At 72.2% G+C, this 49391-nt stretch carries 50 protein-coding genes, 1 tRNA gene and 2 pseudogenes; 43 read left to right on the top strand and 10 right to left on the bottom strand.

The genetic code is table 11. The features are described 5' to 3' along the window. Positions 1-82: 82 nt before the first annotated feature. Positions 83-619: a TPM domain-containing protein gene (locus Tsedi_RS11080; protein WP_143896601.1), complete on the top strand. Its 537-nt coding sequence runs from the start codon at positions 83-85 to the stop codon at positions 617-619. Positions 620-630: 11 nt separating this feature from the next. Here the strand turns inward: Tsedi_RS11080 and Tsedi_RS11075 are convergent, their stop codons facing one another. Beyond that, positions 631-1341: a transporter substrate-binding domain-containing protein gene (locus tag Tsedi_RS11075; protein ID WP_246099262.1), complete on the bottom strand. Its 711-nt coding sequence runs from the start codon at positions 1339-1341 to the stop codon at positions 631-633. A 90-nt stretch (positions 1342-1431) separates the two neighbouring features. Here Tsedi_RS11075 and Tsedi_RS11070 point away from each other — a divergent pair, with 90 nt between their 5' ends. The 8 genes and pseudogenes from Tsedi_RS11070 (at position 1432) to Tsedi_RS11035 (ending at position 10053) form a co-directional block, all read left to right on the top strand. Then, complete coding sequence (locus tag Tsedi_RS11070) at positions 1432-2613, top strand: GGDEF domain-containing protein (protein WP_143896599.1); 1182 nt, start codon at positions 1432-1434, stop codon at positions 2611-2613. Positions 2614-2722: 109 nt separating this feature from the next. After that, positions 2723-5044 (top strand): NADP-dependent malic enzyme, encoded by a 2322-nt coding sequence (locus Tsedi_RS11065; protein ID WP_143896597.1) that lies wholly within the window; start codon positions 2723-2725, stop codon positions 5042-5044. 131 nt (positions 5045-5175) lie between these two features. Continuing rightward, a pseudogene (locus Tsedi_RS11060) lies at positions 5176-6268 on the top strand (IS30 family transposase). Positions 6269-6302: 34 nt separating this feature from the next. Continuing rightward, entirely contained in the window at positions 6303-7508 is a 1206-nt protein-coding gene (locus tag Tsedi_RS11055) for an ATP-binding protein (protein WP_143896595.1), read from the top strand. Further along, a complete protein-coding gene (locus Tsedi_RS11050) occupies positions 7505-8551 on the top strand; it encodes a ParA family protein (RefSeq protein WP_143896593.1) in 1047 nt (348 codons plus the stop codon). Before Tsedi_RS11055 ends, Tsedi_RS11050 begins: the two co-directional genes overlap by 4 nt. A gap of 212 nt (positions 8552-8763) precedes the next feature. Beyond that, positions 8764-9144, top strand: coding sequence for a guanyl-specific ribonuclease (locus Tsedi_RS11045; RefSeq protein ID WP_143896591.1), 381 nt, complete (start codon positions 8764-8766; stop codon positions 9142-9144). A gap of 89 nt (positions 9145-9233) precedes the next feature. Then, a pseudogene (locus Tsedi_RS11040) lies at positions 9234-9629 on the top strand (barstar family protein); the annotation flags it as partial. Positions 9630-9819: 190 nt separating this feature from the next. Then, positions 9820-10053, top strand: coding sequence for a coiled-coil domain-containing protein (locus tag Tsedi_RS11035; protein WP_143896587.1), 234 nt, complete (start codon positions 9820-9822; stop codon positions 10051-10053). On the opposite strand, the gene rsmA is transcribed toward Tsedi_RS11035, so the two are convergent. The 3 genes from rsmA to Tsedi_RS11020 are packed head-to-tail and all read right to left on the bottom strand — an operon-like array spanning position 10040 to position 14614. Further along, entirely contained in the window at positions 10040-10840 is an 801-nt protein-coding gene (gene rsmA, locus Tsedi_RS11030; RefSeq protein WP_246099261.1) for a 16S rRNA (adenine(1518)-N(6)/adenine(1519)-N(6))-dimethyltransferase RsmA, read from the bottom strand. The genes Tsedi_RS11035 and rsmA overlap by 14 nt on opposite strands. Beyond that, entirely contained in the window at positions 10837-12162 is a 1326-nt protein-coding gene (locus tag Tsedi_RS11025) for a peptidylprolyl isomerase (RefSeq protein ID WP_143896585.1), read from the bottom strand. Before Tsedi_RS11025 ends, rsmA begins: the two co-directional genes overlap by 4 nt. Next, positions 12155-14614 carry an LPS-assembly protein LptD gene (locus tag Tsedi_RS11020; protein ID WP_143896583.1) on the bottom strand — a complete coding sequence of 820 codons (2460 nt, stop codon included), beginning with the start codon at positions 14612-14614 and terminating at the stop codon, positions 12155-12157. Before Tsedi_RS11020 ends, Tsedi_RS11025 begins: the two co-directional genes overlap by 8 nt. Positions 14615-14659: 45 nt before the next feature. Here Tsedi_RS11020 and Tsedi_RS11015 point away from each other — a divergent pair, with 45 nt between their 5' ends. From Tsedi_RS11015 to Tsedi_RS10990, 6 genes are read left to right on the top strand one after another with little or no spacing between them, the layout of a single operon-like run. Further along, positions 14660-15799, top strand: a complete 1140-nt coding sequence (locus Tsedi_RS11015; RefSeq protein ID WP_143896581.1) for an aminoglycoside phosphotransferase family protein — start codon at positions 14660-14662, stop codon at positions 15797-15799. A gap of 18 nt (positions 15800-15817) precedes the next feature. Continuing rightward, positions 15818-16585 (top strand): 16S rRNA (uracil(1498)-N(3))-methyltransferase, encoded by a 768-nt coding sequence (locus Tsedi_RS11010; protein ID WP_143896579.1) that lies wholly within the window; start codon positions 15818-15820, stop codon positions 16583-16585. A gap of 32 nt (positions 16586-16617) precedes the next feature. Next, positions 16618-17628 (top strand): ABC transporter substrate-binding protein, encoded by a 1011-nt coding sequence (locus Tsedi_RS11005; RefSeq protein WP_143896577.1) that lies wholly within the window; start codon positions 16618-16620, stop codon positions 17626-17628. After that, complete coding sequence (locus Tsedi_RS11000; RefSeq protein ID WP_143896575.1) at positions 17625-21182, top strand: response regulator; 3558 nt, start codon at positions 17625-17627, stop codon at positions 21180-21182. Before Tsedi_RS11005 ends, Tsedi_RS11000 begins: the two co-directional genes overlap by 4 nt. Beyond that, positions 21179-22876, top strand: coding sequence for a PAS domain-containing protein (locus Tsedi_RS10995; RefSeq protein ID WP_185970658.1), 1698 nt, complete (start codon positions 21179-21181; stop codon positions 22874-22876). Before Tsedi_RS11000 ends, Tsedi_RS10995 begins: the two co-directional genes overlap by 4 nt. Continuing rightward, on the top strand, positions 22873-24039 hold the full coding sequence (locus Tsedi_RS10990) for a response regulator (RefSeq protein ID WP_143896570.1): 1167 nt from the start codon (positions 22873-22875) through the stop codon (positions 24037-24039). Before Tsedi_RS10995 ends, Tsedi_RS10990 begins: the two co-directional genes overlap by 4 nt. Here Tsedi_RS10990 and Tsedi_RS10985 read toward each other — a convergent pair. Next, positions 23994-24491 (bottom strand): NUDIX hydrolase, encoded by a 498-nt coding sequence (locus tag Tsedi_RS10985; RefSeq protein ID WP_143896568.1) that lies wholly within the window; start codon positions 24489-24491, stop codon positions 23994-23996. The genes Tsedi_RS10990 and Tsedi_RS10985 overlap by 46 nt on opposite strands. Before the next feature lie 202 nt (positions 24492-24693). Here Tsedi_RS10985 and Tsedi_RS10980 point away from each other — a divergent pair, with 202 nt between their 5' ends. From Tsedi_RS10980 to Tsedi_RS10875, 22 genes are all read left to right on the top strand, one after another. Beyond that, entirely contained in the window at positions 24694-25839 is a 1146-nt protein-coding gene (locus tag Tsedi_RS10980; RefSeq protein WP_143896566.1) for a Re/Si-specific NAD(P)(+) transhydrogenase subunit alpha, read from the top strand. Between the two features lie 25 nt (positions 25840-25864). Continuing rightward, entirely contained in the window at positions 25865-26191 is a 327-nt protein-coding gene (locus Tsedi_RS10975; RefSeq protein ID WP_143896564.1) for an NAD(P) transhydrogenase subunit alpha part 2, read from the top strand. Continuing rightward, positions 26188-27624, top strand: a complete 1437-nt coding sequence (locus Tsedi_RS10970; RefSeq protein WP_143896562.1) for an NAD(P)(+) transhydrogenase (Re/Si-specific) subunit beta — start codon at positions 26188-26190, stop codon at positions 27622-27624. Before Tsedi_RS10975 ends, Tsedi_RS10970 begins: the two co-directional genes overlap by 4 nt. A gap of 380 nt (positions 27625-28004) precedes the next feature. Further along, positions 28005-28373 carry a 50S ribosomal protein L14 gene (rplN, locus tag Tsedi_RS10965; RefSeq protein ID WP_043700216.1) on the top strand — a complete coding sequence of 123 codons (369 nt, stop codon included), beginning with the start codon at positions 28005-28007 and terminating at the stop codon, positions 28371-28373. A 10-nt stretch (positions 28374-28383) separates the two neighbouring features. Further along, positions 28384-28704: a 50S ribosomal protein L24 gene (rplX, locus tag Tsedi_RS10960; RefSeq protein ID WP_143896559.1), complete on the top strand. Its 321-nt coding sequence runs from the start codon at positions 28384-28386 to the stop codon at positions 28702-28704. Positions 28705-28706: 2 nt separating this feature from the next. Continuing rightward, positions 28707-29246 (top strand): 50S ribosomal protein L5, encoded by a 540-nt coding sequence (gene rplE / locus Tsedi_RS10955; RefSeq protein WP_143896557.1) that lies wholly within the window; start codon positions 28707-28709, stop codon positions 29244-29246. Between the two features lie 8 nt (positions 29247-29254). Next, a complete protein-coding gene (gene rpsN, locus Tsedi_RS10950) occupies positions 29255-29560 on the top strand; it encodes a 30S ribosomal protein S14 (protein ID WP_143896555.1) in 306 nt (101 codons plus the stop codon). Positions 29561-29580: 20 nt separating this feature from the next. Further along, positions 29581-29976, top strand: coding sequence for a 30S ribosomal protein S8 (gene rpsH, locus Tsedi_RS10945; protein ID WP_143896553.1), 396 nt, complete (start codon positions 29581-29583; stop codon positions 29974-29976). 25 nt (positions 29977-30001) lie between these two features. Continuing rightward, entirely contained in the window at positions 30002-30535 is a 534-nt protein-coding gene (gene rplF, locus Tsedi_RS10940; protein ID WP_143896551.1) for a 50S ribosomal protein L6, read from the top strand. Between the two features lie 11 nt (positions 30536-30546). Next, entirely contained in the window at positions 30547-30912 is a 366-nt protein-coding gene (gene rplR, locus Tsedi_RS10935) for a 50S ribosomal protein L18 (RefSeq protein ID WP_143896549.1), read from the top strand. A 17-nt stretch (positions 30913-30929) separates the two neighbouring features. Next, positions 30930-31451, top strand: a complete 522-nt coding sequence (gene rpsE, locus Tsedi_RS10930; protein ID WP_143896547.1) for a 30S ribosomal protein S5 — start codon at positions 30930-30932, stop codon at positions 31449-31451. Between the two features lie 16 nt (positions 31452-31467). After that, positions 31468-31653 (top strand): 50S ribosomal protein L30, encoded by a 186-nt coding sequence (gene rpmD / locus Tsedi_RS10925; RefSeq protein ID WP_143896545.1) that lies wholly within the window; start codon positions 31468-31470, stop codon positions 31651-31653. A gap of 14 nt (positions 31654-31667) precedes the next feature. After that, positions 31668-32099, top strand: coding sequence for a 50S ribosomal protein L15 (gene rplO / locus Tsedi_RS10920; RefSeq protein ID WP_143896543.1), 432 nt, complete (start codon positions 31668-31670; stop codon positions 32097-32099). A 34-nt stretch (positions 32100-32133) separates the two neighbouring features. Next, the gene (gene secY, locus Tsedi_RS10915) at positions 32134-33450 is read left to right on the top strand and encodes a preprotein translocase subunit SecY (protein WP_143896541.1); all 1317 of its coding nucleotides are present in this window, start codon (positions 32134-32136) and stop codon (positions 33448-33450) included. Between the two features lie 5 nt (positions 33451-33455). Then, on the top strand, positions 33456-33674 hold the full coding sequence (gene infA / locus Tsedi_RS10910) for a translation initiation factor IF-1 (protein WP_143896539.1): 219 nt from the start codon (positions 33456-33458) through the stop codon (positions 33672-33674). 31 nt (positions 33675-33705) lie between these two features. Next, positions 33706-33819 (top strand): 50S ribosomal protein L36, encoded by a 114-nt coding sequence (gene rpmJ, locus Tsedi_RS10905; protein ID WP_132963213.1) that lies wholly within the window; start codon positions 33706-33708, stop codon positions 33817-33819. An 18-nt stretch (positions 33820-33837) separates the two neighbouring features. Next, positions 33838-34203 (top strand): 30S ribosomal protein S13, encoded by a 366-nt coding sequence (gene rpsM, locus Tsedi_RS10900; protein WP_143896537.1) that lies wholly within the window; start codon positions 33838-33840, stop codon positions 34201-34203. Positions 34204-34221: 18 nt separating this feature from the next. Beyond that, complete coding sequence (rpsK, locus tag Tsedi_RS10895) at positions 34222-34626, top strand: 30S ribosomal protein S11 (protein ID WP_132963215.1); 405 nt, start codon at positions 34222-34224, stop codon at positions 34624-34626. Between the two features lie 206 nt (positions 34627-34832). Beyond that, entirely contained in the window at positions 34833-35456 is a 624-nt protein-coding gene (gene rpsD, locus Tsedi_RS10890) for a 30S ribosomal protein S4 (RefSeq protein WP_143896535.1), read from the top strand. 112 nt (positions 35457-35568) lie between these two features. Beyond that, positions 35569-36555: a DNA-directed RNA polymerase subunit alpha gene (locus tag Tsedi_RS10885; protein ID WP_143896533.1), complete on the top strand. Its 987-nt coding sequence runs from the start codon at positions 35569-35571 to the stop codon at positions 36553-36555. Between the two features lie 79 nt (positions 36556-36634). Further along, on the top strand, positions 36635-37048 hold the full coding sequence (rplQ, locus tag Tsedi_RS10880; protein WP_143896531.1) for a 50S ribosomal protein L17: 414 nt from the start codon (positions 36635-36637) through the stop codon (positions 37046-37048). A gap of 25 nt (positions 37049-37073) precedes the next feature. Next, a tRNA-Met gene (locus tag Tsedi_RS10875) sits at positions 37074-37150 on the top strand. A gap of 101 nt (positions 37151-37251) precedes the next feature. Here Tsedi_RS10875 and Tsedi_RS10870 read toward each other — a convergent pair. Beyond that, the gene (locus Tsedi_RS10870) at positions 37252-38766 is read right to left on the bottom strand and encodes a CoA-acylating methylmalonate-semialdehyde dehydrogenase (RefSeq protein ID WP_143896529.1); all 1515 of its coding nucleotides are present in this window, start codon (positions 38764-38766) and stop codon (positions 37252-37254) included. A gap of 84 nt (positions 38767-38850) precedes the next feature. On the opposite strand from Tsedi_RS10870, the gene Tsedi_RS10865 reads away from it, so the two are divergent. Continuing rightward, the gene (locus Tsedi_RS10865; protein WP_143896527.1) at positions 38851-39780 is read left to right on the top strand and encodes a LysR family transcriptional regulator; all 930 of its coding nucleotides are present in this window, start codon (positions 38851-38853) and stop codon (positions 39778-39780) included. On the opposite strand, the gene Tsedi_RS10860 is transcribed toward Tsedi_RS10865, so the two are convergent. The 4 genes from Tsedi_RS10860 to Tsedi_RS10845 all read right to left on the bottom strand — a co-directional run bounded on the left by Tsedi_RS10860 (position 39771) and on the right by Tsedi_RS10845 (position 45321). Continuing rightward, positions 39771-41669, bottom strand: a complete 1899-nt coding sequence (locus tag Tsedi_RS10860; RefSeq protein ID WP_143896526.1) for a sensor domain-containing diguanylate cyclase — start codon at positions 41667-41669, stop codon at positions 39771-39773. The two genes, Tsedi_RS10865 and Tsedi_RS10860, sit on opposite strands and share 10 nt — an antisense overlap. 159 nt (positions 41670-41828) lie before the next feature. Next, positions 41829-43097 (bottom strand): glycolate oxidase subunit GlcF, encoded by a 1269-nt coding sequence (gene glcF / locus Tsedi_RS10855; RefSeq protein WP_143896524.1) that lies wholly within the window; start codon positions 43095-43097, stop codon positions 41829-41831. Between the two features lie 9 nt (positions 43098-43106). After that, positions 43107-44249: a glycolate oxidase subunit GlcE gene (glcE, locus tag Tsedi_RS10850; RefSeq protein ID WP_143896522.1), complete on the bottom strand. Its 1143-nt coding sequence runs from the start codon at positions 44247-44249 to the stop codon at positions 43107-43109. Between the two features lie 85 nt (positions 44250-44334). After that, positions 44335-45321, bottom strand: coding sequence for an SMP-30/gluconolactonase/LRE family protein (locus tag Tsedi_RS10845; protein WP_143896520.1), 987 nt, complete (start codon positions 45319-45321; stop codon positions 44335-44337). A gap of 60 nt (positions 45322-45381) precedes the next feature. On the opposite strand from Tsedi_RS10845, the gene Tsedi_RS10840 reads away from it, so the two are divergent. From Tsedi_RS10840 to Tsedi_RS10820, 5 genes are read left to right on the top strand one after another with little or no spacing between them, the layout of a single operon-like run. Continuing rightward, positions 45382-45810, top strand: a complete 429-nt coding sequence (locus Tsedi_RS10840) for a CopD family protein (RefSeq protein ID WP_143896518.1) — start codon at positions 45382-45384, stop codon at positions 45808-45810. Positions 45811-45822: 12 nt separating this feature from the next. After that, positions 45823-46959: a VanZ family protein gene (locus Tsedi_RS10835; protein WP_143896516.1), complete on the top strand. Its 1137-nt coding sequence runs from the start codon at positions 45823-45825 to the stop codon at positions 46957-46959. Further along, a complete protein-coding gene (locus Tsedi_RS10830; RefSeq protein WP_143896514.1) occupies positions 46956-47297 on the top strand; it encodes a (2Fe-2S) ferredoxin domain-containing protein in 342 nt (113 codons plus the stop codon). Before Tsedi_RS10835 ends, Tsedi_RS10830 begins: the two co-directional genes overlap by 4 nt. Before the next feature lie 37 nt (positions 47298-47334). Then, positions 47335-47964 carry an alpha/beta hydrolase gene (locus Tsedi_RS10825; RefSeq protein WP_143896512.1) on the top strand — a complete coding sequence of 210 codons (630 nt, stop codon included), beginning with the start codon at positions 47335-47337 and terminating at the stop codon, positions 47962-47964. Between the two features lie 60 nt (positions 47965-48024). Then, positions 48025-49248, top strand: coding sequence for a D-alanyl-D-alanine carboxypeptidase family protein (locus tag Tsedi_RS10820; RefSeq protein ID WP_143896510.1), 1224 nt, complete (start codon positions 48025-48027; stop codon positions 49246-49248). Positions 49249-49391 lie beyond the last annotated feature (143 nt).

Raw genomic sequence — 49391 nt, 5'->3', positions numbered from 1 at the left:
GCCCCCAGCACGCGCCCAAGCAGCGCGCGCGTGACGGTGGCGGCAACTTCGGCGGGGGCGGCGCCTCCGGGCGGTGGTGACGATGGGCTGGGCCACGCACCTGCGGCGCTGGGCGCGCCACCTGTGGCTGGACGAGCGCGCCAGCCGCCGCTGGCTCGACGACGCCGCGGCCGAGCGGCTGCGCCGCCGCATCGAGGCCAGCGAGTCGCACCACCGCGGCGAGATTCGCGTCTGTGTCGAGGCCAGCCTGCCGCTGCGCTGGCTGTGGCCGCCGGCCGACGAGGCGGCGCTGGCCGCGCGCGTGCGCGAGCGCGCGCTGGCCTGGTTCGGCCGCCTGCGCGTCTGGGACACCGAGGACAACGCCGGCGTGCTGATCTACCTGCTGCTGGCCGAGCGCGCCATCGAGATCGTCGCTGACCGCGGGCTGGCGCGCCACGTGCCGCCGGCCGACTGGGACGCCGCGCTGCAGGCGCTGCGCGACGGCCTGCGCCAGGGGTCGGCCGAGGCGGCGCTGGCGCGCGCCATCGACACCGTGGACGGCTGGCTGCGCGCCGCCGTGCCGCTCGCGCCGGGGCAGCGCGCCGTCAACGAGCTGCCGGATGCGGTGGTGCGGGTGTAGCCAAGGCGGCCTCAAGCCGCCGGCGCCACCGAGGCGCCGGTGACGCCGTGGCGCGCCAGCAGCGCGGCCACCTGCCCGCTGCGCTTGGCCTCCTCGACGAAGGCGGCCAGCGCCGCGTGTGCCGCCTCGCCGTAGGCGGCGCGGCAGCCCATGGCCTGCTCGATCACCATGAAGCGGCCGGGCAGCAGCCGCAGGCCGCCCCGCCGTTCGGCGTCGGCCTGCAGCGCCTGGCGGATGCCGGCGGCCACGTCGGCGCCGCTGGCCAGAAACTGCGGCACCACCTCGGGCGTGGAAGGTGCGCGCTCGATGGTGGCGTGGCGCAGCGTGCGCGACAGAAACAGGTCGTAGGCGCTGCCGTGCCCGACCACCACCCGCGTGCCGGGGCGGTCGACCTCGTCGTTGTGTCGCAGCGGGCTGTCGGCGCGCACCAGGTAGCTGCCCTCGATCAGCAGGTACGGCGCGGTGAAGGCCAGCCCCTCGCTGCGCAGCGGGTCGATGGCGAAGAAGCCGACGTCGGCGCGGCCCTCGCGCACCGCCGCCACCGCCGCCGCGGCGGTCTCCACCACCACCAGCGCCAGCGGCACGCCCAGCCGTTGCGCCAGCGCCTGCGCCAGGTCCACCGACACGCCGGCGGGGCTGCCGTCGGCGCCGCGGCGTGCCAGCAGCGCGTTGCCGAGGTTGATGGTGGCGCGCAGGGTTCCGGTGGGAGCAAGCTCGTGCATGACGCCGATCATGCCACGCGCGCTTGGCGCGAAGCTGACGTGCCGCGTGCCGGTGCGATACTGCGGCCCCGCACCCATGGAGATCGTGTCATGGCCAACGACGCCCCCGCCACCCCCTCCGTCGCCGCGCCCGACGACGTGTTCACGTGGGATGAGTCGCTGCTGACCGGCATCGAGGTCGTCGACGCGCAGCACCACCGCCTGGTGGACCTGTTCAACGCCCTCAACCGCGCGATGTTCCATGGTCGCGCGCTCGGCGTCCACGAACAGCAGGCCATCCTCGAGGACCTCATCGCCTACGCGCGGCGGCACTTCGACGACGAGGAGCGCCTGATGGAGGAGGTCGGCGTGGATGCGCGCCACCGCGAGCTGCACCGCCGTCTGCACCAGGAGTTCGTCGACCAGGTGCGCTCGATGTGGGACGCGCGAGGCCACCTGCGCCAGCCAGGCGACACGCTGATGGGGTTTCTCACCTCCTGGCTGGGGCTGCACATCATGGGGGTGGACCAGGCGATGGCGCGCCAGATCGCGCGCATCCGTGCCGGCGCCGACCCGGCCGAGGCCTGGGCGCGGGAGGAGGATCCGATCGACCGCCGCGTGGCCAACCTGCTGCGCATGGTCGGCCAGCTCTACCACGTGCTGGCGCAGCAGAACCAGGATCTGCTGGAGGCCAACGCACGGCTGGAGCAGCGCGTGCGCGAGCGCACCGCGGCGCTGGAGGCGGCCAACCGGCGGCTGGAGGCGTTCTCGCGCATCGACGGGTTGCTGGGCATCGCCAACCGCGGCTACTTCGAGCAGCGCCTGCGCGAGGAGGTGGCGCGTCACGCGCGCCAGCAGCGCCCGCTGGCGCTGGTGATGGTCGACGTGGACCACTTCAAGCGCTACAACGACCGCTATGGTCACCAGGCCGGCGACGCCTGCCTGCGCGCGGTGGCGCGCGCGCTGCAGGGCGTGGTGCGGCGCGAGCCGGACCTGCTGGCGCGCTACGGCGGCGAGGAGCTGGTGGCGCTGCTGTCCGACACCGACCTGGCGGGCGCCTGCGTGGTGGCGCAGCGTGCGGTGGCGGCGGTGCGGGCGCTGGGCCTGCGGCACGAGGCGTCCGACACCGCGCCGGTGGTGACCATCAGCGCCGGGGCGGCGGCGCGGGTGCCGCAGGGGGCCGACGATGCGGCGCGGCTGGTGCAGCAGGCCGACGCCGCGCTGTACGAGGCCAAGCGCGCCGGCCGCAACCGCGCCGGCGGCTGCGAGGCGGCCGCCGCGGCGGGGGCATGAGCAGCGCCGGCGGCGCATCCCCTGGCGCAGTTCCTACAATGCCGCCATCGCGCCCGCCGCCGGGCGCCGCCGCCGGCCACCGGCCGGCCCGCACGATGGAGGTTCCGAGGTGACCGATCCCGCCGCCGATCCGCGCGCGCAGCTCAGGCGCGCCGCGCTCGACTACCACGAGCAGCCCCAGCCCGGCAAGCTGGCCGTCACGCCCACCAAGGCGCTTTCCAACCAGCGCGACCTGGCGCTGGCCTACTCCCCCGGCGTGGCCGCGCCGTGCGAGGCGATCGTCGCCGACCCGGCCAACGCCTTCCGCTACACCGGCCGCGGCAACCTGGTGGCCGTCATCTCCAACGGCACCGCGGTGCTGGGGCTGGGCGACATCGGTCCGCTGGCGGCCAAGCCGGTGATGGAAGGCAAGGCGGTGCTGTTCAAGAAGTTCGCCGGCATCGACGTCTTCGACCTCGAGATCGACGAGAAGGACCCGGACCGGCTGGTGGACATCATCGCCGCGCTGGAGCCGACCTTCGGCGGCGTCAACCTGGAGGACATCAAGGCGCCGGACTGCTTCTACATCGAGCGCAAGCTGCGCGAGCGCATGAGGATTCCGGTCTTCCACGACGACCAGCACGGCACCGCCATCGTCGTCGGCGCGGCCATCCTCAACGGCCTGAAGGTGGTCGGCAAGGACCTGCGCGAGGTCAAGCTGGTCACCAGCGGGGCCGGCGCGGCGGCGCTGGCATGCCTGAACCTGCTGGTCAAGCTCGGCCTGCCGCGCGAGCACATCTGGGTCACCGACCTGGCCGGCGTCGTCTACGAGGGGCGTACCGAGCTGATGGACCCGGACAAGGCGCGCTTCGCGCAGCGCACCGAGGCCCGCACGCTCGCGGAGGTGATCGAGGGGGCCGACGTGTTTCTCGGCCTGTCGGCCGGCGGCGTGCTCAAGCCCGAGATGGTGGCGCGCATGGCGCCGCGGCCGCTGATCCTGGCGCTGGCCAACCCGACGCCGGAGATCCTGCCCGAGGAGGTGCGCGCGGTGCGCGACGACGCGGTGATCGCCACCGGCCGCAGCGACTACCCCAACCAGGTCAACAACGTCCTGTGCTTTCCGTACATCTTCCGCGGTGCGCTGGACTGCGGCGCCACCACCATCAGCGACGAGATGGAGATCGCCGCGGTGCACGCCATCGCCGAGCTGGCGCAGGCCGAGCAGAGCGACGTGGTGGCGCAGGCCTATGCGGGCGAGAGGCTGGCCTTCGGGCCGGACTACCTGATTCCCAAGCCGTTCGACCCGCGGCTGATGATCCGCATCGCGCCGGCGGTGGCCGAGGCCGCCGCGCGCAGCGGCGTGGCCACGCGCCCGATCGCCGACCTCGACGCCTACCGCGAGCGGCTGCAGAACTTCGTGTTCGCCTCCGGCACGCTGATGAAGCCGGTGTACGCGATCGCCAAGCAGGCGCGCCACAAGCTGATCGCCTATGCCGAGGGCGAGGAGGAGCGCGTGCTGCGCGCCGCGCAGGTGGTGGTCGACGAAGGGCTGGCGCGGCCGGTGCTGATCGGACGTCCGGCGGTGATCGCGCAGCGCATCGAGCGCTTCGGCCTGCGCCTGCGCGAAGGCGCCGACTACGAGGTCGTCAACGTCGAGCACGACCACCGCTACAAGACCTTCTGGCAGGACTACCACCGCCTGATGGAGCGCCGCGGCGTCACCGAGCAGCTGGCCAAGATCGAGATGCGCCGGCGCCTGACGCTGATCGGCGCGATGCTGCTGCGCCACGGCGACGTGCACGGCCTCATCTGCGGCACCTGGGGCACGCCGGCGATGCACCTGAACTACCTCGACCAGGTCATCGGCCTGCGCCCCGGGGCGAGCTGCTACGCGGCCATGAACGCCATCCTGCTGCCTGGCCGGCAGGTGTTTCTCGTCGACACGCACATCAACGTCGACCCCAGCGCCGAGCAGCTGGCCGCCATCACGCAGATGGCGGCGCGCAAGATCATGCGCTTCGGCATCACGCCCAAGGCCGCGCTGCTGTCGCACTCCAACTTCGGCTCCTCCGACGCCCCCAGCGCGGTCAAGATGCGCCAGGCGCTGGCGCTGCTGCGCGAACAGGCACCGTGGCTGGAGGTGGACGGCGAGATGCACGGCGACGTGGCGCTGGATGCGGCGATGCGCCAGGCCATCATGCCGCGCAGCACGCTCACCGGCGAGGCCAACCTGCTGGTCTGCCCCAACATCGACGCCGCCAACATCGCCTACAACCTGCTCAAGACCGCCGCCGGCGGCGGCATCGCCATCGGGCCGATGCTGCTGGGCGTGGCCAAGCCGGTGCACATCCTGACGGCCAGCTCCACCGTGCGGCGCATCGTCAACATGACCGCGCTGACGGTGGCGGAGGCCAACGTCGGGCCGCGCGCGGTCAGCGCCGCCGCGGTCTGACGGCGGAGGTCGCAGGCGCCTTGGCGTGTCGTTGGGCTGGCGATACAGTTGGGACGGATGGTATTCCGGCGGAGTCAATAATCAAGTGCAACACTCCTGATCTGCCTTGCACCTGACCCTGCCGCCGACCCATGGGAACCCACGACCAGCACCTCAGCGCCGAAGAGCGCGCCACCATCATGATCATGCTGCAGCAGGGCTGCTCGGCACGCAGCATTGCCCGCACGCTGCAGCGCTCGCCCTCGACGGTGACGCGCGAGATCCGGCGAGCGCTGGACTGGCCGCAGCGCGCGGCCTTCGTGCCGGCGGGCAGCAGCACTTATGACGCGCGGGCAGCCGGGGCGCGTGCATGCGCCATGCGGCTCAAGCGCCGACGCAGCCGCAAGCTCTCCGAAGACGGTGTGCTCTTCGGCGTGGTGCATCACTTCCTGCTGGAGGGCTGGTCGCCAGGGCAGATTGCCGGCACACTCAAGCGCATGTGGCCCGACGATCCGCATCGCCGCGTCTCGCACGAGACCATCGACAACGGCATCGATGCGATGCCGCGCGGTGAGCTGCGCAAGGAGCTCATCGCCTGCCTGCGGCGTGCGATGCCCAAGCGCATGCCGCGCTCGCGTGGCCAAGACCGAAGGGGCCAGCTGCCCGAGGTGGTCAGCATCCACCTGCGTCCGCCCGAGGCCAACGACCGAGCCTTTCCTGGGCACTGGGAAGGCGACCTCCTCAAGGGGGCGGCCAACCGCTCGGCCGTTGGGGTGTTGGTGGAGCGCAGCTCGCGTCTGGTGCTGCTGGCCAAGCTCAAGGACGCCACCGCAGCCTCGGCTCTGGAGGGCTTCACCGCCAAGCTGCGCAAGATGCCCAAGCCGATGCGCAAGACCCTGACCTACGACCGCGGCAAGGAAATGGCGCGCCACCCCGAGCTGACCGAGGCCACCGGCATCCGGGTCTACTTCTGCGACCCGCGCAGTCCGTGGCAGCGGGGCAGTTGCGAAAATCGCCCGCGATTTCATCAAAACCGCAAGTGGTTTCATCAGAACATCAACGGTCTGCTGCGCCAGGTCCTGCCCAAGGGCACGGACCTGTCGGTCTACAGCCAGGAAGAGCTCGATGCGATCGCCGGCAGGCTCGGGCATCGGTCCGCGCGCCATCCACGGCTTCTGCCCCCCGATCGCCGGCTGCCAGGCCATGCTGGAAAAGGCCACCCAAGCCAGCCACTCCCTTCAGTGATTCCACTGTTGCACTTGGTGCTTGACACAGCCCCATGAAGCAAGCGCCCAATGATGCGGAGCTCCTGGCACTGCTCACTGACCTCGAATCCGACCGGGTCGAGCGCAAGCAGTCCTTCGCTGGCAAGGCGCCGGAAACCGTGCGCGAAGCCGTGTGCGCTTTCGCCAACGATCTGGCCGGACATGGGGCGCCGAGCGTGGTCTTCATCGGCGCCAAGGACGACGGCACGCCGATGGAAGGCTTTGCGGTCACCGACGAGCTGTTGCGCAGCCTTGCCGACATCAAGACCGACGGCAACATCGTGCCGCCGCCGACCTTGCTGGTGGAGAAGCGCCGCCTGGCCGGAGCCGATTACGCTGTGATTACGGTCTGGCCCTGCGATACACCGCCGGTGCGTTATAAGGGGCGCATCCATGTGCGCTGGGGGCCGCGGCGCGGGCTGGCCACGGCACAGGACGAGCGCATCCTCAACGAGCGGCGTCGCCATCGTGATCGGCCCTTCGATGTGCAGCCGGTGAGCGGTGCAACGCTGGAGGAGATCGACCGGCTGCGCTTCGAGCAGGAGTATCTGCCCTCGCTGGTGGCCCGCGACGTGCTGCTCGCCAACGATCGCACGCTGGAGCAGAAGCTGGCGGCTACCAAGCTGATCGTGGCCGAGACCGAACCCGTGCCGACGGTGCTGGGCTTGCTCGTGTGTGGCCGTGCTCCGTCCAACTGGATCGGCGGGGCTTACACCCAGTTCCTGCGCATCGCCGGTCAGGATTTGACCGATCCTGTGACGGATGAAGAGGTGATCCACGGCACCGTGGCCGATCAGATTCGCAGGCTGGAAGAGAAGCTGGAGGCTCACAACCGCCGGCGCATCGTCTTTGTGGCCAGCGAGCGTGAAACGATCGTCGAAGCGTATGCACTGGACGGGCTGCGGCAACTGGTGCGCAACGCCTACCTGCATCGCAGCTATGAAGCTACCCACGCGCCGGTGCGGGTGTACTGGTTCGATGACCGCATCGAGATCCACAACCCTGGCGGTCCATTTGGCAGCGTGACGGTGGAGAACTTCGGTCAGCCGGGTGTGACGGACTACCGCAATCCCAACCTGGCCGAGGCGCTGCGCGCGCTGGGCTTCGTGCAGCGCTTTGGCGCCGGTATCGCCATCGCCCGCAAGCACTTCGGCAGCCGCCTGCGCTTCGAGGTGCAGCCGGGCGTGGTCGCCGCCATCATCGCGGGGGAGGAGCCATGATCAGCATTGCCTTCTTCAACAACAAGGGCGGCGTGGGCAAGACGTCGCTCGTCTATCACACGGCGTGGATGTTTGCCGAGCTCGGCTACCGGGTGCTCGCCGTGGACTTGGATCCCCAGTCGAACCTGTCGATCATGGCTTTGGAAGTCGAAAGGCTGGAGCAGCTCTGGCCGGATGGCGCGCATCCCAAGACTCTGTTCGGCGCGGTCGAGCCCCTTTTTGGGGGAACCGGCGATGTGCGCCCGGCGCATGTCGAAACCCTGGGCGAGCGGCTGGGGCTCATCGTGGGTGATCTCGCGCTCTCGCGCATCGAAGACGACCTCTCGACCGAGTGGCCGCGCTGTCTGGAAGGGCGGGATCGTGCCTTCCGGGTCACCACGGCTTTTTGGCGCGTCATGAAGGCTGCGGCCGATGCACACGAGGCCGATGTCGTGCTTATTGATGTTGGCCCCAATCTGGGTGCCATCAACCGGGCCGCTCTGGTGGCAGCCAGCCATGTGGTCGTGCCCGTTGCTCCCGATCTCTTCTCCTTGCAGGGGCTCAAAAACCTGGGGCCTACCTTGCGGCGTTGGCGGGAAACGTGGGCACAAGCCCTCCCCAAGGCGGATGCGAGCCTCGGCCCGCAACCCTCGGGTGCTATGCAGCCGGTCGGCTATGTGCTGATGCAGCACGCCGAGCGGCTCGGCCGCCCCACTAAGGCGTATGCCAAGTGGCAGGCACGGCTTCCGTATGCCTATCGTGAAAGCATCCTAGGCGAGCAGACGCACACAACCGTCGTTGATCCCGACCCCCACCAGATTCACCGCATCAAGCATTACCGCAGCCTGATGCCGATGGCCATGGAGGCACGCAAGCCGATGTTCGCTTTGCGCGCCTCCGATGGCGCGATCGGAGCCCATCAGGACAGTGTGCAGCGGTGCTACGAAGATTTTCAGGCTTTGGTTCAGGCCATTGTCGCACGCACAGGCGTGCAGTCCGCGGTTGTGGCTCCGAGCCAGTCCGAAAGGGAGGCTGAAGCCGGCGCAGAGCATGGGTTGCCGTGAGTGCGCCACGGGGGTGTCGTGGCTGCCGAATCGGCTTGGACGCCACCACCGTCGCCGACAACTCGCTGCGGACCGCCGCCTGACGGCGCGCCGATCCCCAAGCTGGAACACAAAAATCCAGCGCTGTCAAGATCTTGTCATCCGGCGCCGGTTGCGGCACACTAGCGCGCTCGTTCTGAGGGTTTTCCCCAAGGCAGGAGCAGGTGCAGGGCATGCGTGGGCGCCGGTGGCTGGCCCGGCTGGCGCTGCTGTGGACGTGGCTGGCGGTGGCGGCGCTGGCGTTGGCGCGTGCGCCGCAGCCGGCCGACACCGTCGAGCTGGCCCAGCTGCCGCGCGAGGCGCAGCAGGTCATGCAGCTGATCCGCCAAGGCGGCCCCTTCCCCTACGAAAAGGACGGTACGGTGTTCTTCAACCGCGAGCGTCTGCTGCCGCCGGCCAAGCGTGGCTACTACCGCGAATACACGGTGCCCACCCCGGGGCTGAGCCACCGGGGCGCGCGGCGTCTGGTCTGCGGCGGCTGGACGCCGACGGCGCCGGATGCCTGCTACTACACGGCTGACCACTACGCGAGCTTCCGCCGCGTGGTGCCGTGAGGCGCAGCGCCCGGGCCGCGCCGTACCGCGTCACGTTGCCGACTCCGGATTCCTCCGCCCGTCTTCCGTCTTCCAACCGCAACGCCATCATGGAACAGCCGCTGCGCAACGTCCGACCCAACATCGTCCAGTCGATCCGCGCCTTCACGGTGCGCGATCTGCAGGCCGCCGCCGAGGCGCTGGGGCACCACTTCCTGTACGCCAACCTGGCCACGGCGCTGAACAAGCAGGACATCCTCGAGCTGATCTCGACGCAGTTCCAGCTGCCGCCGCACAACGGCAAGAACCTGGACGCGCTGTACGACTGCCTGACCGACACGGTCTACAAGTCCGGCCCGCAGACCGGCTTCGTCGTCGTGCTGGAGCACATCCCCACCAGCCCGAAGTTCGACAAGGAGGCGCGCGAGCAGCTGCTCGACGTCTTCCGCGACGTGGCCGACTTCTGGGCCGAGCGCAAGGTGCCGTTCCGTGCCTTCTACTCGTTCGCGGTGGCGCGCGCGCCCAAGCCCGCCGACCTCGAGCAGGTCGACGAGCCGCTGCTGACCGACAAGCTGGTCGACGTCAGTCCGCAGGCGCTGCGCATGAGCAGCCCGTTCAACGCCGGCTACTGGCTCAGCGCGGCGTGAGGCCGATGGCGGCCGTGCGCCGCCTGCGCGGCTGCGCTGCCATGCACGCATGAGCAGCATCGCGTTCGACGCGCACAAGTTCGTCAAGCGCCTTCAGTCCTCCGGCCTGCCGCCGGAGCAGGCCGAGGCGCTGGTCGACGCGCTGAAGGACGCGGTGGCCGACTCGCTGGTCGCCGCCAAGCACGATCTGGCTGAGCTGAAGTACGACCTGCTGAAGTGGATCGTCGGCTTGGCGCTGGCGCAGTTCGGCTTGCTGATCGGCATCCTGCTCAGGCTGGCGTGAGGCCGGCAAGCCGCTGCGCCAGCGCGACGTATTCGGCCACCGGCACCTCCTCGGCGCGGCGCTGCAGGTCGAAGTCGCCGTCGAAGCCGCGCGCCTGCAGCCAGCGCCCCAGCGTGTGGCGCAGCAGCTTGCGCCGCTGCGCGAACGCCGCCTGCACGAGTTCCTCCAGCAGCGCGGGATCGAGCGGCGCCGGCTGCGGCCACGGCTCCATGCGCACCACCGCGCTGTCGACGCGCGGCGGCGGCGTGAACGCCTGCGGCGGCACCTCGAGCACGCACTCCATCGCGTAGCGCCACTGCAGCATGACGCTCAGGCGCCCGTAGGCGGCGCTGCACGGTGCGGCCACCATGCGGTCGACCACCTCCTTCTGCAGCATGAAGTGCTGGTCCTGCACACGGTCGGCCCAGCGCAGCAGGTGGAACAGGATCGGCGTGGAGATGTTGTAGGGCAGGTTGCCGACCATGCGCAGCCGCCGCGGCGCGCAGGCGTCGGCGAGCTGGCCGAAGTCCACGGTGAGCACGTCGGCCTGCAGCACCGTCAGGCCGGGCTGCGCGCGCAGGCGCGCGGCCAGATCGCGGTCCAGCTCCACCACCGTGAGGTGCCGCAGCCGCTCCAGCAGCGGCTGCGTCAGCGCCCCCAGGCCCGGGCCGATCTCGACCACGCAGTCACCGGCCTCGGGGTCGACGGCGCGCACGATGGCGTCGATGACGGCCGGATCGCTCAGGAAGTGCTGGCCGAAGCGCTTGCGCGCGCGGTGGCCGTCCAGCGTGGCGGCGGCGGGTCTCACGGCGCGGTCTCGCGGATCTCGACGTAGGCGCGCGCGCGCGCCTCGCGCGCCAGCTCTTCCAGCGCCTCCTCGGCCTTGCGCTGGCGCAGCGCGCTGCGCGCGGCTTCGCGCAGCTCGCGCGCGCCGCGCGCCACCTCGCGCCGCTGCAGCACCTCGATCAGATGCACGCCGAAGCGTGTCATCACCGGCGCCGACACCTGGCCCGGCGCCAGCGCCTCCATCGCTTCCTCGAACTCGGGCACGAACAGGCCCGGTTCGGCCCAGCCCAGCCGGCCGCCGTCGCGGGCGCTGGCGTCCTGGCTGACCTCGCGCGCGGCGGCCTCGAAGGTGGTCTGTCCGCTGACGATGCGCGCGCGCAGCTCGGCCAGGCGGCGCTGCGCGGCCTGCCGCTCGGCGTCGGTGTCGGCGCGCAGCAGGATGTGGCGCACCTCGGTCTGCGTCACGGTCGGCGGCGGCAGGTCGACGTGGCGCTGCGTCAGCACCTGCAGCACGTGCCAGCCGGCGCCGCTGCGCAGCGGGCCGACGATGCTGCCGGCTGGCTGGCCGCGCACCGCCTCCCAGAACAGCGTCGGGTAGCGGTCGGCGCGGCGCAGTCCGAGACGGCCACCCTGCGCCGCCTCCGGCGCCTGCGACCACTGTCGCGCCAGCTGGGCGAAGTCCTCGCCGGCGCGCGCGCGCCGCGCCACCTCCTCGGCCTGCAGGCGCGCGCGCGCCTGCACGTCGGCGCCGGCGTTTTCCGGCACCGGGATGAACACCTGCGCCAGTTCCAGCGCCACCTGGGCCGGATCGGCGGGCTGCTCGCGCTCGCGCAGCCAGGCGTCCACCTCGGCCTCGCTGAGGCGCACGCGCGCGGCCTCGCGCTCGCGCAGGCGCTGCAGCGTCAGCTCGTCGCGCAGGTTGGCGCGGAAGGCGCGCACGCTCAGGCCGGCGGCGGGCAGCTGCTCGTGCAGCTGCGCCACCGTCAGCCCGTTGCGCCGCGCCACCTCCGCCTCGGCCGCCTCGACCTCGGTGTCGCTGATGCGCACGCCCTGCTCGCGCGCGCTCTGCAGCAGCGCGCGCTCGTCGATCAGCCGCTCCAGCACCTCGCGCGCGAGTTCGGCGCGCGCGGCCGCAGGGGTGCCCGGCGGCAGCTCGACGCGCGCCAGCCGCGCGCGCAGCTCGCTGGCGGTGATCGGCTCGCCGCCGACCAGCGCGACGATGTGGTCGGCGCTGGCGGCGGGGCCGCGGCCCTCGGGGGCCGCCGGCGCGGCCAGCGGCAGCAGGCTCAGCGCCGCCAGCGCGACGGCCAGCAGGCGCTTCGTCGGGAAGCGAAGGTCATTCATGGTCTCGGAAGCGGCTCGGCGGGTTGACGTCTTCGCGCAGGTACTGGTAGCGCGGGATGTGCTGGCGCAGCGCCTGCAACGGGTTGCTGCTGCCCAGGCGCGAGAACCCGGCGAATTCCAGCTGGAACAGGATGCGCTGGTTGGCGCTGGTGCGGCCCTGCTGCAGCCGCTCCAGCACCACGCGCGCGATCCAGCAGCCGGCATCGTATTCGAAGCCGGCCACCAGGTCGACGATGCGCCGCTCCAGCAGGCTGTAGTTGAGCCGGCCGACGCCGTACCACTGGCCAGGGCCCAGCGCCTGGCCGGGCAGCGCCGGCGGCACCGGCCCGCGCAGCGCCGCCAGCGGCCACTGCCACGCCACGTCCAGCAGCCGGCTGCGCGTCACCGTGGTCTCGTTGTTGCGGTAGGCGGCGCTGAGCACGCGGTACGGCCCGGGCTGGTAGCGCGCGGACAGCAGCGTGCGCACCGAGGTGCGCTGCGCCGGGTTGAACTGCCAGGTACCGGCCAGCGCCCAGTGGGGATCGGGGTTGACGCTGGCGCCGATGAGCAGGTCGCTGCGCCCGCTGGCCAGCGCCCCCTCGTTGGGCAGCGTGACGCGCTGCTCGCGCAGGCGCAGCCGCTGCGCCACCCCGAGGCTGGCCAGCTCGGCGCCATCGTCGGCGGCATACAGCCGCGTCGTCAGGCCATAGGTGAGCGTGCGCGCATCGGCGATGCGGTCGTGGCCCGCGTACGGGTTGGGCAGGAACAGGGTGGCGAGGTTGAAGTCGTACACCGCGCTGTCGTAGACCGGCAGCAGCCGCTGGTCGCGGTGCGGCGTGGCCGCCAGCAGCACGCGCGGCTCCAGCGTCTGCACCACCGCGCGGTCCCACCAGGTGGTCGGCCGCTCGAAAATCAACCCGCCGTCCAGCGCCGCGGTCGGCAGCGCGATGGCGGCGTCGCGGCGGCCGTCGCCCAGCGGCCGCTCGAAGCGGTAGTGGCGCGCGTGCAGCTGCAGGCTGGGCTGCAGGAACCAGCCCGGCGCCTCCCAGCGCCGCTGCAGCCGCGCCACCGCCAGCGTGCGCGTGCCGTCGAGGTCGGTGCGCTGGTCGCCGGCGGCCGCGCCGTCCCACACCGTCGGCGTACGGGCGGTGCGAAACTGCGTCAGCTCGGCATCCAGCGTCAGCCGCCAGCCGCCCCGCGCGCCGCCGTCGTCCCAGGCCGGCGGGCGCCAGCGCAGCGCCAGCGACGGCAGCCGGTCGTACGGCGCCACGATCTGCTCCGGGCCGATGGCCGTCAGGCTCGGCGCCGCGCCCAGCGTCTGCCAGCGCTGGGCCAGCAGGCTGTACGACCACGTCCCGGCGCCGCCGCTGACGGCCACCTCGTTGGCCAGCAGCCGCTGCGCCAGGTTGGTGATGACGCTGGTGCGCGGAAAGTCGCGCCAGTAGTCGTCGTCGCTGACGCGGTTGAGGTGCAGGCGCACGCTGGCACCCGGCAGCCAGTCCAGCCCGTCGAGCGCGTGCTGGTGCTGCACCGCATAGGCCCAGCGGTCGCGGTCGCGCAGGCGGTCGTTGCCCATCCACGCGGCGCGCAGCTGGCCGGCGTAGCCGGGCTCCAGGTAACGGAACTCGCCGCCCAGGTCCAGCCCGCGGCGCGTCATCAGCGTCGGGTACAGCGTTGCGTCGCGGTTCGGCGCCAGGTTGAAGTAGTACGGCACCGTGGTCTCGAAGCCACTCCTGTTGTCGAGGTTGAACGTCGGCGGCAGCAGCCCGGTCTTGCGCGCATCCGACAGGGGGAAGCTGATCCATGGGGCGGCCAGCAGCGGCACGCCCTGGAACTCCAGCCGCGCGCCGCGCGCCTCGCCGGTGTCGCTGGCGAGGTCGAAGCGCACCTCCTCGGCGGTGAGCGCCCAGTCGGGCCGCCACGGCGCGCCGGGCGGGCGCGGGCAGGTGCTGTAGCGCACCTGGTGCGCCACGGCGCGCTGCTCGTCGAGAAAGTCCACGCGCGCGGCCTCGCCGCGGCCGCCGGTGCGGCGCAGCGCGAAGCGCACGTCGTCGAAGCGGCCCTCGAAGGTATCCAGCCGCAGCTGCAGCCGCGTGCCCTCGTAGACGTCCCCCAGCCGGTTGACGCGCACCGCGTCTTCGGCCAGCACGGTGTCGTCGGCCGCGGTGTGCTGCAGCCGCTGCGCACGCAGCACCAGGTCGTGCCGGCGCAGCACGGCGCCGCCCTCCACCTCCACGCGCTCATCGGGGCGGCCGTGGATGCGCGCCCCCTCCAGCGTCACCGGCAGCTGACGGCGCAGCGCGGCGGGCAGCTCCTGCAGGGTCAAGGCCGGCTGCAGCGCCAGCGCCTCCTGTGCCGCCGCCGGCGCACCGGCCAGCAGCCCGGCGGCCAGCCAGGCCAGCGGGCGCAGCCGGTGGCGCAGCGCCGCGGGCAGGGCGGCGGCGGGGCAGGGGCGGGCGTCGGGTCGGCGCATGGCGGCGGTGGCCGCGGGGGCTCCGTAGAATCGCGACGATTATCCATGAGCACCGTGCCCCCGTCCCCTGTCGCGGCCGCGTCGGCCGCCATCACCTGGTCCGACCCGGCGCGCGCCGCCGCGTTCGAGCGCTGGCTGGCGCGCGTGGCCCCCGCGCACGGCCTGCGGTCCGAGACGCTGCGCCTGGCCAGCGCCGACGCGAGCTTTCGCCGCTACTTCCGCATCGACTGCGACGCTGCGCACGGCGGCGGCACGCGCATCGTCATGGACGCCCCGCCGGCGCTGGAGGACTGCCGCCCGTTCGTGCGCGTGGCCGGCCTGATGCGCGAAGCCGGCGTGCGCGTGCCCGAGGTGCTCGCCTGGGACGAGGCCGACGGCTTCCTGCTGCTGACGGACCTGGGCACGCAGACGCTGCTGCAGGCGCTGGATCCGCAGCAGCCCGACGCCGCCCTGCCCTACTTCAAGGATGCGATTGCCGCGCTGGTGGCGTGGCAGCGCGCCAGCCGCCCCGGCGTGCTGCCGCCGTACGACGAGGCCCTGCTGCGGCGCGAGCTGGCGCTGTTTCCCGACTGGTACCTGGCGCGCCACAAGGGCATCACCCTGTCGGACGCACAGCGCCGCACGCTCGAGGCCGCGTTCGACCTGATCGTGCGGCGGGTGCTGGCGCAGCCCACGGCGTGGGTGCACCGCGACTACATGCCGCGCAACCTGATGCTGCCCGCCGGCGGCTTCGACCCCGCGCGCCCCGAAGGGCGGCTCGGCGTGCTGGACTTCCAGGACGCGGTGCACGGTCCGGTGACGTACGACATCGCCAGCCTCATGCGCGACGCCTTCCTCAGCTGGGACGAGGAGGTGGTGCTCGACGTCACGATCCGCTATTGGGACGCCGCGCGCAAGGCCGGGCTGCTGGACGCCGAGGGCTGGGCGCAGGATTTCGGGGCGTTCTACCGCGCGGTGGAGTGGATGGGGCTGCAGCGCCACCTGAAGGTGGCCGGCATCTTCGCGCGCCTGACGCTGCGCGACGGCAAGCCGCAGTACCTGGCCGATGCGCCGCGCTTCATCGCCTACATCCGCCACACCGCGGCGCGCTACCGCGAACTCAAGCCCCTGCTGCAGCTGATCGACGCGGTGGAGGGCATCGAGACCCCGGTGGCCTGGTCGATCGGTCGGCCGGGCCTGAGCTGAGCCCGCACCCCCATCCCCGTGGCCGCCCCGCGCATTCACCTGCCGCAGCCGCTCGAAGCCGGCCAGACGCTGACGCTGCCGCCCGAAGCGGCCCGCCATGTGCAGGTGCTGCGGCTGCAGCCGGGTGACGACCTGACGCTGTTCGGCGACCCGGCGCGCGGCGGCGAGTGGCGCGCGCGCGTGCGCGCGATGGGCCGGCGCGACGTCACGGTGACGGTGGAGGCGCACGCGGCCGTGGAGCGCGAGCCGGCGCGCGCGGTGCACCTGGCGGTGGGCATGCCGGCCAACGAGCGCATGGACTGGCTGGTCGAGAAGGCCACCGAACTTGGCGTGGCCAGCATCCAGCCGCTGCGAACCGCGCGCACCGTGCTGCGGCTGGACGGCGAGCGCGCCGCGCGCAAGGTGGCGCACTGGCAGGCGGTGGCCGTGGCCGCCTGCGAGCAGTGCGGCGGCAACCGCGTCCCGCGGGTTCACCCGGTGCGGCTGCTCGCGGACTGGCTGGCCGATCCGGCACGCGCGGCGCTCGGCGCGGGCGTCTGGCTGTCGCTGGCCGCCGGCAGCGTGCCGCTGCCGGTCTGGGGTGCGGCGCACGGGGGCCCCTGTCACGTCGTGCTGGGGCCGGAGGGCGGGCTGACCGAGGCGGAGGAAGCGGCGCTGGCGCAGGCGGGCTTGGCGCCGCTGTCGCTGGGCGCGCGCACGCTGCGCAGCGAGACCGCGGCGCTGGCGGCGCTCGTGTTGCTGACGTCGCCGCCCCCTGTCCAGCCGGAGGCCGGCCCGCTACCATAGGCCGGTCGTCCAACCCCAAGGGATCCGACGTGATGGAACGCGCCAGCCCGCCGCCCTTCCGCGCCGCGCGGCGGCGCTGGCTGGCCGGTGCCGGCGGGCTGGCGCTGGCGGCGGCGCTGGGCGGCTGCCAGCCGCCGCTGCCGCCGCTGCGCATCGGCAGCCTGGTCTTCCCCGGCTACGAGCTGCTGTTTCTCGCGCGCGAGGCCGGCTGGCTCGACCCCGCGCAGGTGCGGCTCATCGAGCTGCGTTCCAACACCGACACGCTGCGCGCGCTGGCCAGCGGCCAGCTCGAAGGCGCGCAGCTGACGCTGGACGAGGTGCTGCTCGGCCGCGCGCGCGGCATCCGGCTGCGCATCGTGCATGTGCTGGACATCTCCGACGGTGCCGACGCGGTCATCGCGCGCCCGGGCCTGCGCCAGCCGGGTCAGTTGCGGGGGCGGCGCATCGGCGTGGAGGACAGCGCCGGCGGCGTCATCCTGCTCGATGCGCTGCTCAAGGCCCAGCGGTTGCGCGTGGAGGACGTCGTCAAGGTGCCGATGACGCTGGACCGCAGCGTGGAGATGCTGACCTCCGGGGCGGTGGACGCCGTCGTCACGGCCGAGCCCTGGGCGTCGCGGCTGGAGGCGCAGGGGGCGGTGCGCGTGTTCGACAGCCGCGCCATCCCGGGCCGCATCGTCGATGTGCTGGCGCTGCGCGCCGAGGTGCTGGCCGCCCGCGCGCCGGCCGTGCAGCATCTGGTGGATGCGCACACCCGGGCCTGGTGGTTGTGGGGCAGGGAGCCGGCGCCCGACCAGCTGCCGGCGCGCCTGATGGCGCCGCGGCTGCAGGTGCCTGCCGCGCAGGTGCCGGCGCTCTTTCGCGGCCTGCGGCTGCCCGCGCGCGACGAGGTGCGCGCGATGCTGGCTCCCGACGGCCAGATCAGCCGCACCGCCGGCGAGCTGCTGGCGCTGATGGCCGAGCGCGGCATGCCCACCTCGCCGTGGCAGTGGGACGACACCGTCGACGCGCGCTTCGTCAGCGCGCCGTGGGGGCCGCCGGCATGAGCGCCACGCGGCTGCGCCTGGGCCGTGTGCTGCCGGTGGCGGCGCTGCTGCTGGTGGCGGCCTACCTGGCCTTCAGCGGCCTGTGGGGCTGGCACGCCGGGCGCGCCGGGGTGCTGGAGCGCGCGCACACCGAGGGGCTGGCGCTGGCGCAGGCGCTGGCGCGTGCGGCCGAGCGGCGGCTGCAGGACCATGCCGACGAGGTGCGGGCCGAGGTGAGCCTGGCCTCGGCCGATCTGCGCGTGCGCCAGCTGGCGCTGGTCAACCCGTCCGGCATCATCGAGGCCGCGCACCGCGTCGCCTGGGAGGGCCGCCGCGCCGCCGAAGTCATCGAGGGCTTCGACGCCAACCAGTTCCAGGCGGTGGCGTTCGGCTACCTGCCGTTCGTGCTGCCGCACGAGGGCGGCCGGCGCCTGCGCATCCTGGTGCCCTATCTGCAGCGGGTGGACGAGCCGCTGCTGCGCAACCTGCGCCGCGGTGCGGTGTGGCTGGAGCTGGACCTGTCGCTGGAGCTGGACCGGCTGCGCCACGCGACGCTCGTGGGCCTGCTGCCCGGCGCGGCGGTGGCGCTGACGCTGATGGGGCTGCTGGCCTGGCTGCTGCGGCGCCACGTCGCGCTGCCGCTGGCGCGCCTGCGCGACGCCAGCGTCGCCTTCATGGAAGGGCGCGCGGTGCCGCATCTGCCCGAGCAGGGGCCGGAGGAGATCGGCACGCTGGCGCGCAGCTTCAACGCGATGGTGGACCGGCTGCAGGTGGCGCAGCAGCGCCTGCGCGACAGCGAGGCGCACTTCCGCACGCTGGCGGAGGCCGGCCGCATCCTCGTCTGGCGCAGCGACGCCGACGGCGCCTTCACCTACGTCAACGACGTGTGGTGCCGCTTCAGCGGCCGGCCGCTGCAGGCGCTCTTGGGCCACGGCTGGCGGCTGGACATGCACCCGCAGGATCGCGCCGTCTTCGCCGACGCCTTCGACGCCGCGCGCGCGCGCCGCGAGCACCTGGTGGCCGAGCTGCGCCTGCGCGACGCCGCCGGCCAGTGGCACTGGCTGCTGCTGGAGGGCAATCCGCTGCGGCGCGACGACGGCAGCCTGGGCGGCTACGTCGGCCATGCGATGGACATCACCGACCTGAAGACCGCGCAGCAGGCGCTGCAGCAGCTCAACGAGGAGCTGGAGCAGCGCGTGCAGGCGCGCACGCGCGAGCTGCAGCAGGCCAACGAGCAGCTGCGCGCGCAGGAGCTGCTGCTGCGCGACGCCACCGCGCGCGCCGAGGCGGCCTCGCGCGCCAAGTCCGACTTCCTGGCCAACGTCAGCCACGAGATCCGCACACCGATGAACGCCATCATCGGGCTGGCGCACCTGCTGGCGCGCTCCGGGCTGGACGACAGGCAGCGCGACTACCTCGACAAGCTGCAGCAGTCGGCGCAGCACCTGCTGGGCCTCATCAACGACATCCTGGACCTGTCCAAGATCGAGGCCGGCAAGCTGGAGCTGGAGCAGGTCGAGTTCCCGCTCGACAAGCTGATCGACAACTTCACCGCGCTCATCGCCGACAAGGCGCAGGCCAAGGGGCTGGAGCTGATCGTCGACGTCGCCCCGGACGTGCCGCCGCGCCTGATCGGCGATCCGGTGCGGCTGGGCCAGATCCTGGCCAACTACGGCAACAACGCCGTCAAGTTCACCGAGCGCGGCGAAGTCCGTCTGCGCATCCGCGTCGAGCGGCGCGACGGCGACGACCTCTGGCTGCGCCTGCAGGTGGAGGACACAGGCATCGGCCTCACCGAGGCGCAGCAGGCGCAGCTGTTCCAGGCCTTCCAGCAGGCCGACACCTCGATCACGCGCCGCTACGGCGGCACGGGCCTGGGGCTGGCCATCGTCAAGCGACTGGCGCAGCTGATGGGCGGCTCGGTGGGGGTCAGGAGCGAGCCCGGCCGGGGTTCGGCGTTCTGGGCCGTGGTGCGGGTGCGCGCCGGCGCGGCGGCGCCGCCGGCGGCCGCGCCGGTGGAGGTGCGCGGCCGGCGCGTGCTGGTGGTGGACGACCACCCGGCCGCGCGCGAGGTGCTGGGCGAGCAGCTGCGCAACCTCGGCTTCCAGGCCGAGGTGGTGGACTCGGGCGCCGCGGCGCTGCGCGCCGCGCAGGCGGCCGCTGCGGCGCAGCGCCCGTTCGACGTCGTGCTGCTGGACTGGCAGATGCCGGGCATGGACGGCTTCGAGACCGGCGCGCGGCTGCGCGCGCTCGGGTTGCAGCCGCCGCCGCGGCTGATCCTGATCACCGCCTTCGGCCGCGAGGAGGTGTTCGCGCGCGTGCAGGCCGAGGGCTTCGACGGCGTGCTGTTCAAGCCGGTGTCGCCGTCGATGCTGCTGGACCACCTGATGCAGGCGCTGGGGGCGCAGCCGTCCACGGCCGGCACGCCCGGCCCGGTCACGCCGCCGCAGACGCCGCCACCGGCGCTGCGCGGTCGCCGCGTGCTGCTGGTAGAGGACAACGCCATCAACCGCGAGGTCGCGCGCGAGCTGCTGCAGGAGGCGGGGCTGGAGGTCGAGGAAGCGGAAAACGGCCTGCAGGCGCTGCAGCGCGTGCGCGAGCGGCCGGCCTACGACGTCATCCTGATGGACATGCAGATGCCGCTGATGGACGGGCTGGAGGCCACGCGCCGCATCCGCGCGCTGCCCGGCTGGGGCACGGTGCCGATCGTGGCGATGACGGCCAACGTGCTGGCCGAGGACCGCCAGCGCTGCCTGGAGGCGGGCATGAACGACTTTCTGCCCAAGCCGATCGACCCGCCGCGCCTGTGGGCCACGCTGCAGCGCTGGCTGCCGGGCGATGCCGCGAGGGCGGCACCGGACGACGGCTCCGCGCCCGCCGCGGCCGACACGACTGCCCCGCCCCCGTCGGCGGCGACGGGGGCCACCGGGGCCCCGATCACCGCCGAGGTGCCGGCGGTCGACGGGCTGGACGCCGCCGACGGCCTGCGCCGCGCCGCCGGCCGCGTGACGCTGTACCGCTCGCTGCTGAAGCGCTTCGTCGCCGAGCAGGCGCAGGCCAGCGCCACCATCGCCGCGCTGTGGGCCGCCGGCGAGCACGACGCCGCCATCCGCGCCGCGCACACGCTCAAGGGCGTGGCCGCCACGCTGGGCGCGCACCGGCTGGCGCGCCACGCCGCCGAGCTGCAGCAGGCGCTGCAGGCCGCCGCGCGCCAGGATCCGCCACCGCCGACGCTGGACGGCGAGCCCGCCTGGGCCGCCACCGACGCCGCGCTGCGTGCGCTGGTGCAGGGGTTGCGCACGGCGCTGGGCACCGGGCAGGAGGCTGCCCCGGCGCCGGCCGCTGCGTCCCCCGGCGCCGGGGCCGACCTCGGCGAGCTGGCATGGCTGCTGGCCACCGGCGACGCCGCCGCGCTGGCCTGGGCCGGCGCGCACGAGGAGGCGCTGCGCACCGCGCTCGGCCCGGCCTATCCCGCGCTGCGCGACGCCCTGGCCGCCTTCGATTTCGAGGCGGCGCTGGCCACGCTGCGCGCCGCCGGCCACGCGCCGGCCACGACCGGGGAGTCCACGCCATGACGCCCGCCATCCTCGGCGCTCTGCTCCGCCTGCTCGCCGCCGTGCCGGCCGCGCTGGCGCTGCTGCTCGGCACCGCCGCGGCGGCGCAACCCGCCGCGGTACCGTCCTCTGCGCGCGAGATCCGCGTCGTCGGCGACCACAACTTTCCGCCGTTCCTGTTCCTCGACGCCGAGGGGCGCCCGCAGGGCTACACGGCGGACCTGTGGCGGCTGTGGGAGGTCAAGACCGGTGTGCGCGTGCGGCTCGATGCCCTGCCGTGGGAGGAGGCGCAGCGCCAGATGCGCGCCGGCGCCGCCGACGTCATCGACACCATCTACCGCACGCCGCAGCGCGAGGCCTGGCTGGACTTCCTCGAGCCCTACGCCACCCAGACCGGCGCCATCTTCCGCCATGTCACGCTGACGGCGGTGCGCGACCTGGGCGGTCTGCAGGGCTTCACCGTCGGCGTGCAGGCCGGCGACGCCTGCGTCGATCACCTGGAGCTGGCCGGCATCACCAACCGGCGCGCGTTCCCGACCTACCGCGCGCTGTTCGAGGCGGTGGCCGCCGGCCAGATCTGGCTGTTCTGCATCGACGACTACCCGGCCGCCTACTTCCTGGCCCAGTTCGGCCTGCAGCGGCAGTTCGTCAAGGCCTTCGACCTCTATCGCGGCGACGTGCGCCATGCCGTGCGCAAGGGCGATGCGGCGATGCGCGCGCGCGTGGCGCAGGGCATGCAGGCCATCACCACCGAGGAGCGCGAGACGCTGCGCCGGCGCTGGCTGGCGCCGCAGGAGGAAGGCGCCCGCCGCTGGGCCGTGCCGCACTGGCTGCCATGGGCGCTGGCGGGGCTGGCGGCGATGCTGCTGGCGCTGGCGGCGTGGATCGCGCTGCTGCGCCGGCAGGTGCGCCGCCGCACCGCCGAGCTGGCGCGCGACCGCGAGACGCTGGCCGGCATCCTGGACACCATCCCGGACCTGGTCTGGCTCAAGGACCCGGTCGGCCGCTACCTGGCGTGCAACCGCCGCTTCGAGCAACTCTACGGCGTGCCGCAGCAGGCGCTGCTGGGCCGCACCGACTACGACTTCGTCGACGTCGCCACCGCCGACGCCTTCCGCGCCCACGACCAGCGCGCCATCGAGGCCGGCGGCCCGCACGTCAACGAGGAGGTGCTGACCTTCGCCAGCGACGGCCACCGCGAGCACGTGCAGACCATCAAGACGCCGCTGCACGCGCCGGACGGCCGCCTGATCGGCGTGCTGGGCATCGCGCGCGACCTGACCGAGCTGCTGGCCACGCGCGACGCGCTGGCGTACGAGCGGCGGCTGCGCCGCTGGCTGCAGACGCTGTGCGCGGCCGCGCCGCTGCGCGTGGACCTGGCCACGCAGCGCTGGCAATGGGACGCCGATCTGGAGGCGCTGCTGCCGCGCCCGTCCGAGAGGGCCGCGGCGCCCGCGCTGGAGACGCTGCTGGCCTGCCTGCCGGCCGAGGACCGCGCCCACGTGCGCGCGGCGCTGCAGCAGGCCATGGCGGGCGACGCCCTGCCGCGGCTGCCGCTGCGCCTGCAGCGTCCCGACGGCACACTGGCCCAGGCCGAGCTGCTGCTGGAACTTGAGCTGGACGAGCACGGCCGCCCGGCGGTCCTGCACGGTCTGCTGCGGCTGCTCGCGGCCGCCGCCGATCCCCTCGAGGCTTCCGATCCTGCCGCGCGATGAACGCTGCCGCCCTCCACGACGAAACCCTGCGCCGCCCCACCGTGCTGGTGGTGGACGACACGCCGCAGAACCTGTTGCTGATGACCGAGCTGCTGCGCGAGCACTACCACGTGCGCGTGGCCAACGGCGGGGCGCGTGCGCTCAAGCTCGCCGCCACCGCGCCGCTTCCGGACCTGGTGCTGCTCGACATCATGATGCCGGATCTGGACGGCTACGAGGTGCTGCGCCGCCTCAAGGCCGACCCGGCCACGCGCGACATCCCGGTCATCTTCCTGACCGCCAAGAGCGAGGTCGAGGACGAGACGCGCGGCCTGGAGCTGGGCGCGGTGGACTACATCACTAAGCCGATCAGCCCGCCGATCGTGCTGGCGCGCGTGCGCAACCACCTGGCGCTCAAGGCCAGCGCCGACTTCCTGCGCGACCAGAGCGCCTTCCTGCGCGCCGAGGTCGAGCGCCGCACGCGCGAGGTGCGCGCCATCCAGGACGTCACCGTGCTGGCGCTGGCCTCGATGGCCGAGACGCGCGACAACGAGACCGGCAACCACATCCTGCGCACGCAGCGCTACGTGCGCGCGCTGGCCGAACACCTGCGCACCCACCCGCGCTTTGCCGCCACGCTCACCGACGACTACATCGAGCTGCTGTACAAGTCCGCGCCGCTGCACGACATCGGCAAGGTCGGCATCCCGGACCGCATCCTGCTCAAGCCCGGGCCGCTGACACCCGAGGAGTTCGAGATCATGAAGACGCACACGACGCTGGGCTACCAGGCGATCGTGCGCGCCGAGCGGGCGCTCGGCATGGAGCTGGACTTCCTGCGCCTGGCCAAGGAGATCGCGCTGTCGCACCAGGAAAAGTGGGATGGCTCCGGCTATCCGCAGGGCCTGCGCGGCGAGGCCATCCCGCTGTCGGCGCGCCTGATGGCGCTGGCCGACGTCTACGACGCCCTCATCAGCCAGCGCGTCTACAAGCCCCCGTTCACGCACGAGCAGGCGTGCCAGATCATCGCGCAGGGGCGCGGCCAGCACTTCGACCCCGACGTGGCCGACGCCTTCGCGCATATCCACGCGACGTTCCGCGCCATCGCGCAGCGGTATCAGGACGAGGAGGCGCCGGTCTACGAGCGGCTGGCCGGCGGCGCCAGCACCGACGGGTCGGTGTAGATCGCCTCCAGCGGCAGGCGCCGGCCGGCGGCGTGGTCCTCGATGCAGCGCAGCACCAGCGGGCTGCGGTGGCGCGCGCGGCTGGCGCGCACCTCCTCCAGCGTCAGCCACAGCGTGCGCACGATGCCGTCATCCAGCGCGCGCCCCGGCTCGGCCTCGCCCAGCGTGCCGGTGAAGGCCAGCCGCAGGTAGGTGATGTCCTCGCCGGTGGCCGGGCGCTGGAAGCGTGACAGGTACACCCCCAGCAGCGCGGTGGGCGTGAAGCGGTGCGCGGTCTCCTCCAGCACCTCGCGCACGCAGCCCTCCACCGGCCCCTCGCCCGGATCCAGGTGGCCGGCCGGGTTGTTCAGGCGCAGCCCCTCGGGCGTGTGCTCCTCCACCAGCAGGTAGCGGCCGTCGCGCTCGATGATGGCGGCCACCGTGACACTCGGTTTCCAGCGTTCGTCGCTCATGCGCGCATTATCGGCGGCGACGCAGGCTGAAGCGTGGCCCTGCCGTGCTGTGTCATCAGTCACGGCTTATATTGTCGGGGTGCCGTCACCGCCGCGGCTCGATGCCCCGTCCTGCGGGTCGTTGCCGATGGCGCCGCGCGGCCGATCACGCTACATTGACGGGGCCGAGGCGAGCCCCGGCAAAGCTCGAGGAGAACACACCATGCGCATAGGCGTGCCTGCCGAAACGGCAGCGCTCGAAACCCGGGTGGCCGTCACCCCGGAGACCGCCAGGAAGCTCGTGGCCCAGGGCCACACGGTGCTGGTGCAGGCCGGCGCCGGCGTGGCCTCCAGTGCCCCGGACGAGGCCTACCGCGCCGCCGGTGCCGAGATCGTCGATGCCGCCGCCGCCTTGGGCGCCGACCTGGTGCTGAAGGTGCGCGGCCCCTCGGCCGACGAGCTGGCGCAGATGAAGGCCGGCGCGACGCTGGTCGGCATGCTCAACCCGTTCGACGCCGAGGGCCTGCAGCGCCTGGCCGCCGCCGGCCTGACCGCGTTCGCGCTGGAGGCCGCGCCGCGCACCACGCGCGCGCAGAGCATGGACGTGCTGTCCAGCCAGGCCAACATCGCCGGCTACAAGGCCGTGATGCTGGCGGCCAACCACTACCAGCGGCTGTTTCCGATGCTGATGACGGCGGCCGGCACCATCAAGGCCGCGCGCGTCGTCGTGCTGGGCGTGGGCGTGGCGGGCCTGCAGGCGATCGCCACCGCCAAGCGGCTGGGGGCCGTGATCGAGGCCTCCGACGTGCGCCCGGCGGTCAAGGAACAGGTCGAGTCGCTCGGCGCCAAGTTCATCGACGTGCCGTACGAGACCGACGAGGAGCGCGAGTGCGCGCAGGGCGTGGGCGGCTACGCGCGCCCGATGCCGCAGAGCTGGCTGGACCGCCAGAAGGTCGAGGTGGCCAAGCGCGTGGCGCAGGCCGACGTCGTCATCTCCACCGCGCTGATCCCGGGCCGCCCGGCGCCGACCCTCGTCACCGAGGACATGGTGCGCAGCATGAAGCCCGGCTCGGTGATCGTCGACCTCGCCGCCGGCCGCGGCCCCATCGGCCCGCACGGCCAGCCCGGCGGCAACTGCCCGCTGACGGTGCCGGACCAGGTCGTCACCGTGCACGGCGTCACGATCGTCGGCCACACCAACCTGCCGGCGATGGTGGCGGCCGACGCCTCGGCGCTGTACGCGCGCAACATGCTGGACTTCCTCAAGCTCATCGTCACCAGGGAAGGCCAGCTGCAGCTCAACCTCGACGACGACATCGTCGCCGCCTGCCTGGTCGCGCACGGCGGCGAGGTGCGGCGCAAGCCCTGACCCGATCCCCCCACGGAGGCCCGCCATGGAAGCCGTCTCGCCGATCCTCTACAACGTCATCATCTTCGTGCTGGCCATCTACGTCGGCTACCACGTGGTCTGGAACGTCACGCCGGCGCTGCACACGCCGCTGATGGCCGTCACCAACGCCATCTCCGCCATCGTCATCGTCGGCGCGATGCTGGCGGCGGCGCTCACCGAGACGGGCCTGGGCAAGGCCATGGGGGTGCTGGCGGTGGCGCTGGCCGCGGTCAACGTCTTCGGCGGCTTCCTCGTCACGCGCCGCATGCTGGAGATGTTCAAGAAGAAGGAACGCAAGGCCCCCGCCACCGGGCAAGGAGAGCGCGCATGAGCATGAACCTGGTGGTGCTGCTGTACCTGGTGGCCAGCGTCTGCTTCATCCAGGCGCTCAAGGGCCTGAGCCACCCGACCACCTCGATCCGCGGCAACGTCTTCGGCATGACCGGGATGGCGATCGCCATCCTGACCACCGCCGCGCTGATCGTGGAGCTCTCCGGCGGTGGCGCGCAGGGCATGGTGTGGGTGCTGCTCGGGCTGCTCGTCGGCGGCACGGCCGGCGCCATCATGGCCAAGCGCGTCGAGATGACCAAGATGCCCGAGCTGGTGGCCTTCATGCACAGCATGGTGGGCCTGGCGGCGGTGTTCATCGCCATCGCCGCCGCGCACGAGCCGTATGCGTTCGGCATCGTGCAGCGCGGCGCCGACGGCGCGGTGCCGCCGATCCCGGTCGGCAACAAGGTCGAGCTGTTCCTCGGCGCGGCGATTGGCGCCATCACCTTCAGCGGCTCGGTGATCGCCTTCGGCAAGCTGTCGGGCAAGTACAAGTTCCGCCTGTTCCAGGGCGCACCGGTGGTGTTCGCGGGGCAGCACCTGCTCAACCTGGCGCTGGGCTTGGCCACGCTGGCGCTGGGCATCGCCTACGCCGTCACCGAAAGCCACGCGGCGTTCTACCTGATGCTGGCGTTGAGCTTCGTGCTGGGGGTGCTGATCATCATCCCGATCGGCGGCGCCGACATGCCGGTGGTGGTCTCGATGCTGAACAGCTACTCCGGCTGGGCGGCCGCCGGCATCGGCTTTTCGCTCAACAACCCGATGCTGATCATCGCCGGCTCGCTGGTGGGGTCGTCCGGCGCGATCCTGTCCTACATCATGTGCAAGGCGATGAACCGTTCGTTCATCAACGTGATCCTGGGCGGCTTCGGCGCCGACCCCGCCGCCGCCCAGGGCGCGCAGCAGCAGCGCACCGTCCGCAGCGGCAGCGCCGACGACGCCGCCTTCATCCTGTCCAACGCCGAAAGCGTCATCATCGTGCCGGGCTACGGTCTGGCGGTGGCGCGCGCGCAGCACGCCGTCAAGGAGCTGGCGCAGAAGCTCACCGAGAAGGGCATCAGCGTCAAGTACGCCATCCACCCGGTGGCCGGCCGCATGCCCGGGCACATGAACGTGCTGCTGGCGGAGGCCGAGGTGCCCTACGACCAGGTGTTCGAGATGGAGGACATCAACCCCGAGTTCGGCCAGACCGACGTGGCCATCATCCTCGGCGCCAACGACGTCGTCAACCCGGCCGCGCTGCAGAAGGGCAGCCCGATCTACGGCATGCCGATCCTGGAGGCCTACAAGGCGCGCACCGTCATCGTCAACAAGCGCTCGATGGCCACCGGCTACGCCGGCCTCGACAACGAACTCTTCTACATGGACAAGACCATGATGGTGTTCGGCGACGCCAAGAAGGTCGTCGAGGACATGGTCAAGGCGATCGAGTGACCCGGCGGCGATCCCGCCGCGCTGGCTGCGCCCGCTGGAGCTGCGCCACGTGCTGGAGGGAGTGGCGCACGACCTGCACGACTTCCCCGACTGGCCGATCGGCGGTTACCAGCCGCGCACGCCGCAGGCGTGCCTGGCTCCGGGCCGAGTATCCGGGCTGCTGAGGCGGCCCTCGGCGCGCCGGCGGGAGACGCGGGTGTCGGGGTCGTCGGATCCACGCGGCTGTTGACTCGCAAGCCGGCTTGTGCCATAATATAGAGCTTCGCCCGAAAAGGGTGAAGACCATCTGCCCAACCAGGCGGGGAAGCTCGCCGCGACGGGCCCAAGACTGATCGCCTCGGCCGTGGTGGCCTGAGGGTTCAAGTTGGGACGACACAATCATGATCCAAACGCAAACTCGACTCGATGTTGCGGACAACACGGGCGCCAAGTCCGTGATGTGCATCAAGGTGCTGGGTGGCTCCAAGCGCCGCTACGCCAGCGTGGGCGACATCATCAAGGTCAGCATCAAGGAAGCCGCTCCGCGTGGCCGCGTCAAGAAGGGCGAGGTCTACAACGCGGTGGTGGTGCGCACGGCCAAGGGCATCCGCCGCCCCGATGGCGCGCTCATCAAGTTCGACGGCAACGCCGCCGTGCTGCTCAACAACAAGCTGGAGCCGATCGGCACCCGCATCTTCGGCCCGGTCACGCGCGAGCTGCGCACCGAGCGCTTCATGAAGATCGTGTCCCTGGCGCCCGAGGTCCTGTGAAGGAGCTGTCATGAACAAGATCCGCAAGGGCGACGAGGTCATCGTCATCGCCGGCCGCGACAAGGGCAAGCGCGGCCGCGTGCTGCGTCGTGCCGACGAGCAGCGCATCGTGGTCGAGGGCGTCAACGTGGTCAAGAAGCACGTGCGGCCCAACCCGCTCAAGGGCGTGGCCGGCGGCATCGTCGAGAAGACCATGCCGATCCACCAGTCCAACGTGGCCATCTACAACCCGGCCACCGGCAAGGCCGACCGGGTCGGCATCAAGATCCTGGCCGACGGCACCAAGGTGCGCGTCTACAAGTCCAGCGGCGAAGAAATCAAGGTGGCTTGACCATGGCACGTTTCCAACAGCTCTACCGCGAAAAGATCGCGCCGGCGCTGCAGAAGCAGTTCGGCTACAAGTCCGTGATGGAGGTGCCGCGCATCACCAAGATCACGCTGAACATGGGCGTGGGCGAGGCCGTGGCCGACAAGAAGGTGCTGGAAAACGCGGTCGCGGACCTGGCCAAGATCGCCGGCCAGAAGCCGGTGGTCACGCGCGCCCGCAAGGCCATCGCCGGCTTCAAGATCCGCGAGGGCCAGCCGATCGGCTGCATGGTCACGCTGCGCGGTGCGCGCATGTATGAATTCCTCGACCGCCTGGTCACGATCGCGCTGCCGCGCGTGCGCGACTTCCGCGGCGTGTCGGCGCGCGCCTTCGACGGCCGTGGCAACTACAACATCGGGGTGCGCGAGCAGATCATCTTCCCCGAGATCGAGTACGACAAGGTCGATGCGGTGCGTGGGCTGAACATCAGCATCACGACGACGGCCAAGACCGACGAGGAGTGCAAGGCGCTGCTTGCCGGTTTCCGTTTCCCGTTCAAGAACTGAGGTGGTCCGTGGCCAAGCAAGCTCTGCTCCAGCGTGAACTCAAGCGCGACAAGCTGGTCGCCAAGTTCGCCAACAAGTACAACGAGTTGAAAGCGATCGCCAAGGACGCCAAGCGCACTCCGGAGGAGCGCGAGGCGGCGCGTCTGGCGCTGCAGAAGCTGCCGCGCAACGCCAACCCGACGCGCCAGCGCAACCGCTGCGGCATCACCGGCCGCCCGCGCGGCACGTTCCGCCAGTTCGGCCTGGCCCGCACCAAGATTCGCGAACTGGCCTTCGCCGGCGAGATCCCCGGCGTCATCAAGGCCAGCTGGTAAGGCGCGAAGGAGAACCCCAAATGAGCATGAGTGATCCGATCGCCGACATGCTGACCCGCATCCGCAATGCGCAGATGGTCGAGAAGGCCTCGGTGTCGATGCCGGCCTCCAAGCTGAAGACCGCCATCGCGCAGGTGCTGAAGGAGGAGGGTTACATCGACGGCTTCCAGATCAAGGAGCAAGGCGGCAAGAAAGAGCTCGAGATCGCGCTCAAGTACTACGCCGGCCGTCCGGTCATCGAGCGCATCGAGCGCGTCAGCCGCCCGGGGCTGCGCGTCTACCGTGGCGCCAAGGAGATCCCGCAGGTCATGAACGGCCTGGGGGTGGCCATCGTCACCACGCCCAAGGGCGTGATGACCGACCGCAAGGCGCGCGCCGTCGGCGTCGGTGGCGAAGTGCTGTGCTACGTCGCCTGATGCGGGGCAGGAAGGAGCAAGACCCATGTCTCGTGTAGCGAAGGCGGCCATCACCATCCCGCAGGGCGTCGAGGTGGCGATCGGCCAGGAACAGATCAACGTCAAGGGCGCGCTGGGCGCGCTGTCGCTGGCGCTGAACCCGCGCGTCAAGGTGGCGCAGGAGGGCGGCAAGCTGACGTTCGCCCCGGTGGATGCGTCGCGCGAGGCCGACGCGCTCAGCGGCACGGTGCGCCAGCTCGTCAACAACATGGTCGTCGGCGTCAGCAAGGGCTTCGAGCGCAAGCTGACGCTGGTGGGCGTGGGCTACAAGGCCGCGGCCCAGGGCAACAAGCTCAACCTCGCCATCGGCTTCTCGCACCCGGTGGAGATGGTCATGCCCGAGGGCATCAAGGTCGAGACCCCGACCCCGACCGAGATCGTGATCAAGGGCGCGGACCGGCAGCGCGTCGGTCAGGTCGCCGCCGAGGTCCGTGCGGTGCGTCCGCCCGAGCCCTACAAGGGCAAGGGCATCCGCTATGCGGATGAGACGGTGGTCATCAAAGAGACCAAGAAGAAGTAAGGAGCGCGCCCATGTTGAACAAGAAGGAACAGCGTCTGCGCCGCGCCCGCCAGACCCGTGTGCGCATCGCCCAGCAGGGCGCCGTGCGCCTGCAGGTGCACCGCACCAACCTGCACATCTACGCCAACATCATCTCGCCCGATGGCGGCCGCGTGCTGGCGTCGGCCTCCACGCTGGAACCCGAGGTGCGTGCGCAGCTCGGCGGCAAGGGCAAGGGCGGCAACGTCGCCGCGGCGGCGGTCATCGGCCGGCGCATCGCCGAGAAGGCCAAGGCCGTCGGCATCGAGAAGGTGGCGTTCGACCGCTCGGGCTTCAAGTACCACGGGCGCGTCAAGGCCTTGGCCGAGGCGGCGCGTGAAGGCGGCCTGCAGTTCTGACGCATCAGGTGACGCAAATGGCAAAAATGCAAGCAAACGTCAAGACCGAAGGCAACGACGACGGCCTGCGGGAGAAGATGATCGCGGTCAACCGCGTGACCAAGGTGGTCAAGGGCGGCCGCATCATGGCCTTTGCGGCGCTGACCGTGGTCGGTGACGGCGACGGGCGCATCGGCATGGGCAAGGGCAAGGCGCGCGAAGTGCCGTCGGCCGTGCAGAAGGCGATGGACGAGGCGCGCCGCTCGATGTTCAAGGTCTCGCTGAAGAACGGCACGCTGCACCACGAGGTGGTCGGCGAGCACGGCGCCTCGCGCGTCATCATGATGCCGGCGCCCAAGGGTACCGGCATCATCGCCGGCGGCCCGATGCGCGCCGTCTTCGAGGTCATGGGCATCACCGACGTGGTGGCCAAGAGCCACGGCTCGACCAACCCGTACAACCTGGTGCGCGCCACGCTGGATGCGCTGCGCAAGTCCACCACCCCGGCCGAGGTCGCCGCCAAGCGCGGCAAGACGGTCGAGGAGATCGTGGGCGCCTGATGACAGGGGACATGCGATGACGACGACCACCCAAACCGTCAAGGTCAAGCTGGTGCGCAGCCCGATCGGGTGCAAGCAGAGCCACCGCGCCACGGTGCGCGGCCTGGGTCTGCGCAAGCTGGGCAGCGTGCGCGAGCTGCAGGACACCCCTGCGGTGCGCGGCATGATCAACAAGGTGAGCTACCTGGTGCAGGTGCTCTGATCCGGAGTGTCGTGATGGAACTCAATACCCTCAAGCCCGCCGCCGGCTCCAAGAAGCCGCGCCGCCGCGTGGGTCGCGGCATCGGCTCCGGCCTGGGCAAGACCGCCGGTCGTGGCCACAAGGGCCAGAAGTCGCGTTCGGGCGGCTTCCACAAGGTCGGCTTCGAAGGCGGCCAGATGCCGCTGCAGCGGCGCCTGCCCAAGCGCGGCTTCAAGTCGCCGACGCTGAAGTACAACGCCGAGGTCACGCTGGCCGACCTGCACAAGCTCGGCAAGCCGGAGGTCGACCTGCTGGTGTTGAAGCAGGCGGGCCTGGTGCCGCTGCTGGCGCGCAAGGTCAAGGTCATCAAGACCGGCGAGATCGGCATCGCGGTCAAGCTCCAGGGCATCGCGGCCACCGCGGGTGCCAAGGCGGCCATCGAGGCCGCCGGCGGCAGCGTGGCCTGACGCGGTCAACCGCAGCGAGCAGGGCATCCATCCCGTGGCCACCAACGCTACCACCCTGGCCAAAACCGGCAAGTACGGGGATCTGGCGCGCCGGCTGTGGTTCCTGATCGGGGCCCTCGTGGTCTACCGCATCGGGGCCCACATCCCGGTGCCCGGCATCGACCCGGTGCAGCTCGAGCAGCTCTTCAAGGGGCAGCAGGGCGGCATCCTGAGCCTGTTCAACATGTTCTCGGGGGGCGCGCTGTCGCGCTTCACGGTCTTTGCGCTCGGCATCATGCCGTACATCTCGGCGTCGATCATCATGCAGTTGATGACCTACGTCGTGCCGGCGTTCGAGCAGCTGAAGAAGGAAGGTGAGGCCGGGCGGCGCAGGATCACCCAGTACACGCGCTACGGCACGGTGGCGCTGGCGATCTTCCAGGCGCTGGGCATCGCGCTGGCGCTGGAAGGCTCGCCGGGGCTGGTGATCGATCCGGGGCTGGGCTTCCGGTTCACCGCGGTGGTCAGCCTCGTGGCCGGCACGATGTTCCTGATGTGGCTGGGCGAGCAGATCACCGAGCGCGGGCTGGGCAACGGCATCTCGATCCTGATCTTCGCCGGCATCGTGGCCGGTCTGCCCAACGCCATCGGCGGCCTGCTGGAGCTGGTGCGCACCGGGGCGATGAGCATCCTGGCGGCGATCTTCATCGTCGCGCTGGTGATCGTGGTCACCTACGGCGTGGTGTTCGTCGAGCGCGGTCAGCGCAAGATCTTGGTCAACTACGCGCGGCGCCAGGTCGGCAACCGCGTCTACGGCGGCCAATCGTCGCACCTGCCGCTCAAGCTCAACATGGCCGGCGTGATCCCGCCGATCTTCGCCTCCTCGATCATCCTGCTGCCCTCCACGCTGGTGAGCTGGATGAGCACGGGCGAGGGCACGCGCTGGCTGCGTGACCTGGCCGCGGCGCTGTCGCCGGGTCAGCCGATCTACGTGGCGCTGTACGCCGCGGCGATCGTGTTCTTCTGCTTCTTCTACACGGCGCTCGTGTTCAACAGCCGCGAGACCGCCGACAACCTGAAGAAGAGCGGCGCGTTCGTGCCCGGCATCCGTCCGGGCGAGCAGACCGCGCGCTACATCGACCGGATCCTGCTGCGGCTGACGTTCATCGGTGCGATCTACATCACGCTGGTGTGCCTGCTGCCGGAGTTCCTGATCCTGAAATACAGCGTGCCGTTCTACTTCGGCGGCACCTCACTGCTGATCATCGTCGTGGTCACCATGGACTTCATGGCCCAGGTGCAGAACTACATGATGTCGCAGCAGTACGAATCGTTGTTGAAGAAGGCCTCGTTCAAGGCCACGGGTGCTTGAGAGTCATGGCGAAGGACGATGTCATCGAAATGCAGGGCGAGGTGATCGAGAACCTGCCGAACGCCACCTTCCGCGTGCGGCTGGAAAACGGTCACGTCGTGCTCGGGCACATCTCCGGCAAGATGCGCATGCACTACATCCGCATCCTGCCGGGCGACAAGGTCAAGGTGGAGCTGACGCCCTACGACCTGACCCGCGCCCGCATCGTCTTCCGCGCCAAGTGAGGCGGCCCCATCACGTCATCAGGAGAAACCCATGCGCGTTTCGGCTTCCGTCAAGAAAATGTGCCGCAACTGCAAGATCATCCGCCGCCACGGCGTGGTGCGCGTGATCTGCAGCGACCCGCGTCACAAGCAGCGTCAAGGCTGAGTTTTTGCGAGGATCACCATGGCACGTATCGCCGGCATCAACATCCCGCCGCACAAGCACACCGAGATCGGGCTGACCGCGATCTACGGCATCGGCCGCACCCGCGCGCGCCAGATCTGCGACGCCTGCGGCATTCCGTACTCGAAGAAGGTCAAGGACCTGACCGACGCCGAGCTCGAAAAGATCCGTGAGCAGGTCGGCCGCTTCACCATCGAGGGCGACCTGCGCCGCGAGGTGACGATGAACATCAAGCGGCTGATGGACATCGGCTGCTACCGCGGCTTCCGCCATCGCCGCGGCCTGCCGGTGCGCGGCCAGCGCACCAAGACCAACGCGCGCACGCGCAAGGGTCCGCGCCGCGCCGCCCAGCCCCTGAAGAAGTAATCCGCACGAAAGACCGACATGGCCAAAGCTCCGACCGCCAACGCCGCGGCGCGTGTGCGCAAGAAGGTCCGCAAGAACATCGCGGACGGTGTGGCGCACGTGCACGCCTCGTTCAACAACACCATCATCACCATCACCGACCGGCAGGGCAACGCCATCGCGTGGTCGTCGGCCGGTGGGCAGGGTTTCAAGGGCTCGCGCAAGTCCACGCCGTTCGCCGCCCAGGTGGCCGCCGAGGCCGCCGGCCGCGCCGCGATGGAGCAGGGCATCAAGAACCTGGACGTCGAGATCAAGGGCCCCGGGCCCGGCCGCGAATCGTCGGTGCGCGCGCTGGGGGCGCTGGGCATCCGCATCACGTCGATCTCCGACGTGACGCCGATTCCGCACAACGGCTGCCGCCCGCCGAAGCGCCGCCGCATCTGAGGCGCTGCGGCTCGCTGCGCAAGCAGCCGCGTTTCGCGCTACAATAGAAAGCTTTTCGAAAAAGCCGCGCAGACGCCACGCGTCCTGCGCGGACGCGACGATCGAGGACCACCGCCAGCGCTTACGCCGCGCGCCCCTTGCGGGCGGCGGCCGCCGGCGCTGGCTCCCGCGGCAGGATGGCCGCGGCAGACAGGAAAGGACGACCAGTGGCACGCTACCTCGGCCCCAAGGCCAAACTCTCCCGCCGTGAAGGCACCGACCTGTTCCTGAAGAGCGCGCGGCGCTCCATCAGCGACAAGGCCAAGTTCGACACCAAGCCAGGCCAGCACGGCCGCACCTCCGGCGCCCGCACCTCCGACTACGGGCTGCAGCTGCGCGAGAAGCAGAAGGTCAAGCGCATGTACGGCGTGCTGGAGCGCCAGTTCCGCCGCTATTTCGCCGAGGCCGACCGCCGCCGCGGCAACACCGGCACCAACCTGCTGGCGCTGCTGGAGTCGCGCCTGGACAACGTCGTCTACCGCATGGGCTTCGCCTCCACGCGTGCCGAGGCGCGTCAGCTGGTGTCGCACAAGGCCATCGCCGTCAACGGCCAGACGGTCAACATCCCCTCCTACCAGGTCAAGCCGGGTGACGTCGTGGCGGTGCGCGAGAAGGCGCGCAACCAGACCCGCGTCAAGGAGGCGCTGGAGCTGGCCAAGCAGATCGGTTTCCCGGCGTGGGTCGAGGTGGCCGCCGACAAGTGCGAGGGCGTGTTCAAGAAGGTGCCGGACCGCGACGAGTTCGGCGCCGACATCAACGAATCGCTGATCGTCGAGCTGTACTCGCGTTGATCGGGCGCGCGCCGCTTCAACCGACCCGGATCCTGCCGCCGGCGGGGTCCGGGATTTTGTGCTCCACCGGCCTCGACCGGCCCCTGAGCCGAGGGTAAGGAAGGAAGTCCGCATGCTGAATAACCTGCTCAAACCCAAGACCATCCACGTCGAGCGCATTTCGGCCAACCGCGCCGAGGTGACGCTGGAGCCCTTCGAGCGGGGCTTCGGGCACACGCTGGGCAACGCCCTGCGCCGGGTGCTGCTGTCGTCGATGGTCGGGCACGCGCCGACCGAGGTCACGATCGCCGGGGTGCTGCACGAGTTCTCCACCATCGAGGGGGTGCAGGAAGACGTCGTGCACATCCTGCTCAACCTCAAGGGGGTGGTGTTCAAGCTGCACAACCGCGACGAGGTGACGCTGAGCCTGCGCAAGGAAGGCGAGGGCGTCGTCACCGCGCGCGACATCCAGACGCCGCACGATGTCGAGATCCTCAACCCCGACCACGTGATCGCCACGCTGGCTCCGGGCGCCAAGCTCGACATGCAGATCAAGGTCGAGAAGGGCCGCGGCTACGTGCCCGGCAATGTGCGCAAGGGCGACGACCACCGCAACAGCATCGGCCGCATCGTGCTCGATGCCTCGTTCTCGCCGATCAAGCGCGTCAGCTACGCCGTGGAAAACGCCCGCGTGGAGCAGCGCACCGATCTGGACAAGCTGGTGCTGGACATCGAGACCAACGGCTCGATCGGCCCGGAGGAGGCCGTGCGCGCGGCGGCCAAGATCCTAGTGGAGCAGCTGTCGGTGTTTGCGCAGCTGGAGGGCGGCACCGCGTTCGACAGCGCGCCGGCCTCCAAGCCCGGTGCGCCGGCGTTCGACCCGATCCTGCTGCGTCCGGTCGACGAGCTGGAGCTGACGGTGCGCTCGGCCAACTGCCTCAAGGCCGAGAACATCTACTACATCGGCGACCTGATCCAGCGCACCGAAAACGAGCTGCTCAAGACCCCCAACCTCGGGCGCAAGTCGCTCAACGAAATCAAGGAAGTGCTGGCTTCGCGCGGCCTGACGCTGGGCATGAAGCTGGAGAACTGGCCGCCGGCCGGTCTCGAGAAGCACTGATCGACCGTTTTTCCCAACCCTGTGACCCCCGGCGGTACCTGATCCGGCCGCCGGCGATGACAACGAAAGGAGCCTTCCCATGCGTCACGGACACGGACTGCGCAAGCTCAATCGCACCAGCGCCCACCGCCAGGCGATGCTGCGCAACATGGCCAACTCGCTGCTCAAGCACGAGGCCATCAAGACCACGCTGCCCAAGGCCAAGGAGCTGCGCCGCGTGGTCGAGCCGCTGATCACGCTGGCCAAGAAGCCGACCCTGGCCAACCGCCGCCTGGCGTTCGACCGCCTGCGCGACCGCGAGACGGTGGTCAAGCTGTTCAACGAGCTGGGGCCGCGCTACCAGAACCGTCCGGGCGGCTACACCCGCATCCTGAAGATGGGCTTCCGCGTCGGCGACAACGCCCCCATGGCCTACATGGAGCTGGTCGATCGCCCCGAGCCGGCCGCCGCCGAAGGGGGTGAGACCGCCGCCCCGGCTGACAAGGCCGAATGAACCATGCTATAATTCCAGTCTCTGACGCGCGGTGGAGCAGTCTGGTAGCTCGTTGGGCTCATAACCCAAAGGTCGGTGGTTCAAATCCACCCCGCGCAACCAAGGCACCAACCCGCTGGTCCGCATGACCAGCGGGTTTTTTCGTTCCGGGGGCGCCCGTCACGCAGGCCGCCGCGCCCGGCGCGGCGGCCGGGCGGGGTGGGTCACGGGTTGGTCGGCATCACGAACGACGGGCCCTGCGGCGTGCTTTCGGGCCAGCGCTGCATGACGCTCTTCTGGCGCGTGTAGAAGCGCACGCCCTCCTCGCCGTAGACGTGCAGGTCGCCGAAGAGGCTGGCCTTCCAGCCGCCGAAGCCGTGCCAGGCCATCGGCACCGGGATCGGCACGTTGATGCCGACCATGCCGACCTGGACGCGGCGCGCGAACTCGCGCGCGGTGTGGCCGTCGCGCGTGAAGCAGGCCACCCCGTTGCCGTAGGCGTGGCGGTGGATCAGCTCCACCGCCTCCGACAGCGTGGCCACGCGCACGCACGACAGCACCGGGCCGAAGATTTCCTCGCGCCAGATGCGCATGTGCGGCTGCACGTGGTCGAACAGGGTGCCGCCGAGCCAGAAGCCGCCGGCGCAGCCCGGGCCGGCCTGCGCCGGATCGAACGCGCGGCCGTCCACCACGAGCCGCGCGCCTTCGGCCACGCCGCTGTCGATCAGCTCGACGATGCGCTGCCGCGCCGCGGCGCTGACGATCGGCCCCATCTCGGCCTGCGGATCGAGGCCGTCGCGCACCTTGAGCGCGCGCGTGCGCGCCTCCAGCGCCGGCAGGATGCGCTCGGCCACGTCGCCCACCAGCACGCCCACCGAGATCGCCATGCAACGCTCGCCGGCCGAGCCGAACGCGGCGCCGATCAGCGCATCGACCGCCTGTTCCAGGTCGGCATCGGGCATCACGACCATGTGATTCTTGGCGCCGCCCAGCGCCTGCACGCGCTTGCCGTGCGCCGCGCCCGTGGCGTAGAGCTGGCGCGCCACGGCGGTGGAGCCGACGAAGCTGAGCGCCGCCACCTGCGGGTGCACGAGCAGCGCCTCCACGGCTTCCCTGTCGCCCTGCACGACGTTGAAGACGCCGTCGGGCAGCCCGGCTTCGCGCAGCAGCTCGGCCAGCAGGATGGACGGGGTCGGATCCAGCGGGCTGGGCTTGAGCACGAAGGTGTTGCCGCATGCGAGCGCCAGCGGAAACATCCACATCGGCACCATCGCCGGAAAGTTGAACGGCGTCACGCCCGCCACCACGCCCAGCGGCTGGCGCAGCGTCCAGTTGTCGATGCCGCCGCCGACCTGCTCGGTGTAGGCGCCCTTGAGCAGCTGCGGGATGCCGCAGGCGAACTCGACGATTTCGATGCCGCGCTGCACCTCGCCGCGCGCATCCGCCAGCGTCTTGCCATGCTCGGCGGTGATGGCGCGTGCCAGCTCGTCGTGGTGGCGGTGCAGCAGCTCCAGAAACCGGAACAGCACGCGCGCGCGCCGCACCGGCGGCGTGTCGGCCCAGGCCGGCCAGGCCGCGGCGGCAGCCTGCACGGCGGCGTCGACGTCGGCGGCGCTGGCCAGCGCGACCCGCCCGGTGACCGCGCCGGTGGCCGGATTGGTGACGGGTTGCGTGCGGCCGCTCGCGCCGGGGCGGCGGCGGCCGTCGATCCAGTGGGGGATAGGGGTCGGGTGGCTCATGCGCGGGCAGTCTAGGCAGCGGGGCGCACGCCCACAAGACCGCTGACCTGAACGGATGGTTCAGTTTGGTGAACAATCGGGCCGATGGGACGCACCACCCGACCCGAGCTGTGGGGCCACGTGCACTGGCTGACCGTGCTGGCCGCGCAGGGCAGCTACACCGCCGCGGCGCGCCGGCTGGGGGTGAGCAAGGCGGCGGTGAGCCAGCGCATCGCCGAGCTGGAGCGGCTGGCCGGCGTGCCGCTGGTGCGGCGCACCACGCGCAGCGTGCGCCTGACCGAGGCCGGCCAGCGGCTGGTGGAGGAGGTGGCCGGCGCCTACGCGCAGATCGAGCAGGGCTGGGCGCGCGTGCGCGACCTGGCGGCGCAGCCCTCCGGGCGCGTGCGCCTTACCGCCCCGGTGGCGCTGGCGCGGCAGGTGCTGGTGCCGTTGCTGGCCGAGTTCGCGTGCGCGCACCCGCGCGTGCACGTCGAGCTGGACCTGTCGGACCGGCTGGTGCCGCTGGCGGCGGAGGGTTTCGACCTGGCGGTGCGGCACACGTTTGCGCCGCCGGACACGCACGTGGCGTGGCGGCTGTGCGGCTCGCGCTCGGTGCTGGTGGCCGCGCCCGCCTACCTGCACGCCGCCGGCGCGCCGGCGCACCCGTCCGAGCTGGCGCAGCGGCCTTGCCTGCATTACCCGCGCCCGGGCGCGCGGCCGCTGTGGACGCTGGAGCCGCGCGACGGCGGCGAGCGCGTCACGGTGCCGGTGGCCGGGCCGCTGGCGGCCAACAACAGCGAGGCGCTGCGGGATGCGGCGCTGCTGGGGCTGGGCATCGCGCTGGTGCCGGACTTCAGCGCGCGCGTCGCACTGGCCGAGGGGCGGCTGGTGGAGGTGCTGCCGTCCTGGCGCGCGGTGGACGTGTTCGCGCCGGCGATCTGGGCGATCCGTCCCTGGTCGCCGCACGTGCCGCTGGCGGTGGCGGCGCTGGTGGCGCACCTGCGCGCGCGGTTGGGCGGCGCGGCTCAGGCGTAGGCGCAGCGGTTGCGGCCCTGGTGCTTGGCCTCGTAGAGCGCGCGGTCGGCGCGCTCGAAGATCGACTCGGGGGTGTCCTGCGGCTGCGACAGCGTGCCCCCCACCGAGATGCTGACCCAGCCGGTGGCGGCGTCCGGGTGCGGCCAGGCCTGCTGCGACACCGCGCCGCGGATGCGCTCGGCCAGCCGCTGCAGCCCGGCCGCGTCGGTGCCGGGGGCCAGCACGAGAAATTCCTCGCCGCCGACGCGGAAGGCGCGGTCGGTGGCGCGCAGCAGCGGCGGCGCCAGCAGGGCGCCCACCTGGCGCAGCACGTGGTCGCCGTAAGGGTGGCCGCCGCGGTCGTTGAGCGCCTTGAAGTGGTCCAGATCCAGCATCAGCACCGCCAGCGGCTGGCCGCTGCGCTGCGCGCGCGCCAGCTCCTCCACCAGCCGCTCGTGCAGCTGGTGGCGGTTGAGCAGGCCGGTCAGCGCGTCGCGCGTGGCCAGCTCCTCCAGTCGGTGGTTGGCCTGGCGCAGTGCCTCGGTGCGCGCGGCCACCTCCCGTTCCAGCCGCTGCGCCGCGTCCTGCAGCGTGCGCACCAGCTCGGCCTGGGCGTGGTCGCGCTCGGCCTTGAGGCGGTTGATGCGGTAGGCCAGCGCGAAGCCCAGCAGCACGAACTCCGCCGCCGAGCCGAGGTTGAGCGCATGCAGCGACAGCGGCCCCGGCGTGATCAGTTCGAGCTTGGTGGCGTAGTAGACGCCGGCGCCGGCGAACAGCGCGCCGTGCGCGCCGAGGTAGATCCAGGCCACGCGCTCGCCGCGCCAGGCGATGCGGGCGGCGGCCAGCAGCAGCACGACGAACATCGCCAGCCCGACGAGGTCCAGCGTGGCGAAGGTGGCCGCCGTCGGGTCGGCGACGATCCAGACCGCGTGCGCCAGCGCCGCCAGCGCCAGCACCGCCTGCAGGCGGAACAGCCACGGCGCGCGCCGCGGCACCTCCAGCAGGCTCCAGCTGAAGGCGGCCATGCCGGCGTAGATCAGCGCCGAGAAGCTCACCAGCGCGATCTGGTTCCATGTCACCGCCCCCGGCCACAGGTACTGCAGCGCATAGCCACGGTAGGTCAGGTTCCACAGCAGGAAGCTGGCCAGGAACAGCGTGTACAGGCCGAAGGTGCGCTCGCGCGTGCCGGCGAACACCAGCAGGTTGTACAGCAGCAGCGCGCTCAGCGCCCCGTAGTAGGCGCCGTAGATCCAGTTATCCCACAGCGCGTGGTCGAAGAAGTCCGACGCGTTCCACAGGCGCAGCGGCAGCGGGTCGTGCTCGCCGTCGACCGCATGCACGCGCACCAGCACGTCGACGGTGTGGCCGGGCAGCAGCACGAACGGCAGCGCGGGGTGGCGGTAGTCGAGCGGTCGCACGGCCTCGGCGACGCGGTCGCCCAGTTGGGCATGCGCCACCAGCGCCCCGCTGGCGCGGTCCACCACCCACAGCCGCAGGTCGTCGATCAGCGGCTCGGCCGCCTCCAGCACCAGCCGTGCCGGCTCCGGCCCGTCATGCCGCAGCGCCACGTGCACCCAGTGGGCGCTGCGGTCGAAGCCGAAGGCGAACACCGGCTCCAGGCTGGTCACCGGCTCCCACGGCAGATCCTGCGTCAGCAACGCCGGGCCGAGGGTGGACGCCATCGCCTGCGTCTCGCGCAGCGTGCGCGCGTACGGGCGCAGCCACAGCGGCTCGCCCACCGGCACGGCGACCTCCACCGCGCCGGGCGTACGGCCGGCCACCAGCGCGTGGGCCGGGCCTCCCCACGTGCCCAGCAGCAGGAGCAGCCACAGCCAGCGGGCCAGCGCAAGCCACCCGCTCCCCCGCCGGCGCGAGGGCGGATCGCAGGCGGGCGCCATGTTGGCCTCCATGCTTCCATGGTACGCGATCGTGGCGGCGCGTGGTGAACGGCCCGGCCGTCAACCGAGTCCCCGCCGCAGTGCCCACGGCAACGCCAGCCACCGCACCGGCACCTCCCCCCGCCAGCTGCAGGCTTGGCTGCGCCGTCGGGGCCCCGGCATCGCCCCTGCTCAGACCGGCGCGGCGGCGCGCGCCAGCGCCTCGTCGACCAGTTCCACCCAGTGGCGCACCGGCGTGGCGGTGCCGGCCTGCAGGTGCGTGATGCAGCCGATGTTGGCCGACACGATCGCCTGCGGCTGGCCGGCGGCGTGCAGGTGCTCGAGCTTGCGCTGGCGCAGCTGGCTGGCCAGCCCCGCCTGCAGGATGCTGTAGGTGCCGGCCGAGCCGCAGCACAGGTGGCTCTCGGCCGGCAGCGCGACCTCGAAGCCGAGCGTGCGCAGCGCGGCCTCGACGCCGCCGCGCAGGCGCTGGCCGTGCTGCAGCGTGCACGGCGGGTGGTAGGCCAGCCGCGACGGCACGCCGTCGGGCAGCCTGCCGCCCAGCCGCGCCTGCCACGCCGGCAGCAGCTCGGGCAGAAGTTCGCTCAGATCGCGCGCCAGCGCGCTGATGCGCGCGGCCTTGGCGGCGTAGGCCGGGTCGTGGCGCAGCTGGTGGCCGTAGTCCTTCACCGTGACGCCGCAGCCGGAGGCGTTGATCACGATCGCCTCCACCCCGGGCGAGCCGTCGGCCGGCTCGACCCAGGGCCACCAGGCATCGATGTTGGCGCGCATCTCGGCCAGCGCGCCGAGCTGGTCGTCGAGGTGGAAGCGGATGGCGCCGCAGCAGCCGGCCTTCGGCGCCACCAGCGCCTGGATGCCGGCGGCGTCCAGCACGCGCGCGGTGGCGGCGTTGACCTGGGGCAGCATCGCCGGCTGCACGCAGCCGGCCAGCATCAGCACGCGGCGCGCGCGTGGCGTCTGCGGCCAGGCGCCCGGCGCGCGCCGCGGCGGCACCTTGGCGCGCAGCGCCGCCGGCAGCCACGGCCGCACAAGCTGGCCCAGCCGCATCGCCGGACCGAACAGCGGCGAGGTCAGCCCCGTGCGCAGCAGCCAGCGCAGCGCGCGCTGCAGCGGCGGGCGCGCCACGCGCTGCTCCACCACCTTGCGGCCGATGTCGAGCAGGTGGCCGTAGGCCACGCCGCTGGGGCAGGTGGTCTCGCAGTTGCGGCACGTCAGGCAGCGGTCCAGGTGCTGCTGCGTGGCGCGCGTCACCGGGGCGCCCTCCAGCACCTGCTTGATCAGGTAGATGCGCCCGCGCGGGCCGTCGAGCTCGTCGCCCAGCAGCTGGTAGGTCGGGCAGGTGGCGGTGCAGAAGCCGCAGTGCACGCAGCGGCGCAGGATGGCGTCAGCCTCCTGCCCTTCGGGCGTGCCGGCGAATTCGGGAGCCAGTTGAGTCTGCATCGTCGTCGGTCAGGCCAGGCGCAGCCGGTGCGCGAACACGTGATGGGGGTCGAAGGCGGCGATGACGCGCCGCTGCAGTGCCGCCACGGCCGGGGCCGGGACGTCGAAGCGTGGCGCGGCCCCGGGTGCCTCGGCCGGCGCGCGCCACAGCATGGCGTGCCCACCGGCCTGCCGCGCCCACGCCCGCAGTGCCTCGCCCTCGGCCAGCGGCGCCCAGCGCCAGCGCTGGGCGCCGAACCATTCGGCCAAGACCGGCGCGCCCGGGGGACCCCACGGCGTGGTCGGCGGCAGCGCCAGCCGCCACAGCCCGTGCGCGCCCGAGGGCGCGGTGCTGAAGAACGCATGGGTCTGCTCGCGCAGGCCTTGCCACAGCGCCGCGGCCGCGGCCGGTTCCTCCTGCGTCGCGCCGGCTTCGGCGCACAGCCGCGCGCAGGCGGACTGCACCGCGGCGGCCGCGCCGCGCAGGCGCAGCCACAGCGTCCCGCCCGCCTCGTCCGGGATCCATGCACTGGCGTTGAGCGGCAGCGGCTGGGCGCGCCACTGCGCCAGCCGCTGCAGCGCCGCCTCGGCCGTCAGGGGCAGGCGCAGCGTGGCCTCGCCGGCCGGCCGCGGCAGGACCTTGAGCGCCACCTCGGTCAGGATGCCCAGACTGCCGAGGCTGCCGGCCAGCAGGCGGCTGACGTCGTAGCCGGCCACGTTCTTCATCACTTCGCCGCCGAAGAACAGATCCTCGCCGCGGCCGTTGAGCAGCCGCACGCCCAGCACGTAATCGCGCACGCCGCCCGCCGCCATGCGCGCCGGGCCGGCCAGCCCCGCGGCCACCATGCCGCCGACGGTGGCGTCGGGCCCGAAGTGCGGCGGCTCGAACGGCAGGCACTGGCCGTGCCGTGCCAGCAGCGCCTCCAGTTCCGCCAGCGGTGTGCCGGCGCGCGCACGCACGACCAGCTCGGTCGGCTCGTAGCGCACGATGCCGCGCAGCGCGCGCGTGTCCAGCGGCTGCGCGTCTGCCGGCAGCGGCTCGCCGTGGAACGCCTTGCTGCCGCCGCCGCGCACGGCCAGCCGCCCACCGCGCGCTGCGGCCTCGCGGATCGTCTGCGCCCAGCCGGCCAGCAGGGGGCCGTCGTCCGGGCGGACCTCGGGAGTGTCGACCATGGGCCCGTATCGTAGCCCCGTCGTTGCGCGCCGGCGTGAAGAATTTGACGCCCGCCCTTGAGGGCGGTTGGGACGGCGGGCGCCCTCAGTCCCAGTACGTCGGCGCCGCCAGTCCGGGCACCGGCAGCGTGCGCGCAAACACCGCCCCGCTGCCCGGAAAGTGCGCCAGCTCCGCTGCGCTGCGGTGCTGGCGCGCCGTGGTCACGAACAGCGTGCGCAGGTCACGCCCGCCGAAGCACAGGCCGGTCGGGCACTGCGCCGGCACGGTCAGCTCGGCCACCACGTGGCCGCCCGGGCTCAGGCCCAGGATGCGGCCGCCCTCGTGCAGCGCCACCCAGCAGCGTCCGGCGCTGTCCAGCGCCAGCGCGCCGGGCCGGCCGATCCAGTCGCGCCCGAGCGCGTCCTCGAAGCGCCACGCCGCCGGCCGCGGCGGGCTGCGCCACAGCGGCTGCGCCATGCCCAGTTCCGCCGGCCAGCGCCCTGCCGACAGCAGCGGCAGCATCTGCACCAGCCCCTGCGCCAGGTCGGCGCGCAGCAGCTGGCGGCCGTCGGCGCTGAACGTCAGCGCCTGCGTGTCACCGACGCCGTCGCGCACCAGTGCCAGCTCGGGCCGCTGACGGTCGCGCGCGCGCAGGCAGTACAGCCCGGGCGAGCGGCCCAGACCGTCGGCCGCGGCGTGCGCGCCGACCCACAGCCGGCCCCACGGATCGCAGGCGCCGCCGCCGAAGCGCTGCAGCCGGGTGTCGAACGGCGCGGCGGCCAGCCGCGTCAGCGGCATCTGCCACTGGGTGGCGTGGTGGATGCCGTCGGGCAGCACCAGCAGCCAGCCGCCTTGCCGGCACGGCGCCAGCGCGCTGGGCGACTGCGGCAGCGCCCAGTGCTCGACGCGCCCGGTGGGCACGTGCAGCCGGCTGACCCGTTGCAGCGCCGGGTCGATCCAGTACAGCCGATCCTCGATGCCGCGCCACACCGGGCACGCCCCCCAGGCCGAGATCGGCTCGGTCAGGCGCGTCCAGCCGTCGGCATCGCTGACGGCGCCCGGCAGGGCGGAGGCGGCGGAGGAGAGGGTCATGACGCAATCTTAGGCCTTTGCGCCTGCGCGCGCGAGGGGGCTGGCCTACACTGTGGCGCCATGCTGTGGGTCAAAACCTTTCACATCGTCTTCGTCGCCAGCTGGTTCGCCGGGCTGTTCTACCTGCCGCGCATCTTCGTCAACCTGGCCATGGTGCCGGACGACAGCGCGGCCGAGCGCGAGCGGCTGCTGCTGATGGCGCGCAAGCTGCTGCGCTTCATGACGCTGCTGGCCGTGCCGGCGTTGGCGCTGGGCCTGTGGCTGTGGCTCGGTTACGGCATCGGCCGCGGCCCGGGCAACGGCTGGCTGCACGCCAAGCTGGCGGTGGTGCTGGTGCTGATCGCCTACCACCACGCCTGCGCGCGCCTGCTGCGCGCCTTCGAGGAGGGGCGCAACCGGCGCAGCCATGTGTGGTTCCGCTGGTTCAACGAGCTGCCGGTGCTGCTGATGGTGGCGGCGGTGGCGCTGGTGGTGGTCAAGCCCTTCTGAGCCGGTCGCCCGATGCCCGCGCGCCGTGCGCCGCCTCCGCCCGCCGCGCCGGCGGGGCCGTCGCTGGCCTGGCCGCTGCTGGCCGCCTATGCCGCGCTGGTGCTGTACGCCAGCCTGCACCCGTTCGAGGGCTGGCGCGACCAGGGCGTGGCGCCGTGGGCGTTCCTGCTGGCGCCGTGGCCGCGCCACCTGACGCGCTTCGACGTGCTGGCCAACCTGCTCGGCTACGTGCCGCTGGGGCTGCTGACGACGGTGGCGCTGGCGCGCGGCGGCGCCGGGCGCGCCGCGCCGTGGCTCGGCATGCTGCTGCCGGCGCTGCTGGCGCTGGGGCTGGAGGGGGCGCAGACGTACCTGCCGCGACGCGTGCCGTCGCAGGCCGATGCGCTGCTCAACGCCGCCGGCTCGGCCGTCGGGGCGCTGCTGGCGGCGGCGCTGCTGCGCGGCCGCCTGCCGGGCTCGTGGACGCAGTTCCGCCAGGCGTGGCAGCAGCCCGGTGCGCAACCGGCCTGGGCGCTGCTGCTGCTGTGGCCGGCGGCGGTGCTGGTGCCGGCGCCGGTGCCGCTGGGGGTGGGCCACGGCTGGCCGGCGCTGGAGGCCGCCCTGCGCGCCGCCCTGCAGGGCACGCCGTGGCAGGACTGGCTGCCGTCTGCGCCGCCGCTGCCGGCACCCGGCCCGCTCGGCGAGGCGCTGCTGGTGGCGCTGTCGCTGGCGCTGCCGCTGCTGCTCGGGCATGCCAGTCTGCGGCGGCCGTGGCAGCGGCTGCTGTGGACGCTGCTGCTGGGGGCGTTGGCGCTGGCGCTGGGCACCCTGACCAGCGCGCTGGCGCTGGGGCCGGTGCACGCCACGGCGTGGCTGACGCCGCCGGTGCGCGTCGGCCTGGTCGCCGCCGGCGTGCTGGCCCTGCTGGCGCTGCCTCTGGGGGCGCGCAGCGCGGCGCTGGCGGCGCTGCCAGCCGGCGCGGCGCTGCTGGCCCTGATCAACCACGTGCCCGAGCCGGCCTACCTCGCCGAATGGATGCGGCCCTGGCACGACCAGCGCTACCTGCACCTGCACGGCGTGCTGCGCTGGTGGAACGTGCTGTGGCCGCCGCTGGCGCTGGCGGCGGCGCTGCGGCTGGCGCGCGCGCCCACCTACAATGCGCGCCCATGAGCGAAGCGGCCGCGCCGTACTACCGGCACCACATCTTCTTCTGCCTCAACCAGCGCGACGGCGGCCAGGCGTGCTGCGCCGCGCACGGCGCCGAGCAGGCCTTCGCGCACTGCAAGGCGCGCGTCAAGGCGCTGGGCCTGGCGGGGCCGGGCGGGGTGCGCGTCAACCGCGCCGGCTGCCTGGACCGCTGCGCCGGCGGGCCGGTGGCGGTGGTCTACCCGCAGGGCGTCTGGTACACCTACGTGGACCTGGCCGACATCGACGAGATCGTCACCTCGCACCTGCGCGATGGCGTGGTCGTGGAGCGGCTGCGCCTGCCGCCCGACGTCGGCCGCTGACGCCCGCCGCTGCCTTGCCCGTGCGCCCGCTGCCCCGATGAACGCCCACACCGAGACGAGGCTGATCGCCGGTCCGGCCGGTGCGCTGGAGCTGGCGCTGGACCGTCCCGCCGGCGCGCCGCGCGGGGTGGCCGTCCTCGCCCATCCGCACCCGCTGCACGGCGGCACGATGCACAACAAGGTGGTGCAGACGCTGGCGCGCGCCTGCGTGCAGGAGGGCTGGCTGGCGGTGCGCTTCAACTTCCGCGGTGTCGGCGCCAGCGCCGGCGTGCACGACCACGGTGCCGGCGAGGTCGACGACCTGCTGGCGGTGGTGGCGGCCTGCGCGCCCGAGGGGCCACTGACGCTGGCCGGCTTTTCGTTCGGCGGCTACGTGGCCGCCTACGGGGCGCAGAGGCTGGCGGCGCAGCGGCCGCTGCAGGCGCTCATGCTGGTCGGTCCGGCGGCCAGCCGCTTCGCGCTGCCGGCGCTGGAAGCGGAACTTGCGGCGCGCACGCTCATCGTCCACGGGGAGCTGGACGACGTCGTGCCGCTGGCGGCCGTGCTCGACTGGGCGCGGCCGCAGGGGCTGCCGGTCACCGTGGTGCCCGGCGGCGAGCACTTCTTCCACGGCCGCCTGCCGCTGCTGCGGCGCCTGGCGGCGCAGCACCTGCGCGCCATGGCCTGAACAGGGGCGAGGCGCGGCGCGGCGTGCCGTCCCACCATCACCGTCTCCGAAGACCGACGCATGAACCTGCCTGCCTTCTCGTTCGACCCCGCCCGGCGCGCCGGCCTGCGCGCCCTGGCCGCGGCGGCGGCCGTGGCGCTGCTCGCGCTGGCCGCGCCGCAACCGGTGTGGGCGCAGTGGCCCGCCCCGCCCGAGATCGCCGCGCGCGCCTGGCTGCTCTACGACGCCACCGCCGAGCAGATCCTGGCGGCCAAGGACCCGGACGAGCCGGTGGAGCCGGCCTCGCTGACCAAGCTGATGACCGCCTACCTGGTGTTCGATGCGCTCAAGGCCGGGCGGCTGACGCTGCAGCAGACGCTGCCGGTCAGCGAGCGGGCGTGGAAGATGCCCGGCTCGCGCATGTTCATCGAGCCGCGCATGCAGGTGCCGGTGGAGGACCTGCTCAAGGGCATGATCGTGCAGTCCGGCAACGACGCCACGGTGGCGCTGGCCGAGGGCGTGGCCGGCTCGGTGGAGCGCTTCGTCGAGCTGATGAACCAGCAGGCGCGCGCGCTCGGCCTGACGCGCACCACCTACAAGAATCCGGAGGGGCTGACCGCGCCCGGCCACCTGACCACCGCGCGCGACCTGGCCACGCTGGCGGCGCGGCTGATGCGCGACTTTCCCGAGTACGTCGGCTACTACGCCATCCAGCGCTATCGCTACCCCGGCACGCCGGCGGCCAACGACACCAACCGCAACCTGCTGCTGTTCCGCGACCCCACCGTCGACGGCCTCAAGACCGGCCACACCGCGGCGGCCGGCTACTGCCTGGTGGCCACCGCGCGCCGGCCGGTGCCCGGCCTGGGCGAAGGCGCCGCCGGCCAGCGCCGCCTCATCAGCGTGGTGCTGGGCGCGGCCAGCGAGAACGCGCGCGCGGTGGAGAGCCAGAAGCTGCTCAACTGGGGCTACACCGCGTTCGAGGCGGTGCGCCTGGCCGGCCCCGGCCAGCCGGTGGCCACGCCGCCGGTGTGGAAGGGGCGCGCCGGCACGGTGCGGCTGGGCCGCCCGGGTGGCGTGGTGGTGGCCGTGCCGGCCGGACAGGCCAAGGGGCTGCGCACCGAGCTGGTGCGTCCGGATCCGCTGGTGGCGCCGCTGCAGGCCGGCCAGCCGCTGGGCACGCTGCGCGTGCTGTCGGCTGGCGGCGAGCCGCTGGCCGAGGTGCCGCTGCAGGTGCTGGAGACGGTGGAGGAGGCCGGGCTGCTGGGCCGCCTGTGGGGGGCGCTGCGGCTGTGGATCCGCTAGGTTCGCACGCCAGCCGAGTGTTTTCCAATTCAGGTATGAGCCTGAAACCTGTGGAGTGAGCGGGTCTATTCGGGTCTGCTTCAGGCGGCTGGTCTGGATCGTTTGGTGATTGTCGCAAACAGGAGCAGCCGCGCGGCGTTGAG

The sequence above is a fragment of the Tepidimonas sediminis genome, from assembly GCF_007556605.1.
GTDB classification, from domain to species: Bacteria; Pseudomonadota; Gammaproteobacteria; order Burkholderiales; family Burkholderiaceae_C; genus Tepidimonas; species Tepidimonas sediminis.
Note: the sequence above shows the minus strand (reverse complement) of the source record. Positions and strands in the feature narration are given on the sequence as shown.

Bases quoted from the DNA above. Each gene is read 5' to 3' on its own strand.
- Tsedi_RS11080 (WP_143896601.1), top strand. From the start codon at position 83: ATGGGCTGGGCCACGCACCTGCGGCGCTGGGCGCGCCACCTGTGGCTG.
- Tsedi_RS11075 (WP_246099262.1), bottom strand. From the start codon at position 1,341: ATGCACGAGCTTGCTCCCACCGGAACCCTGCGCGCCACCATCAACCTC.
- Tsedi_RS11070 (WP_143896599.1), top strand. From the start codon at position 1,432: ATGGCCAACGACGCCCCCGCCACCCCCTCCGTCGCCGCGCCCGACGAC.
- Tsedi_RS11055 (WP_143896595.1), top strand. From the start codon at position 6,303: ATGAAGCAAGCGCCCAATGATGCGGAGCTCCTGGCACTGCTCACTGAC.
- Tsedi_RS11050 (WP_143896593.1), top strand. From the start codon at position 7,505: ATGATCAGCATTGCCTTCTTCAACAACAAGGGCGGCGTGGGCAAGACG.
- Tsedi_RS11045 (WP_143896591.1), top strand. From the start codon at position 8,764: ATGCGTGGGCGCCGGTGGCTGGCCCGGCTGGCGCTGCTGTGGACGTGG.
- Tsedi_RS11035 (WP_143896587.1), top strand. From the start codon at position 9,820: ATGAGCAGCATCGCGTTCGACGCGCACAAGTTCGTCAAGCGCCTTCAG.
- Tsedi_RS11025 (WP_143896585.1), bottom strand. From the start codon at position 12,162: ATGAATGACCTTCGCTTCCCGACGAAGCGCCTGCTGGCCGTCGCGCTG.
- Tsedi_RS11020 (WP_143896583.1), bottom strand. From the start codon at position 14,614: ATGCGCCGACCCGACGCCCGCCCCTGCCCCGCCGCCGCCCTGCCCGCG.
- Tsedi_RS11015 (WP_143896581.1), top strand. From the start codon at position 14,660: ATGAGCACCGTGCCCCCGTCCCCTGTCGCGGCCGCGTCGGCCGCCATC.
- Tsedi_RS11005 (WP_143896577.1), top strand. From the start codon at position 16,618: ATGGAACGCGCCAGCCCGCCGCCCTTCCGCGCCGCGCGGCGGCGCTGG.
- Tsedi_RS11000 (WP_143896575.1), top strand. From the start codon at position 17,625: ATGAGCGCCACGCGGCTGCGCCTGGGCCGTGTGCTGCCGGTGGCGGCG.
- Tsedi_RS10995 (WP_185970658.1), top strand. From the start codon at position 21,179: ATGACGCCCGCCATCCTCGGCGCTCTGCTCCGCCTGCTCGCCGCCGTG.
- Tsedi_RS10990 (WP_143896570.1), top strand. From the start codon at position 22,873: ATGAACGCTGCCGCCCTCCACGACGAAACCCTGCGCCGCCCCACCGTG.
- Tsedi_RS10985 (WP_143896568.1), bottom strand. From the start codon at position 24,491: ATGAGCGACGAACGCTGGAAACCGAGTGTCACGGTGGCCGCCATCATC.
- Tsedi_RS10980 (WP_143896566.1), top strand. From the start codon at position 24,694: ATGCGCATAGGCGTGCCTGCCGAAACGGCAGCGCTCGAAACCCGGGTG.
- Tsedi_RS10975 (WP_143896564.1), top strand. From the start codon at position 25,865: ATGGAAGCCGTCTCGCCGATCCTCTACAACGTCATCATCTTCGTGCTG.
- Tsedi_RS10970 (WP_143896562.1), top strand. From the start codon at position 26,188: ATGAGCATGAACCTGGTGGTGCTGCTGTACCTGGTGGCCAGCGTCTGC.
- rplN (WP_043700216.1), top strand. From the start codon at position 28,005: ATGATCCAAACGCAAACTCGACTCGATGTTGCGGACAACACGGGCGCC.
- rplX (WP_143896559.1), top strand. From the start codon at position 28,384: ATGAACAAGATCCGCAAGGGCGACGAGGTCATCGTCATCGCCGGCCGC.
- rplE (WP_143896557.1), top strand. From the start codon at position 28,707: ATGGCACGTTTCCAACAGCTCTACCGCGAAAAGATCGCGCCGGCGCTG.
- rpsH (WP_143896553.1), top strand. From the start codon at position 29,581: ATGAGCATGAGTGATCCGATCGCCGACATGCTGACCCGCATCCGCAAT.
- rplF (WP_143896551.1), top strand. From the start codon at position 30,002: ATGTCTCGTGTAGCGAAGGCGGCCATCACCATCCCGCAGGGCGTCGAG.
- rplR (WP_143896549.1), top strand. From the start codon at position 30,547: ATGTTGAACAAGAAGGAACAGCGTCTGCGCCGCGCCCGCCAGACCCGT.
- rpsE (WP_143896547.1), top strand. From the start codon at position 30,930: ATGGCAAAAATGCAAGCAAACGTCAAGACCGAAGGCAACGACGACGGC.
- rpmD (WP_143896545.1), top strand. From the start codon at position 31,468: ATGACGACGACCACCCAAACCGTCAAGGTCAAGCTGGTGCGCAGCCCG.
- rplO (WP_143896543.1), top strand. From the start codon at position 31,668: ATGGAACTCAATACCCTCAAGCCCGCCGCCGGCTCCAAGAAGCCGCGC.
- infA (WP_143896539.1), top strand. From the start codon at position 33,456: ATGGCGAAGGACGATGTCATCGAAATGCAGGGCGAGGTGATCGAGAAC.
- rpmJ (WP_132963213.1), top strand. From the start codon at position 33,706: ATGCGCGTTTCGGCTTCCGTCAAGAAAATGTGCCGCAACTGCAAGATC.
- rpsM (WP_143896537.1), top strand. From the start codon at position 33,838: ATGGCACGTATCGCCGGCATCAACATCCCGCCGCACAAGCACACCGAG.
- rpsK (WP_132963215.1), top strand. From the start codon at position 34,222: ATGGCCAAAGCTCCGACCGCCAACGCCGCGGCGCGTGTGCGCAAGAAG.
- Tsedi_RS10885 (WP_143896533.1), top strand. From the start codon at position 35,569: ATGCTGAATAACCTGCTCAAACCCAAGACCATCCACGTCGAGCGCATT.
- rplQ (WP_143896531.1), top strand. From the start codon at position 36,635: ATGCGTCACGGACACGGACTGCGCAAGCTCAATCGCACCAGCGCCCAC.
- Tsedi_RS10870 (WP_143896529.1), bottom strand. From the start codon at position 38,766: ATGAGCCACCCGACCCCTATCCCCCACTGGATCGACGGCCGCCGCCGC.
- Tsedi_RS10865 (WP_143896527.1), top strand. From the start codon at position 38,851: ATGGGACGCACCACCCGACCCGAGCTGTGGGGCCACGTGCACTGGCTG.
- Tsedi_RS10860 (WP_143896526.1), bottom strand. From the start codon at position 41,669: ATGGAGGCCAACATGGCGCCCGCCTGCGATCCGCCCTCGCGCCGGCGG.
- glcF (WP_143896524.1), bottom strand. From the start codon at position 43,097: ATGCAGACTCAACTGGCTCCCGAATTCGCCGGCACGCCCGAAGGGCAG.
- glcE (WP_143896522.1), bottom strand. From the start codon at position 44,249: ATGGTCGACACTCCCGAGGTCCGCCCGGACGACGGCCCCCTGCTGGCC.
- Tsedi_RS10845 (WP_143896520.1), bottom strand. From the start codon at position 45,321: ATGACCCTCTCCTCCGCCGCCTCCGCCCTGCCGGGCGCCGTCAGCGAT.
- Tsedi_RS10840 (WP_143896518.1), top strand. From the start codon at position 45,382: ATGCTGTGGGTCAAAACCTTTCACATCGTCTTCGTCGCCAGCTGGTTC.
- Tsedi_RS10835 (WP_143896516.1), top strand. From the start codon at position 45,823: ATGCCCGCGCGCCGTGCGCCGCCTCCGCCCGCCGCGCCGGCGGGGCCG.
- Tsedi_RS10830 (WP_143896514.1), top strand. From the start codon at position 46,956: ATGAGCGAAGCGGCCGCGCCGTACTACCGGCACCACATCTTCTTCTGC.
- Tsedi_RS10825 (WP_143896512.1), top strand. From the start codon at position 47,335: ATGAACGCCCACACCGAGACGAGGCTGATCGCCGGTCCGGCCGGTGCG.
- Tsedi_RS10820 (WP_143896510.1), top strand. From the start codon at position 48,025: ATGAACCTGCCTGCCTTCTCGTTCGACCCCGCCCGGCGCGCCGGCCTG.